The organism is Pseudomonas fluorescens (assembly GCF_002837185.1).
GTDB lineage: Bacteria > Pseudomonadota > Gammaproteobacteria > Pseudomonadales > Pseudomonadaceae > Aquipseudomonas > Aquipseudomonas fluorescens_AM.
The window spans coordinates 1-52511 of sequence record NZ_KZ478022.1; the positions used below are offsets into that span (position 1 = coordinate 1).

Genomic DNA, 52511 nt, shown 5'->3' on the forward strand with positions numbered 1-52511 from the left:
TGGCGCGTGGCGGCGGCCCACGGATTCAAGCCTGCGTTCGGGCACACCGAGCCTAGGCGAGGTGCCGAGTGGTGGGGCAAGAGCGTTTTGCTTACTTTTGCGCTGTTCAAAAGTGAGCCGCCGTAAGGGCGGAACCCATAGCAGCCATTACCGCAGAAACGGATATGTACTCGGTCTGATCCAACATCCTGGCCAGCCCGGAGGCCGCCATCGGGGGCAAGCCCCCTCCCACATAGGATTGTGGAGCATCAGAAAGATAGTCATAGGCTGACGAGTAGCAATGGGGGGGCAAGTCGAATCGTCGCACCGCCCCCCCCACATGTTTAAATCTGCACTACCGCCTGGGCAATTCGATCAGCGCCTTGAGCCCGCCCAGCTCACTTTCCTGCAACTGCAGTACCCCGCCCCACACTTCGACAATATCGCGCACGATGCCCAGCCCCAGGCCGTGACCGTCGATCTGTTCATCCAGGCGTGCGCCACGGCTGAACACCTGTTCACGCTGGATCTCTGGAATTCCCGGGCCATCGTCTTCGACCGCCAGCCGGTAGCCGTGCGGCGTCTCACTCACGCTCAGTCGAACTTCGGCGTCCGCCCATTTGCAGGCGTTGTCCAGCAGGTTGCCGAGCAACTCCAGCAAATCTTCCCGGTCCCAGGGCAGTTGCAGGCCGGGGGCGACATGGCAGCTGAGGTCCAGGTGTTCGCCGTGGATCATGCGCAGGGTGGCCAACAGCCCCGGCAGTTCCTTTTCACAGTCGAACAACGCACCCGGCAAGGTTTCACCGGCCAGGCGCGCGCGATTGAGCTCGCGGTTGAGGCGCTGCTGCACCTGTTCAAGCTGATCGCGCAATAACTTGCTCAACTGCGGCTGATCCCTGAGCGCCTCGCTCGACGCGGCACTCAGCATCACCGCCAATGGGGTTTTCAGCGCATGCCCCAGGTTGCCCAGGGCGTTGCGCGAGCGTTTGAGGCTGTCTTCGGTGTGCGCCAGCAAATGGTTGATCTGCGCCACCAGCGGCTCCAGCTCCAGCGGCACCTGGGTGTCCAATTGCGAACGCTGGCCCTGCTGCAATTGCGCAATCTGATTGCGCGCGGTTTCCAGCGGACGCAAGGCGCGGCGCACGGTGATGCGCTGCAACACCAACACCACCAGCAAGGCCGCCAGCCCCAGTACCAGGCCGATATGGCGCATCAGGCGAAAGCTTTCCCGTACCGGCGTGTAGTCCTGCGCCACGCTGATGGAGATCGGTTGGCCGAAGCGTTTGTAGTCCGAGCGCAATACCAACAGTTTCTGGCCTTCAGGCCCCAGTTGCAGGTTGCCCTTGAGCCCGGCCTCGGGAAGCGTCGGCAGTTCCTGGTCCCACAATGAGCGGGAGCGCCAGTGTGTGTCGGCAAAATCAATGCGGAAGTAGTGCCCCGAGAATGGCCGTTGATAGGCCGGTGACAGGCGCTGCTCATCCAACTGTACGCCGTTGGGCCCACGCACCAGCGCCACCAGCAGGTTTTCGCTGTCGTTGCGCAGCCCCGCCTCCAGGTAGCGCTGCAAACCGGCCTCGAACAGCCACAGGCTGGTTTGCGCCAGCACTACGCCGACGATCACCATCACGCTGATCAACCCCAGGCTCAAGCGCCGTTGGATCGACTTCATGCAGGGCTGGCGCCAAACCGGTAACCCTGGCCGCGCCGGGTTTCGATCACACAGCGCCCCAGTTTGCGGCGCAGATGGTTGACGTGCACTTCCAGCACGTTGGAATCGCGCTCGGTCTCGCCGTCATAGAGATGCTCGGCCAGATGGCTTTTGGACAGGATCTGTTCGGGGTGCAGCATGAAATAGCGCAACAGGCGGAACTCGGCGGCCGTGAGCTGGATCTCGTCACCGTCGCGCAGCACGCACTGGCGGCCTTCGTCCAGGTGCAGGCCGGCGGCTTGCAGGGTCGGTTGGTTGGCATGCCCGTGGGCCCGGCGTAACAGCGCCTGGATGCGCAGGTGCAGCTCTTCGGGGTGAAAAGGCTTGCTCAGGTAATCATCGGCGCCGGCCTTGAGCCCCTCGATGCGTTCTGCCCAGGAATCGCGCGCCGTCAGCACCAGCACCGGCGTGGCCAGGCCAGCCGCGCGCCATTGCGCCAGCACGTCAAGCCCCGGCAAGCCCGGCAGGCCAAGGTCGAGGATGATCAGGTCATAGGGTTCGCTGCGGCCCTGGTACGCCGCGTCGCGTCCATCGGCCAGCCAATCGACGGCATAGCCTTGGCGCTGCAGGCCGGCCAGCAGCTCATCGGCCAGCGGGACGTTGTCTTCCACCAGAAGCAGGCGCATCAGTCTTCCTTATCTTTGATCAATGTACCGTCGGTGGCGTCGAGCTTGATTTCGCGCACGACGCCTTCGGTGGTCACCAGTTCCACTTCATAGGCGTATTGGCCATGCTTGAGCTCCAGCTCCGCCTCCAGCAGCCGGCCCCCAGGGTAGCGTGACATCGCCTTATGCAACAGGAGCTCCAGCGGCAGGATCACGCCCTGCTGTCGCAGCGCCAAGGCTTCATCCTGATTGAGGTCGCGAGCGGCCAGGCTTGAGCAAAAGGCCAGGAGCGCCAGCAGCACCAGACTACCGGCGCGTCGATATAGCGTCATTACGTGTCCTGATGATTCTTGAGAACGTGCCCGGTGAGCGCGTCCAATTCAACATCCCATTCAAGGCCGTGGGCATCTTCCAGTTCGACCTGGTAGATGTACTTGCCGTACTCCTCGTCCAGGTCGGTGCCCAGCAAGGTCGAACCCGGATGCAAAGCCAGGGCGGCGGCTTCAAGCTGATCGAAGGCAACAATTGTAACAGTGCCAGGCAATTTCAGTGGTTTGTCGGGGTCCATTGCCCAGGCCGGCGTGACCGAGGACGCAATGATACCGGCGGCGACCAGCGCTGTGAGGCGCTTCATGATAAGTCTCCGTTTCAGGATGTTTTTCCTACAACGGATTACGGTACGCGCGGCAACTTAACTGAAACTGAATTGCCACCATGGCAATTTGCTGGAGGCGCGCGCTTGCTCTCGCTGGCGCAGCGTTTATAAAGGTTCACGCGGCATCGTTGACATGTTTGGCGAGCTCGCGCCTACGATCGCTTTGACAGAGACCGGTATGACTGCAATCCACATCAAGTTCCCCGCCCTGACGCTCAAGGCCGGCAAACGCGCCTTTGCACGCATTCGTGAACAAGGCCTTGCCCCTGCTGACGTTGGCATCCTTCCGGGCGCGGCCGGCGGCCCCAAGGCCCTGGGCATACAAGGCCTGGACCTGGCGCTATTCGGCGACTGGCTGGCGCGCGCGCCTCGGGAGCGGGCGCTGATCGGTGCTTCCATCGGTTCCTGGCGGTTTGCCAGCGCTTGCCTGCCCGACCCGGTGCAAGGCTTGCTCGACCTGGGCCGCCTATATAACGAACAGCGTTTCGCCAAAGGCGTGACCATGGCCGAAGTCAGCCAGAGCTGTCAGCGCATGCTCGATGACCTGCTGGCCGGCCGCGATGCACACGTACTGAACAACCCCGACTATCGCCTGAACATCATGGTGGTTAAAAGCCATGGCCTGCTCGCCGATGACCATCGCGGCCGGCTGGGGCTGGGCCTGTCATCGGTGATTGCCGATAACCTGCGCGGCCGCGCACGGCTGTCGCGGCATTTCGAACGGCTGATCGTCCACGACCCCCGCCAAGTGCCGCCGGTGCATGCGCTGAAGGATTTCCCGTCGCGCTTCCTAGAACTGCAAATGGGCAACCTGCGCCAGGCGCTGCTGGCGTCCGGCTCGATTCCCATGGTGATGCAAGGTGTGCGCGACCTGCCCGGCGCAGGCGTTGGAACCTACCGCGACGGCGGCCTGTTGGACTACCACCTCGACCTGCCCTACCGCGGCGACGATATCGTGCTGTACCCGCACTTTACCGATCGCGTCATTCCGGGCTGGTTTGACAAGGGACTGCCGTGGCGACGCAGCAACCCACAAGGATTGCAGGATGTCCTGCTGCTGGCGCCGTCAAAGGACTACCTGGCCCGCCTGCCCCACGGCAAATTGCCGGACCGCAGCGACTTCAAGCGCTTCATGGGCGATGACCCGAGTCGCAACAGGTACTGGCAGACGGCAATGAGCGAGAGTCGACGGTTGGGGGATGAGTTCCTGCAGTTGGCGGACAACGGTGGCCTGGGCGAGCGTTTGCAAGCACTTTGACCCAGCGGTATGCGCGGCGACAGGTCAAGCTGTTAAACTCGCCGCCTGCCAGATACCTGACCGAGCTGAAAATACCGTGGAAATCTTCAAAGAGTTTACGTTCGAATCCGCCCACCGCCTGCCCCACGTCCCGGACGGCCATAAATGCGGGCGCCTGCACGGGCATTCGTTCAAGGTGGCGATCCACTTGAGCGGCGACCTGGATCCCCATACCGGCTGGATTCGCGACTTCTCGGAAATCAAGGCGATTTTCAAGCCGCTCTACGAGCGTCTCGACCACAATTACCTCAATGACATCCCCGGCCTGGAAAACCCCACCAGCGAAGTGCTGGCCAAGTGGATCTGGATTGAATTGAAACCCTTGCTGCCGGAACTCAGCGCGATTCGCATCCATGAGACGTGCACCAGCGGGTGCATTTATCGCGGCGAGTAAGCGATCCAGCGTTGAAGAACCACCTGCGGGTGGTTTTTTTACGCCTGGCGCCACTGATCCAATTTGTTCCACGGCTGCACTGCTTTCGCGCTTGATAGGCCACCTGGAACCATCGCGCCGACCATCTCCCTGCGCTTGGCTGTCGATACACCGTTGCCGAAGGCTTGGCACGCTCGGTGCAACAGGCCAGCGTCATCATTCAGGGAGCAAGGCACATGACTCAGCAAGAATCCGGCAACGATTACCCGCTCAGTGAAGTGCCTCTGCATGCGCGCAAGGGCCTGGCATCCACGGCCATGGTGCTGCTGGGGTTCACGTTTTTTACGGCAACGATGTTTGCCGGCGGCAAGCTGGGGGTGGCCTTCAGTTTTACCGGCATGCTCGGCGTCGTGGCCCTGGGTAACCTGCTGCTGGGTATATACGCCGCAGGGCTGGGGTACATCGCCTTCAAGAGCGGCCTGAACTCGGTATTGATGGGGCGGTTCTGCTTTGGTGAAATCGGCAGCAAGCTCAGTGACCTGATCCTCGGTTTCACCCAGATTGGCTGGTACGCCTGGGGTACCGCCACGGCCGCCGTGGTGCTGGGCAAGTATTTCGCATTAAGTCAGGGCAGCGTACTGGCCTTGATGGTGGTGTTTGGCCTGGTGTTCTGTGCGACCGCGTACGTGGGGTATCGCGGGCTGGAAATCCTGTCTTATATCGCGGTGCCCGCCATGGGCCTTTTGCTGTTGCTGTCGATGTGGGTCGCCACCGTGAAGGTCGGCGGGCTGGACGGCCTGCTGGCGGTGGTGCCGACCGCCGAGCTGGACCTGTCCACGGCGATCACCCTGGTGTTCGGCACCTTTGTCAGCGGCGCAACCCAGGCCACCAACTGGACGCGGTTCTCCCGCTCGGCCAGGGTCGCGGTGTTGGCCAGCCTGATCGGTTTTTTTATCGGCAACGGCCTGATGGTTCTGATCGGCGCCTACGGCGCGATCGTCTATCAGCAACCGGATGTGGTGGAAGTGTTGCTGTTGCAGGGTTTCGCCATGGCGGCGATGGCCATGTTGCTGCTCAACATCTGGAGCACCCAGGACAACACCATCTACAACTTCGCCGTCGCCGGTTGCAATCTGCTGCGCACCCGGCGGCGCAAAACCGTGACCCTGGCCGGTGCGGTGATCGGCACCCTGCTCGCCTTGCTGGGCATGTACGACATGCTCGTGCCGTACCTGATTCTGTTGGGCACGGTGATCCCGCCGATTGGCGGGGTGATCATGGCGGACTTCTTCTATCGCTATCGCGGCCAGTACCCACGCCTGGCGGATGCCCGCCTGCCCGCGTTTAACTGGCCCGGGCTGACGGCGTACGCGGTGGGTACGCTGCTGGCGTTCAACTCGCCTTGGGTTGCACCGCTCGTGGGGATCGCGGCCGCGTCGCTCACCTACATACTGCTCAGCGCCGTACTGCGCGTGCGCGCACCGCTGGCTGACGCCCAGGCATAGCCTGAGCACCGCCAATGGTAATCTGACGGTCGCCTGATTGAATTTAGCCAAGAGGAACTTGACCATGCACATCATCAATGCCCGCCTGCGCGACCGTGAAGGCCTGCATGATCTGCACCTGGAACATGGCCGGATCGCCAGCATCACTGCGCAAACAGGCGTACCGATGTCAATGGCCGACGACCTGGATGCCGCTGGCAACCTGGTGATCCCGCCCTTCGTCGAACCGCACATTCACCTGGATGCCACCCTCACCGCCGGCGAACCCCGCTGGAACATGAGCGGCACCTTGTTCGAAGGCATCGAATGCTGGGGCGAACGCAAAGCCACCATCACGGAGGAAGACACCAGGACTCGCGCGAAGAAAACCATCCAGGCCCTCGCCGCCCATGGTATCCAGCATGTGCGCACCCACGTCGACGTGACCGACCCGGACCTCACCGCGCTCAAAGCCATGCTGCAAGTGCGTGAAGAAAGCGCGCACCTGATCGATCTGCAAATCGTGGCCTTTCCCCAGGAAGGCATCGAGTCGTTCCGCAATGGCCGTGAACTGATGGAAGAAGCCATTCGCCTGGGCGCCGATGTCATTGGCGGCATCCCCCACTTCGAGTACACCCGCGATCAAGGGGTGAGTTCGGTGAAGTTCCTCATGGACCTGGCCGAACGCACCGGCTGCCTGGTGGACGTACATTGCGACGAAACCGATGACCCGCACTCACGCTTTCTCGAAGTGCTGGCCGAAGAAGCGCGCAGCCGCGACATGGGCGCCCGCGTCACTGCCAGCCACACCACCGCCATGGGCTCCTACGACAACGCCTACTGCGCCAAACTGTTTCGCCTGCTGGGTCACTCCGGCATCAGCTTCGTTTCCTGCCCCACCGAAAGTATCCACCTGCAAGGCCGCTTTGACAGTTTCCCGAAACGCCGAGGGGTCACCCGCGTCAACGAACTGCTCGAAGCCGGCATGAACGTGTGTTTCGGCCAGGACTCCATCGTCGACCCCTGGTACCCCTTGGGCAACGGCAACATCCTGCGGGTATTGGAAGCCGGTTTGCACATCTGCCATATGCTCGGCTACCGCAACCTGCAGAGCGCCCTGGACCTGGTCACCGACAACAGCGCCAAGGCCATGGCGCTCGGCGACCGCTACGGCCTGGCACCCGGCCGACCGGCCAACCTGTTGGTGCTGTCGGCAGACAGCGACTATGAGGTGATTCGCAGCCAGGGCCTGCCGTTGTATTCGATCCGCAACGGCAAGGTGCTGATGAAGCGTCAGCCGGCCCAGGTGGAATTTATGTAACACGGCGCTAGACGATCGAGTCGATGTCCAGCACTTGCACTTTGCCCAGGTCGCTGTGGACAGGTGAAGGGATACTGGCAACCTGGGCCAAGACTCGGTTTTCGCGGTGAGTGAACCAGCGCTTGAGGCCCTGTTGCAGGTGCGCGCCCTGGGCGTGGCTGCCGTACACATCGCGCCCATCGAGACGGCGCCAGCGCAGGCTGGCCAAGCGCTCGCGACTGGTATGCAAGCGGTCGATCTCTGCGTTCAAGGCGTCGTTATGCTCATGGCCACGGTCGTTGGCCGGGCGCATACGGGCAAGTTCGCGGCGCTTGGCCCTCAGTTGCTCGCGCATGTCTTCGAGCGCCCGATCAAGCAACTCGAACTCCCTCGCAGTGACCAGGGGACCCTGGCTATCCAGGGTTTGCTGCCAGCGTCGCAATGTCGCCCAGGCCGCAGGAATATAACTGGCGGTCATAAAGTGCTGGTTGGTTTGGAAGAGCTGCCTCAACAGGTTGTCGCGGTCGGGCATGTCGCCGTGCAACCGCAACGCCCGATTGCAGCCCAGTTCCTGGATCGATTCACAGCCAGGTTTCCACAGCACTGAAGAATGCGTGCCATCCGGGAGCGTGATGGGCATGAAGTGCTGTTGTTCGCCCTGGTGCTGGTAGGCATTCCCACCTACGCGCACCAGGCCTGCGGCGAACAGCAAACCGCCGGCGGTGGGCGCACTGAACAAGGTGACAGCCCCCGGCACCCACAGTTTGGCAGTGGTGTTCATCCACGGCGCCGGGACACTGGGGACAGGGTCGTTATGGTTGACGATTCGGTGGTGAACCAGGGCGCGGGCGCCTGCGGTGAATTCGGAATCGGCGGCGCGGGGCGCGCCGTAGGTGTAGAGGAGTGGGTTGTAATGGGCGTCCGGGATTCGGCGCAGCCCTTCAGCCAGCAGCAAGGCAATCGCGCCGCCCAGGCTGTGGCCGCAGATGACAACACGTTGACCGATGTGATATCGCGAAAGGTAATCCAGAACAAAGTGAAACGTAGCTTGAAATGCTTGGTAAAAACCTCGGTGAGCTTTACCTACGCCTTCGACGAAAGGGACTTGATGAGCATCTGCGTCGCGTAAAGCGTCCGCGCCACTGGCAGTACCACGGACAGCTATGAGTACAACCTCATCGTGGTGGCAGATAAAAGCTTGAGTGTCGGTGCCGAACTCAACGTCGTTAAAAAAGTGTATGCGCTCCGGATGCTCACCAGATTGGTAGTTAGGCTCATATAATTCAGGATCGAAAGGCAAGATTTCGAAGCGACGGGAATAGGCTACGTCTTCATACAGTGGATAAAACCGCTTTACTTGTTTTGAGTCGAACTTCCAAGCTTCCCGGTAACATGACAACTGCTCTACGAACACGTTTCCTATGCTCGGATTCAGTGGAAACGTGACCATATCCGTGGCTCCGGTTGGAAGCTCTTGACCAAATTCGCAATAGCTCAACGTCGCCATGAGCGCCAGTTGGTAAAGGTTCAGTGCACAAAACTGATCATCAGTGGAAATGATTGGCCGTAGCGCTCGTAGAGGACGCACCTCCAAAATCGTAAATTGGTTTGGGAACAGCACCACCCCTTTGGATAAGGACTCAGGAGGACCGAACCCCAGGTCCGCAATCATCTTAAGCGCATTGCGTGTGGGCCGTTGAGCCCCAGAGGACGTTGGAGGTAAGTGGGCTTTGTACCGAACCAAATCACTTACCTCTACCTGATAAAAACGATCTGCTTTTTGCCGTGCCGGGTTACCGTCGACACATTGACCATCGCTGCTTAGAAAAGAAGTTTGCTCCGCGCGTACTTGAAGCTCCGTAATGGGTAAAGCGTAGTCAAGCCGCTTCAGTAGCGTGATATAGGGTATTTCTGTTCCCGAATAAGGCTCATCCATCAAGAGAACTACCGGGCCACAATAAATACCTTCCAGCCTGGTAAAACCGTCCCCATCCAGCCGTCCCCTGTATTGCTGTCCAACACTGTCTTGGAGAGTATAAAGCAGGCCACCGTAGGCCTTACCACTCCCGGTTTCATCAACGAGACCCAAGGACAACCAATCTCCGCGTGATGGGCAAGCAGGCATCCTGTCGTTAAAAAACTGCTGCTTCCATGCATCCTGTTTCATCAAGCTTCTCCCTATCAATCACACGTTGGATATACGCTGCATAAGCGCCCATCTGGCATTTTGAAAGTCTTGAAATCGGAGACATTGCCGCGACAAAACGCGAATAAATCCTCCTCACTTTCGCCCCTGCAGCGTTTCCAGCCACGGGCAACTTTTACCCAGTTATCACCAAAAGCGGGTTGTTCCTCTTCTGTGAACGCCAACACCATCCTTAACGTTTTCCCGGACAATCCGTCACGGTGCACATGCCCCCCTGGCCTCGCCCTAGTTAGCGTTCCGGCAGCATCCAGTGACTTGCACCGAAGGTTTTTAATAAGGGCATGCCTGGGGCCAGCGGTACGAAATAACCACTGGCATTGCCCAAGAAGCTCTTGGACCCCCGCTTCGGGCATCAAAGGCACTCCAGGCTCCCAGCTATCGTGAAAATAGATAAGGGCATAGTCCCTTCCGATATCCGACCAGCGTTGCCCCCAATTGGCATTAATTACGAAAACGAGGCTGCGCAATACCAGAGGGCAGCCATTTACCTGCTCCGTTAATGGCACCTCAAAACTGACCCTATTGGCGACGGGTTTGCTGACAGCCTTGAATATTTTGAGCTCAGGTCGCCTACCCTTTCTTGCAGGCAGTTTGCAGCGTTCGCCTGATGCAGGTGCGTATGAAGCGTCACCTAACGCGTCAAACCCCGCCGGCAAATCCACCTCCAACGTAAAGCTATCCGCCGCCCTCCCCGCACACCCCGTTAGCCACACCATCCCAACGCCTAGCAACACTTTTCCCATCCACCTACGCATTCCCGAGCCCTTCTGTGCACCACTGTTCCCGCACCCGCTCAAAATGCTGCCCGGGTGCCTCCCCCTTCAGCGGCTGCCAGCGAATGACACTGCTCCGGGTCGCCTCCTCCAGCCGGCGCACCACCAGGAATTCAAGTTGCTCAGACGAACGCCATTGCCAGAGACGGGCCTGCTCCAGCACACCGGCCAACCAGATCCTGGGGTCGTGAAACTCCACCAGGGCCGCCAGGTCTTCACTGTGTTCGGCCAGCAGGTAGCGCAGGATATTGGCCTGGAGAATGGCCGACGCCTGGGGATTGGGCACCTGTAACCAGGGCGCGGGATCGGGCACCGGGTACTCACCCGGTGCGGGGTTGTCGTGGCTGCACCAACGTCCCTCATGCCAGCAGCACACGCTGGTCAGCGGGCCCAGGTAGACCGGCCAGTGTTCTGCCGGCAGATACGCCAGGGCACGGGCCAGGGTGCGGTTGTCGTGAAAACGGTACAGGGCCTTTTCACCTTCTGACCCGACCAGCAGGCGCTCACGCCAATGTCGGGTCACACTGGCCAAGTCATCGTTGGGCAAACTGCCCAGCCACCCTCGATTTGCCTCTGGGTTTTGCAGAAGATTGGCCAACACAGGCTCGCCTGTCTGTTCCAATAGCAGGATCACCGGGCCCTTGCTTGCCAGCTCCGCTGCCGCGGTTTCAGCATAGAGCGGGCAATATTGCGAGAGGTCGCGAGCCGCCATGAGCGACTGGCAACGCTCGTTGCTGGCTTCGAGTATCAGGCACAGACGACGCCCCGCTTGTTGCTGCTGCGCCATCCATTGATAAGGCACGTCCTGCATCACGCGGCCCTCCCGGTGCTATCGCATTGACCTTCGCGACAACGCTCGCATAGGGGGCAAAAATCCGCATCCAACTGGCCGGCCAAGTCTGTGATGAGGCCCTGTACGACCGAAACCTCAGGAATGCCCGCAACAGACGAAGGGCTGGCCGACCTTGCAGCGCATGGCGAACCGCCGACAGTGATCGGCCGGCTGCTGAAAATCCCGCCGGCCTGAATCTGCAAATACTCGCCGCCCGCCTTGAAACTCAACTGAGCGCCCGCATCGATGACAAGGCTGGCTCCCGCCTTCAGGTGAATCTGTTGGCCGGCTTCGATCACCATGACCTGGGCCACCTGGGTGTGGCTGTCGCCTTGCACGGCGAGGTGGTCGCTTGCCTTGAGCACAACCCTGCGCTCGCCCGTGATGTGGCGCTGCTCACCGCTCTCAAGACGAACCGTGCTCAAGCCTCGGATGACTTCGCTGCGCTCACCGAGCACGTGCAAACGGCTGTCATGGCCCACGTGCTGCTCCAGATCACGCTGGGCGCGCAGGTAGATCAGTTCCTCGCCACAGCGGTCTTCCAGGTGCAGCTCGTTGCTGCCCGCGCCACCTGGAACGCTGCAACTGCGCAACACGCTGCGGGTCTTGTACTGCGGCAGGGAAAAGGCCGGCATGTGCGATGCGTTGGGCAGGCAACCATTGATCACCGGCTGGTCCGGGTCACCCTCCAGGAAGGTCACCAGCACCTCCATGCCCACCCGTGGAATCATCATGGCGCCAAACCCGGAACCGGCCCAACCGGTTGCGACCCTCACCCAGCAGCTGCTTTTATCATCCGACCTGTCCAGCCGATCCCAATGAAACCGCACCTTCACGCGACCGTACGCGTCGCAGTGCACCTCCTCGCCCGCGGGCCCCGTAACAGTTGCCGTCTGGCTGCCATTGATGGAGGCCTTGGGATGTTTGAGGGGGGGCCGATGCACGGCACGCCAAGGGGTCGCGGTGAAACGGTTGCGATACCTCACGAAGGCGTCCGTATCGCCTGCCGCTTCCTCCAGGACCTGTGGCTGATAGCCTTCATGGCGCACCGAGGTGAGCAACCACAAGTCATTGCAGGTCGGATCCGGATGATCTTGCAACGCAAGAAAGTGACCACTGCGCAACAGGGGCTGGTCACTGCTGCCCAACGCGCGATGGCGGTCGGACTGATGCCGCTCCAGACTGCGACGCGTCAATTGCGCCCCGCGTGCACGCCGGGTGAAACCTGCCGGGTAACGGTAGTCCTCAAGGTCTGTGCCCGGTGCACCGCCAGAGACGTCGTGAAGCCGCAGCGACGGGTGTTCGAAGTCGTGATCCCGGCGCACTGTTCGCCGACTGCGGGTTTCCAGGCGTATATCGAAGCGCTTGACGCCGTTGGCTGCGGCCAACGGATCAAGCGTCGAGCAGTATCGCTGCATCGGCAGACGCTGAAACACCGTCTGATCATCACCAAACACCAGTAAATGACCGTTGGCACTATGACGGAAGTGGTAATGGATACCCTCTTCCTCGCACAGTCGCTGAATGAAGTGCAGATCAGTTTCCCCATACTGCACGCAAAACAGCCGCGGCGGATAAATCACCGGGCCGAGCTCGAAGGCGTAGGCATCTGCGAGGATGCCGTGTTGCGCAAGCACGCTGGCGATAATCTGCGGCACGCTACGCTGCTGGAAAACCCGCTGGTCAAGGCGATGGGCGAGGCAGGCCAAGCGGGGCGCGAGCGTGAGGTGGTAATGGGTGAGCCGGGCCCCCGCGGCATCACGGCCGATGGCGTAGACCACCCCGTGCAGGCCTTGATCCGTTGCGCCCAGATCCAGATAGGCCGGCTGATGCAGCAACGCCTCCAGCTCCAGGTCAGGGTTTTCACTGACGACTTGCACCTGTATGAAATACGGCTGATCAAGACACTCACTGCCTTCGAAAGCGAGTACCTGCAAATTGGCAGTACAGCCTGAAATCATTAATTTGAAACGTGACGAAACAAACGCGTCAACCATCCGTTGTTACCCGCCATCAATAACCCGCTGATTAAAAGCTCTCCCCGTTGATTGCTGGAACGCTGACCGAGAAAAAGCGCCTGAACGCTCTGAAGCTTAGCGATTTCAGGAAAAAAACGGCCCTTTGAAAATAAAACAGAAGATTCGTAAGGCGAGAATGGAAGCGTCTTTTACCAAGCCTCGCCCGCTGATCCCGACGGAACCCGGCTCGCCCGACGAGGCCTGATATGCAAGGATGTCGCGCCGGACATCGTTCGTTGAACGCAACGCCAAGGATTATTCATGACTGCCATCCCCACTTCCGCCCCCGTGGTTCCCGGGCGGCTGGAGCAAATGTCCACCCGCATCGCTTTTTTCATCGCCGGCTTCGGTATCGCGGCCTGGGCGCCGCTGGTGCCGTACGCCAAGGCACGCGCGCAACTCAACGAAGGCACGCTTGGTCTGTTGTTGTTGTGCCTGGGGGTCGGATCGATTCTCGCCATGCCCGTGGCAGGGGTGTTGGCGTCGCGCTTTGGCTGCCGGCGCGTGTTGACCGCCGGCACTATCATGATCTGCCTGGCGCTGCCGATGCTGGCCACCGTGAGTTCGATTCCGCTGTTGATGGCGGGGTTGTTCCTGTTTGGCGCAGGGCTGGGTACCGTGGATTCGACCGTCAACCTGCAAGCGGTGATTGTTGAACGAGCCAGCGGGAAAACCATGATGTCGGGCTTCCACGGCTTGTTCAGCCTGGGCGGCATCGTGGGTGCGGCGGGGGTCTCCGGCCTGCTGGGGCTGGGCTTGTCGCCGCTGCAGGCAACCCTGGTAGTGATCGTCATCATGGTAGTGGCGCTGCTCAAGGCCGCGCCCCATTTACTGCCCTACGGCAGTGAAAGCTCGGGGCCGGCGTTCGCCATTCCCCATGGCGTGGTGCTGTTTATCGGCTGCCTGTGTTTCATCGTCTTCCTGGCTGAAGGCGCGGTACTGGACTGGAGCGCGGTGTTCCTGAGTGCCGAGCGCGGGCTGGACGCAGCGTATGCAGGCCTGGGCTACGCGGCATTCGCCCTGACCATGACCGCCGGGCGCCTGACCGGTGACATTATTGTGCGGCGCCTGGGCGCTACCCGAGTGATCGTGGGCGGTGGCACGCTGGCAGCGGCCGGTGTGTTCCTGGCGACGCTCTCCCCTGCCTGGGAAATGGCGCTGCTCGGGTACGCGTTGGTGGGCGCCGGGTGCTCCAATATCGTCCCGGTGCTCTATACCGCTGTCGGCAAGCAGAGCGTGATGCCGGAACACATTGCCGTACCCGCCATTACCACGCTGGGCTACGCAGGCATCCTGGCAGGGCCGGCAGTGATCGGGTTCATTGCCCATGGCAGCAGCATGGCAACCGCCTTCCTGCTGATCGGTGGTTTGCTGGCGGCGGTGGCGATCAGCGGAAGGATACTGCGCGTATAAATTCGCCTGTATGAGCGGCTTGATTCATGCAACCCGCTCATGCCTCTGCGGCGCCTTCAGTTGCCCTTTTCTATCTTATCGTTTTCCAACCATCGATCGATGCTGTAGTTCTTCAGCCACCCATCACTGTTACGACTTCCCGTCAGGGCGAAGCCGTTAGCCTTGTAATTGTCCAGCGAGTCCAGCAAGCCGGGTCTTTCAACGATGTTTTTGGCGAGGTACACCAGCTGTTCGCTGTATTGCTTTTTCGGGAAACCGTTGGCGGGGTCTCGCACAACATTACCTTTACTATCCAGCTCGTCAGGATCCTTGCTCATCTCGACAAGCGTGTCTGTTTTTACAAACCTGTGTTTATCCCATGGCCAGGAGAAATCTTCCGACTTATCCCGTAGCTGGTCAAACATGCCCCTGAATGTCGTAACGACCTGGGCGTTGGACATGCTATGGAACGGATCCGCGCTCTGGGTATTGGGGTTGGTATTACCGGTGAGTAATTCGGCTGCTTTGGCCAGACTTTCCGGTGTGATTTTACCGCCATCCACAAGAATCGCTTCGTTGACCCTGGGGCGATTGAGTATCTCCCTGGCCAACATGATGGTGCGTTCCGAGACGCTGCTTTTATGCACATCCTCACCGGCAATTTTTTGCAGTCCGCCCTGGGTAAGATGGCCATCTGTCTTGAACTTATCCAGCATGGAAAAGTTGCTGACCAGGTCTGTCGCCAGCAGATGGTCATCCGAACTGATATAGGGATTTCCTACATTCGACATTCCGCCGTACATGCCTTGACCGTCGAAATGCCGGCTGGCGCCGTTGACCATCAGGTTGTTCGAGACAAAACTCGAGTTCGTTGCCAGCGGCTGCTGAGTGCCGATCGCCTTGTCGACGACGCTGAGTCGCGTGTAACCACCACTGGCCGGCGCAGGCTCCTGATTTGGTATGAGAGGTATTCCAGCGCCTGGAGTAATCCCGTAAGTCATGTTCATTCCCACCCTAGTTAGATTCCATCAACTGAACCTGGAGTGCCCAGTCTTCAACCCGCGTCGACTGTCAGCACGAGACACGCAACGGATGTGTGGCAACTCAAAAAATATTGGTTCCGAGAAGTCCTGCGCATGGGCGAGGTAAAACTTGAGCGTTTGTAACCAGCCAGACTGGCCGGACTTTTCCCCAACGTGGTCCGTCTAGGGATCACGGTCGACGTGATAATTTGCTCCAGAGTGTTTCGAGCAATGACAACGCAGACCGAGGCGCCGGCCCGTCCTCCGAGGTTCGCGAGCCCCTGTCAAAGTCTTCGGTCGTAGGCGCCTTGAAACTGAACTTGGGCGATGACGTGAGGTTGAGCCCCTTTGCCTGAGATTTGCCTGGGCTTTGCACCGGAGTTGCCGGAGCAGGCAAGCTTGCAACAGCGTACTGGGAGTGAGACTGGCGAGGTTCAAATGATGTGGAATTCATAGGCCATTACCTGTTCCAGTAGACGAAGGCATCCAAGGGTAAGACCGATGGATGCTCTGTTCGTGGTAAATACTTGCAAATGGTTCCCGCATCGCCGACGGGCGATTTCGCGGCTGGGGAATCCACCAGCCGATACAACGCAGTGAAGCCAGGTCTTAGCGCAGGAGCCGATACAGGTCGTCTCGAGTGATCTTGCCATCGCGCAGGAACCCGAAAACGTTGTCCATCGAGCCCTTGAGCTCCGAACGATTCATGATTTCCCTCGACAGTTGGGTGATGCTGTCGGTTGGCGCATGACCATAAAGCGGGCGCGCAGCGAGCTGTGCGAACTTGTTGATATCGATGGCGTTTCTGTCAGCGCTCCACCACGGCCCTTTCAACGCACTGAAGTTATTCAGGACATTCTGGGCAAGTTGTCTGTCGTCCTGAAGCTTCAGAGGGTTGGACGAAAGAATGAATTTATTGATGTCGTCTTTGGACAAGGACTGGTCCAAAGACCCCGTTCCGTTATTTCGATCCAGAGCCTGCATCAGGCCTGGGCGCTTGAGCAACTCCCTGGCCAGCCTGATATTCGCATCCCGCTCCGGGTTACCGGTCAGGGGCCGACCGGCCAGCTTATCGACATGTCCAGGCGTGACGTTCGGTGCATACCAGGGTTTGAACGCGTTGTAGCTATTCAACAGCCCCTGAGCCAACAGCTCGTTGCTTTGCTTGCCGTAATAAGGATCCGGCAGCGTGGGGTTGGGACGTGGAGGTGGGCCTGGATTGAAGCCGGATTTCGAAGACTGCGTTGCGCTGTCGAAAACCGGGCCGGGCTGACTCGCCGACTGCTCGAAACTTGGGCCTGCCGCGCCCGCACCCTTGGCCGCAGGGCTGGGTTGGGCGGCTGCAGGCGGCTGCGAGAGGTTGTCAATGGCTGAGGGCAACGCTTGATTGGATGCGGATACCGACATGTGGTGCTCCAGTTCTGATTTAGGGCGGTGCCTTGCTGCTGCAGTTGTGCCAGCGATGAATGAACCGTGGCGCAGGTATGCACCAGCAGGCATTTGCTGTGTGGCAGAGCGATGGCATTGGGTTCCTCGACGTGTTGAAAACTTCTGAATGCGGGTAGGAAGGAGGTCGTGACAGATGAAAGGCACACCGCGAAATTTTCCCCATTCACAGCACAACGCCAATCGCCGCTCACCCTGGGCAGGATGAGCGGCAGGTCGCGGCCCTTGAACGGCACATCGCCTTCAGAGGGGGCCTTGGTGTACGTGAGAAATCACAGTTCCATCGGTTATTCCCCGTCGTCCCGCGCAACAGCATGCTGAACTTCCATTGCCCCGCATCAGTCAGCACAAAAGACTCTCATTAAACAGCGGGTGGGTGATGCAGATTTCCTTGCAGCAACAAGTGGCCTTGGTCACCGGTGCCAGCTCCGGCATCGGCGCGGGTGCAGCCAAAGCGCTGGCCGAGGCCGGAGCAGCCGTGGTGCTTAACTACAATTCCCAGGCGGCACCGGCCGAAACGCTCGCGGCGCAGATCAATGCCAACGGTGGCCGAGCCATTGCCGTCGCTGGGGACGTGTCCAAAGAAGCCGACGTCGAACGTCTGTTCGCCCAGACCCTCGATGCCTTCGGCCATCTGGATATTCTCGTCGCCAACTCCGGCCTGCAGAAAGACGCCAACCTGGTCGACATGAGCCTCGAGGACTGGAACACGGTGATTGGCGTCAACCTCACCGGTCAATTTCTCTGCGCACGCGCTGCAGTGCGAATTTTCAACCGCCAGGGTGTGCGTGAGGGCGTGTCCCGCGCCGCCGGCAAGATCATCCATATGAGCTCGGTGCACCAGTTGATTCCCTGGGCCGGGCACGTGAATTACGCAGCGTCCAAAGGCGGTGTGGAGATGCTGATGCGCACCCTCGCCCAGGAGGTCAGCGAGCAGCGCATTCGGATCAACGGGATTGCGCCGGGGGCGATTCGCACGGCGATCAACCGTGCGGCCACTGAAGGCGCCGCAGAACAGGAGCTGCTCAAGTTGATTCCCTACGGCCGCGTCGGCGATGTGCAAGACGTGGCGAATGCGGTGGTGTGGCTAGCCAGCGACGCGTCCGATTACGTGGTCGGCAGCACCCTGTTCATCGATGGCGGCATGAGCCTTTATCCGGAGTTTCGTGGCAATGGTTGATTTGAAGAACGAACCACAAAGTGCCATCGATGCCCACGGCATCATCGGCGACATGCGCAGCGCAGCGTTGGTGAATGACCGGGGTAGTATCGATTTTTTCTGCTGGCCGGAATTCGACAGTCCATCGATCTTTTGCGCGTTGCTCGACAGCCCCGAGGCCGGCACCTTCCAGCTCACCCCGGACTTGCCCAATGCACGCCGCGAGCAGATCTACCTGCCCGACACCAATGTGCTGCAAACCCGTTGGCTCAGCGATGCGGCGGTGGTGGAAATCACTGATTTGCTGGCCGTCAGCGAAGAAGTCGATGATCTACCTTTATTGATCCGCCGCGTGCGAGTGGTCAGCGGCACGGCGACGCTCCATCTACGCTGCGCCGTGCGCCATGACTACGCCCGCGCCAAGACCCACGCCGAGGCCGTCGATCGAGGCGTGTTGTTCCGCGCGGACGGTCAGCCCGGACTACGGCTGGCGGGCAGCCACCCGTTGACCCTCGACAAACATGTCGCGACGGCCAGCTTCACCCTGGCCCAGAACGAGAGCGCTGAATTCGTCCTCGGCGGCCAGGACGATCCCCGCGTGACGAACGCCTGCCCCGACCTCTACCTGGAACGCACCTTGAAGTTCTGGCGCAGTTGGATCGGTCAATCGAACTACCGCGGACGCTGGCGTGAAATGGTCAACCGCTCGGCCCTCGCGCTGAAGTTGCTGACCTCACGCAAACACGGCGCAATCATCGCCGCCGCCACCTTCGGCCTGCCCGAGACACCCGGCGGCGAGCGCAATTGGGACTACCGCTACACCTGGATCCGCGACGCTTCGTTTACCGTCTACGCGTTCATGCGCCTGGGTTTCGTCGAGGAAGCCAACGCCTACATGCGCTGGCTCAAGGGTCGGGTCAGCGACTGTTGCGGCCAACCGACCAAAATCAACATCCTGTACGGCATCGATGGCCGCCAGGAGTTGTCGGAAACCACCCTGGATCACCTCAGCGGCCATGGCGGCGCCCAGCCGGTGCGCGTGGGCAATGAAGCGTTTGACCAGGTCCAGTTGGATATCTACGGCGAGCTGATGGATGCGGTTTACCTGGTCAATAAATACGGCGAAGCCATCTCCCACGAAGGCTGGAAGCACACCGTGGAAGTGGTCGATCAAGTCTGCGAAATCTGGAATCAGCAAGACGTCGGCATCTGGGAAATGCGTGGCGAGCAGCATCACTTCCTGCACTCGCGCCTGATGTGCTGGGTGGCCGTGGACCGGGCGATCCGCCTGGCGTCCAAGCGCTCGTTACCGGCGCCGTTCGCGCGTTGGGACCAGACCCGCCAAGCGATCTATGCCGATATCTGGAGCAACTTCTGGAACGAAGAACGTGGGCATTTCGTGCAGCACATCGGCAGTACCGCCCTCGACGGCTCGATGCTGTTGATGCCGCTGGTGCGCTTCGTTGCCGCCACCGATCCACGCTGGTTGTCGACACTGGAGGCGATCCAGAAAAGCCTGGTCCGCGATGGCATGGTCTACCGTTATCGCAACGACGACAGCCAGATCGATGGGTTACAAGGCACTGAAGGCGCGTTTGCCGCGTGTTCGTTCTGGTACGTCGAATGCCTGGCCCGCGCCGGCCAGGTGGAAAAGGCTCACCTTGAGTTCGAGCAACTGCTGCGCTACGCCAACCCGCTGGGGCTGTACGCCGAAGAGTTCGACAGCCAGGCACGGCACCTGGGGAACACGCCCCAGGCATTGAGCCATTTGGCGCTGATCAGTGCGGCGACGTTTCTGGACCGTAAACTCAGTGGTGCGAAAACGGTATGGCAACCATGATATCCACACTGCCCAGGAGCCGGTCATGACCACCCTCGCCCCACTGCTCTACGTGCGCACGTCCATGCTCGATATCGCCTATGAAACCCACGGCCCGCTCGACGGTGAGCCGGTGATCCTGCTGCACGGTTTTCCCTACGACCCTCGCGGCTACGACGACATCGCGCCGGGCCTGGCCGAGCAAGGTTATCGCGTGCTGGTGCCCTACCTGCGCGGGTACGGCCCCACGCGTTTTATCAATGAGCAGGTCATGCGTTCCGGTCAGCAGGCAGCGCTGGGCAAGGACTTGCTGGACTTCATGGACGCGCTGTCCATCCCCTGCGCCACCCTGGCCGGTTATGACTGGGGCGGGCGCGCCGCCTGTATCGTCGCGGCGCTGTGGCCGGAACGGGTGCGCGGGTTGGTGACCGGCGATGGCTACAACATCCAGAACATCGCCCGGTCACTCAAGCCGCGAGCACCTGAGACAGAACACCGCCTGTGGTACCAGTATTACTTTCACACCCAGCGCGGCGTGGATGGCCTGACCGCCAACCGGCGGGAACTGTGCGAGCTGTTGTGGTCGTTGTGGTCACCGTCCTGGACGCGCGGGCCGAGCCTGTACGCACAAACCGCGCCATCGTTCGATAACCCCGATTTTGTCGAGGTGGTGATCCATTCCTACCGCCATCGCTTCCTGTACGCACCGGGCGACCCGGCGCTGGCGTCCATCGAGCAGGCATTGGCGCTGCAACCCCCGATTTCGGTGCCGAGCATTTCGCTGTGCGGTGCTGATGACGGCGTGGGGCCGCCGCCTGCAGAAGACGACGACATCGAGCATTTCAGCGGTTTTTATCGACGGCAAGTGCTGCCCGGCGTGGGCCACAATATTCCCCAGGAAGCGCCGCAGGTCACCCTGGCGGCGCTGTTGGAATTGCTACAGCGGTGAAAATCGCTCGCGGTACGCCTGGGGCGTCACCGACAGGGCCCGCAGGAAACTGCGCCGCAGGGTCTCTTCACAGCCAAACCCGCAGTGCACGGCGATGCGTTTGATCGAGGTGGTGCTGTCGGCCAATTGCCGGCGCGCACTCTCGACACGTATCAGCTCCACGGCCCGCGCCGGGGTCTGGCCGGTTTCGGCGCGGTAGTGGCGCACGAAGCTGCGCTCGCTCATGCCGGCCTGGGCGGCCAGCGTGGAAATACTCAGGTCCAGGCTCAGGTTCTCGGCGATCCAGGCGTGCAGCTCGGCAAAGCGGCTGTCGCTCTTTTGCAGGGATAAAGTAACGCTGAATTGCGACTGCCCGCCGGGGCGCTTGAGAAACACCACCAGATGCCGCGCCACTTCCAGGGCTACGGCACGCCCCAGATCCTCCTCCACCAGGGCCAGGCACAGATCGATACCGGCGGTCACGCCGGCTGAGGTCCACAGCGCGCCTTGCCGGATAAAAATCGGATTGGACTCCACCGTCAGCGCAGGAAACTTGCGCGCCAGTTCTTCACAACGCGTCCAGTGAGTGGCCACGCGGCAACCGTCGAGCAGGCCACTGGCGGCCAGCAGGAAAGCGCCGGTACAGACCGAGGCCATGCGCCGGGTGTGCCGCGACTTTTCCCGCACCCAGTGCACCAGCGCCGGGTCTTCGGCGGCGCCGTATACGCCCCAGCCGCCGGCGATCACCAGCGTGTCGCACGGCTGATCGACGGCGGGCAGCGGATCGGCCAGCAGCCCAAGGCCCGCAGAAGTCACCACCGGTTTCGCCTGGTCAGCGATCACATTCACCGCATAGGGCAAAGGCGAACCGCGCTGGCGGGCCAGGTCATTGGCCGAAGCGAATACCTGCAGAGGCCCGGTGACATCGAGTACCTGGGCATTATCGAAAGCGAGAACATGAATGACTCTGGGCATATTTGGCGAGATCTGTGGGCTCAATGGCGTATTCGCCAAAGCCTAGGCCTCTAGAGTGGAGCCGTCCACCCCTGACGGAGCTTCATCATGACCTTGCACATCGGCTTTCTGCTATTTCCCGGTATCCAGCAACTGGACCTGACCGGCCCCTATGACGTGCTCGGTTCGCTGCCGGACGTGAAGCTGCACCTGGTGTGGCAGGACCTGGCACCGGTCACCTCCAGCACCGGCCTGGTGTTTACGCCGACCATGACCTACGCCGACTGCCCGAAACTCGACGTACTGTGCGTACCCGGCGGCTCGGGCGTTGGGGCATTGATGGAAGACACCGGCACCCTGGACTTCCTCAAGGCCCAGGCGCAAACCGTGCGCTACATGACCTCGGTGTGCACCGGCTCGCTGGTACTGGGCGCGGCGGGTCTGCTGCGCGGTCGCAAAGCCACCACCCATTGGGCCTACCACGACCTGCTCGCGCCACTGGGCGCCATCCCGGTGCAAGCGCGCGTGGTGCGTGACGGCAACCTGTTCACCGGCGGTGGGATCACGGCGGGTATCGACTTTGCACTGACTCTGGCGGCGGAGTTGTACAGCGAAGCGGCGGCGCAACTGGTGCAATTGCAAATCGAATATGCGCCGGCCCCACCGTTCGACTCGGGCCGCCCGGATACGGCGCCCAGTCATGTGCTGGAGGAAGCCCACAAGCGCACGGCAGAATCGCGCAGGGTGCGTGGGGAGATTGTTGCGCGGGCGGCGGCGCGCCTGGGTTGAGCCTGAATTCCCACTGATGCATGCAGATCTAAATGTGGGAGAGGGCTCGCCCCTGATAAGCATAAGTATCTACACAACTCTGTAGCGCCCAACGCTAACCACGATGCGCAGCGAGTCGCTCTTGATCTTGATCTTAGGCGCCCCGTTAAACCACGCTGGCCGAACACAGGCTTGAATCCGTGGGCAACCCGGCAGGACGCCGGGTTAGCCGCCCCGCGCCATGGATGGCGCGTGGCGGCGGCCCACGGATTCAAGCCTGCGTTCGGGCACACCGAGCCTAAGCGAGGTGCCGAGTGGTGGGGCAAGAGCCTTTTTGGTTACTTTTGGCTGGGCCGGCATTCCGGGCTCTTTTCCAAAAGTGACCCGCTGTAAAAGCGGAACCAATAGCAGCCGTAACCGCAGAAACGGATATGTACTCGGTCCAATCCAGCATCCTGGTTGGCCCAGAGGCCGCTATCGGGGGCAAGCCCCCTCCCACCCTTTGGACTGCGCTCGACGTCCGATCGGTGATGGGTGCAAGCCACGCTCACTGCACTCATTGCCCATTCCCACACTCAACGACTAGAATGCGAAACATTATCAATTAAGACGGCTGCGCCGGGATGCCCATGTCGAGCGATCACCCTCTGGACCATGCCGCCATCGGCCAACTGTACCAAACCCACCATGCCTGGTTGCGCGGCTGGTTGAGCCGGCGTACCGGCTGCCGCGAGCACGCCGCCGACCTGGCCCAGGAAACCTTCGTGCGCCTGCTCAACGCGCGCCGGCAACAGACCTTGCAGCAACCACGCGCTTACTTGAGCAGCATTGCGCGCAGTCTGATGATCGACCAATACCGGCGTCGCGAACTGGAGCGCGCCTACCTGGAAAGCCTTGCGCATTTCCCACAGGTCGAAGTGCCTTGCGAGGAAACCCGCTTGCTGATCCTCGACAGCCTGGAGCGCATCGACCGTTTGCTCGATCAACTCAAACCGCGGGTGCGTGAGGCGTTCCTGCTGGCGCAACTGGACGGCCTGACCTGCCCGCAGATCGCCGTGCGCCTGGGCGTGTCCAGGGCCACGGTGGAGCGCGACCTGTCCAAGGCGCTGCATGCCTGTTATCGCTTGCGTTATGCCGACTGTTGATGCGCGCCTGGTGGACCAGGCGATCCAGTGGATGATCAAACTGCGCTTCAACAGCGCTGACGACGCCGCCACCGCCGCCTTTGAACAGTGGCTGCACACCAGCGCCGCGCATCAACTGGCGTGGCAGCGAGTGGCGACGATGAATGACGATTTCAGCCAATTGCCCGCGCATATCGGTCGCCATGCACTGGATGGCGCGCGCCAGCGCATCAGCCGTCGTGATGGCTTGAAGCTGCTCGGGCTGTTGGCCGGTGCCGCCGGTTTGACCTGGCTGGGCCGCGACTACACGCCCCTGCCCGCGCTGATGGCCGACTACCGCACCGCCACCGGTGAGCGGCGCTGGGTGGCGTTGAACGAGGGCAGCAAGCTGCAGCTCAACAGCGCCAGTGCTATCGACGTCGCGCTGAATGCCGAGCGGCGCCTGGTGAGCCTGCGCCAGGGTGAGGTGTTGATCAATACCGGCGCCGATAATCGCCCGTTCTGGGTACACACCCGCGACGGTGACCTGCGCGCACTCGGCACGCGCTTTCTGGTGCGTGAAGAATCCCACGGCACGCTGCTGGTGGTGCAACAGGGTGCGGTGGCGGTGTTTGCCGACCGCCACGCCGCTCACGCACGCCACGTGATCAAGCCCGGCGAACAGGTGCTGTTCGACCGCAGCGGCGTGCGCCCTGCCCCGGTCAACGGTCTCGATCCCTGGGCCTGGAGCGAAGGTGTCATCAGCGCCCACAACATGCGCCTGGATGACTTCCTGGCCGAACTGGGCCGCTACCGCCACGGCCTGGTGCGTTGCAGCGAAGCCGTGGCCGCGCTGCGGGTGTCGGGCACGTATCAACTGGACGACACCGATCAGGTGCTCCAATTGCTGGCCCAATCGTTGCCGGTCAACCTGACCTACCACAGTCGCTATTGGGTGACCCTGTCCTCGCGGGCTTAACCGGAAAAATAAATGAGGTGAATTCTCATTGCCGCTCGACCTGTAAGGAAAGGCCGATCAACAGGCCGGATTTATCCACTTCTTTCAGGAGCACCCGCGGTCATGCAAGCGTTCCCCTCCAAACGTTCATCCCTCAAGCACGCGGTACGGGCCGCCCTGCTCGGCGCCTGCCTGGGCGGTGCCAGCCTGCCCCTGACGGCGCTGGCCGAGAGTGCCGCCGACACCCAGGTTCGCGATTGGCGGATCGCCCCCGGCCCGCTTGCCTCGGCACTCGACCAGTTCGCCCGACAGGCCGGGATCAGCCTGTCCTACGACGCCAGCAGCGTCGCCGGCAAGAACAGCAGCGGGCTCAACGGCAGCTTTGACCCCCAACACGCCTTGGGCCAATTGCTGCGGGGTCAGGGCCTGCAAGCCCAACGCCAGGGCAACAGCACCTGGCTGCTGCTACCGCAAACAGCCGATACCGGCGCGCTGAACCTGGGCGCCACGATGATCAGTGGTGAACGCCTGGGGGCGATGACCGACGGCACCGGCGCCTACACCACTGGCGCGGTCACCATTGGCAAAGGCGAACACAGCCTGCGCGAAACGCCGCAGTCGGTAAGCGTGATGACCCGCCAATTGATGGACGACCAGAACGTCACCACCATCGACGACGTGATGGAGCGCACGCCGGGAATCACCACTTATGAATCGCCCATGGGCGGCAAGTATTTCTATTCCCGTGGTTTCAAGATGCTTGGCCAGTACCAGTACGACGGCGTGCCGCTGGACATGGGTAAGGACTACGTACAAGCCGACAGTTTCAGCGCCAATATGGCGATTTATGACCGTGTGGAAGTGCTCAAAGGCGCGGCCGGCATGCTCAAGGGCGCCGGCACCGCCAGCGGCGCGGTGAATTTCGTGCGCAAGCGACCGCAGGCCAGGCCCACGTCCAGCCTGTCGCTGTCCGCCGGCACCTGGGACAACTACCGCGCCGATGTCGACACCGGTGGCCCGCTCAATGACAGCGGCACCGTGCGTGGCCGCGCGGCGTTCAGCCAGCAGGATCGCGGCTCCTATATGGATATTTCCAAGCGCAAGGATCGCGCGTTCTACGGCGCGCTGGACATCGATCTCAACCCCGACACCACTCTGGGCCTGGGCGCCAGTTATGAAGACGTCGATGCCAGCCCGTGCTGGGGTGGCTTGCCGCGCTACAGCGACGGCAAGAGTGCCAAGCTCAGCCGCTCCACGTGCCTGGGCCAATCCTGGAACGACTGGCAAAGCCGGCGTGCCACGTTCTTCGCCGACCTTACCCATCACTTCAACGACGACTGGACACTCAAAGTCGCCGCCGTGCACAGCCGCAACCTGCAAGACACCAAGTATGCCGCCAGCGAAGGCACCATCGCTTACGGCAACCCGCTGCCTACCGCCAATTCCTATGCAGCCTTGATGGATTACGACCACAAGGACTTCGGCCTCGATGCCTACGTGGACGGCAAGTTCGAAGCGTTCGGCCTGGAGCACGAATTGATCCTCGGCGCCAACGGCAGCCGTGGCACCCAGGACGACATCTACGCGATCCAGAACTTGCCCAGGCGCCAAAGCATTTATCAACCCGACCACCATTTCCCGGAACCGGCCAATGAGACCTTCTGGCCGAACATGTACCGCGGCGGCACGGTCAAGGAAACTGCCACGCAATACGGCACCTACGCCACGCTGCGCCTGCGTCTGGCCGAGCCGTTGATGTTTATCGTCGGCAGCCGAGTAAGCTGGTACGACAACCGCCGCCAGTCAAACAACCTGGGCTGGGGCGAATGGAGCGTGCAAGACGCACACACCAAAGAAAGCGGCGAAGTCACTCCATTTGCCGCGCTGATCTATGACCTCAATGAGCACCTGTCGGTATACGCCAGCTACGCCGATATCTTCCAGCCGCAGAGTGCCTATGCAACGGCCGATGGCGCAGCGCTCAAACCGAAAATCGGCAACAACTACGAGCTGGGCATCAAGGGCGAATGGTTCGACGGGCGCCTCAACAGCTCGCTGGCGCTGTTCCGCGCGATCGAGAAAAACGGCGCCGAGACCGACTTCCTGAGTTTTTGCCCGACCTCCGCCGATGGCTATTGCTATACCGACACCGGCAAAGTACGCGCCCAGGGCATCGAAGCCGAAGTCAGCGGCCAATTGCTCGAGCGTCTGCAGGTGTCCGGCGGCTACACCTACACCCAGACCAAATCGTTGAAGAATATCGACAGCAGCCTTGAAGGTGGCGCGTCCAATACCTACGTGCCCCGGCACATGCTGCGCATGTGGGGCGACTACCAGCTTGATGGCGCGTTGTCCAAATGGAGCGTGGGAGCTGGCGTCAATGCACAGAGCAGCAATTACCGGCTGCAGGGCATCAAGCTGGAGCAAGCCGGTTATGCCCTGTGGGATGCGCGCCTGGCGTACCGTGTGGATGACACGTGGACCGTCGCGCTGAACGGCAAAAACCTCTTCGACAAAAATTATTATCAAACCGTAGGCACGGCGTCCTGGGGTAATTTTTATGGCGAACCGCGCAATTTCACCGTCAGTTTGAAAGGCACGTTCTAACCCCCCTTCCCAGGGGCGATTGCTTCACTTAATCGCCCCTGCGCGTCCCCTTTTCCTGCCACGCGAAAAAACCTTTTCACAGCTGGCAGGAAAATTCTCACATTTGTTCCTACACTCAAAATCACCCCCCCCAGTGCCAAGTGCCAGTACAAGGAACGTCAAGCATATGACATGCAAAAGCCTGTTCTACCTCCCAGCAATGCCAAATCCAGCACGACGTCAATTTATTGGCCAATTCGCATAAGGAATCTTTTTTTACCTTTTTCCCGCAAAACTACCTTCATTTGGATGGTTCCACTTGGATGATGGTTGCGTTTTAACCAGTTGTAGCGCTCCGCCTGCTCAGTTGAACAGTCGCAAAGCGAACCTGGTATGCAATGAGGGATGTTCGTATGCGAGAGAAGTCATCAGTTGTCAGTTTGTTTTTGACTCGTGCAGGTTTCGTTGAATTTTTTGTCATTTTTGTCAAGTTGATCCATGGCCTGACTGCCATTTTGCCGCCGCTGGTGCTGGCGTTTTTCATCGACCCGATGGAACTTGAAATGCGCTCGCGCTTTCTGGGTCTGTTGCTGTTCTTCGCGTTCCTGACGATTATTTTGTTCCAGGCCCTGGGCATCTATTCCGAAGAGCTGTTCAGCAACCGCCTGCGCTTGCGCGCCAAAATCGTGGCCTGGTCGTCGGCGTTCTGCATCCTGCTGTTCATGTACCAGATCCTGCAGGTGTTCCCGCAGTTGAACCCGCGCAATCTTGTGGCCTGGTACTTCGCAAGCCTTGGGCTGTTCTGCCTGGAACGCATGATGATGCTGCGCCTGTACCGCAGCCTGATGCGCCGGGGCAAATACCTGCAACGCACGGTGCTTCTGGGCTTCACCGACACCGCCGTGCATATCGCCGACCACCTGCAACGCAATGGCGATATCCGCTCCGGCCTGATTGGTTTTATCGACGACCGCACCGAACGCATCCCCAAGGAGCTGAGCAACCTGCCGCTGCTGGGCAACACCCGCGACCTGGAAAAACTGATCCGCGCCGAGCAGGTCAACCAAGTGATGATCTGCCTGCCGTGGTCTGCCGAGCAGCGTATCCTTGGGCTGGTCAATCGCCTGCGACAGATGTCGGTGAACGTGATGCTAGTGCCGGACATGGCCGCCCTGCGCTACGGCCACAGCCGCATTACCGACGTGGGCGGTATCTTGATGTTCAACACCTCGCAGCTACCGCTGCGCGGCTGGGCGCCCTTTATCAAGCGCTGCGAAGACCTGTTGCTGGCCAGCATTGCCCTGGTGGTGCTGTCTCCGGTGATGCTGTTGACGGCCATCGCGATCAAGCTCGATTCCAAGGGCCCGGTGCTGTTTCGCCAGAACCGCTACGGCTACAACGACAATGAAATCCGCGTGTTCAAGTTCCGTTCGATGTTCACTGACCAAAGCGACTTCACCGCCGAACGCCAGACCACCCGCCAAGACCCGCGTATCACACGCGTCGGCCGCATCATCCGCAAAACCAGCATCGACGAGCTGCCCCAGTTGTTCAACGTACTGCTGGGCAACATGTCCATGGTCGGCCCACGCCCCCACGCCACCGCAACCAAGGCTGCAGGCATTCCTTTTGAACTGGCGGTGAGCGAATACAGCTCGCGGCATCGGGTCAAGCCAGGCATCACCGGTTGGGCGCAAATCAACGGCTACCGGGGCGAAACCGATACCCTGTTCAAAATCCAGAAACGCGTCGAGTACGACCTGGAATACATCTCCAAATGGTCGGTGTGGTTTGACTTGTACATCGTTTTCATGACGGTCCCGGCCGTCCTTTCCACCAAGGAAGTCTATTGATGAATACGCTCAACGGATTGATTCCCTGCATTATTTCCGGTGGTTCGGGCACACGCTTGTGGCCGGTGTCCCGGCAGAACATGCCCAAGCCGTTCATGCGCATGCGCGACGGCCAGAGCCTGCTGCAGAAAACCTTCCAGCGCGCCGCACGCCTGCCCGGTGTGGAAAGCGTGCTGACGGTGACCAACCGCGACCTGCTGTTTCGCACCCTGGACGACTACCGCGGCGTCAACAAGGCCCACCTGCCCCTGGACCTGCTGCTCGAACCGTTCGGACGCAACACCGCAGCGGCCATCGCCGTGGCGGCGCTGCATGTGCAGGAACATTTCGGCGGTGACGCGCAACTGCTGGTGATGCCCGCCGACCACTTGGTGCTCGATGAAAGCGCCTTCGCCGAGGCAGTGACCCAGGCCCGCGAACTGGCCGAAGCCGGCTACCTGGTGACCTTCGGCATCCAGCCTGACCACCCGGAAACCGGCTTCGGCTATATCGAAAAAGGCGAAGCGCTGAGCCTGGGCAACCGGGTCAAGCGCTTTGTCGAAAAGCCCGACCTGGCCACCGCCCAAGCCTACCTCGACGGCGGCAAACACCTGTGGAACGCCGGCATGTTCTGCTTCAAGGCCAGCACTCTGGTGGATGAACTGAACACCCATGCCCCCGACGTTCTGATTGCTGCGCGTGCCGCCCTCGAACACAGCCAGCACCTGCAAAACAAAACCTCGCGCCAGCGCGAACTGGACAGCGACGCCTTCGCCAGCGCGCCGGACATCTCCATTGACGTGGCGCTGATGGAAAAGTCCCAGCAAGTGGCCGTGGTGCCGTGCGACATCGGCTGGAGCGATATCGGTTCCTGGGAAGCCCTGCGCCAGCTCACCCCCAGCGATGCCCAGGGCAACCAGGTCAATGGCGAAGCGATCCTGCACGACGTGCACAACTGCTACATCGATTCGCCCAAGCGCGTACTCGGTGCGGTCGGCGTGCGTGACCTGATCATCGTCGACACCCCCGACGCCCTGCTGATCGCCGACGCCAACCGCAGCCAGGACGTGCGCTACATCGTGGCCGAACTCAAGCGCCAGAATCATCCGGCCTTCAGCCTGCACCGCACCGTGACCCGGCCGTGGGGCACCTACACCGTGCTGGAGGAAAGCAGCCGCTTCAAGATCAAGCGCATCGTGGTCAAACCCCAGGCGTCGCTGTCGCTGCAAATGCACCACCACCGCAGCGAGCACTGGGTGGTGGTCAGCGGCGCGGCGCAGATCACCAATGGCGAACGTGAATTCCTGATCAACGCCAACGAATCCACTTATATACCGGCCGGACACAAACACCGCCTGACCAACCCGGGCATCATCGATCTGGTGATGATCGAAGTGCAGAGCGGCGAATACCTGGGCGAAGACGATATCGTGCGCTTCGATGACATCTACGGGCGTGCGCCTGCCGAAGTGAAGAAGTGACATGCGCACCTCGTTGATCATCCCGACGCGTAACGCCTCCAGCCACCTGGCGCGGCTGCTGCCCGCGCTGAAGATGCAGACCCTGCAGCCGGACGAGATGCTGGTGGTCGACAGCGCCTCCAGCGATGACACCGTAGCGCGCTTTCGCGACTACGGCGCGCGGGTCGAGGTGATCGACGCCCGCGACTTCAACCACGGCGGCACGCGGCGCTGGGCCAGTGAACAGGTGAACGGTGACGCCCTGATCGTGATGACCCAGGACGCCATTCCGGCCACCCCGGAAACCTTTGCCAACCTGCTCGTTGAATTGCAGCAGGACCCGCTCAACGGCGTGGCCTACGGGCGCCAGTTGCCGCACCCGGATGCCGGGGTGCTGGGGGCGCAGTCGCGACACTTCAATTACCCGGCCCAAAGCCGCAGCAAGCGCCTGGCCGATGCGCCGGAACTGGGGATCAAGACCTGTTTCAGCTCCGATTCGTTTTCCGTCTATCGGCGCAGCGCCCTGCACGCCGTAGGCGGCTTCCCCGCCGATGTCATCGGCAGCGAAGACGCCTACGTTGCGGCACGCATGCTGATCGAAGGCTACACCGTGCGCTACGCCGCCTCCGCGCAGGTGTACCACTCCCACGATTACCGGCTCATGGACGAGTTTCACCGCTACTTCGACATCGGCGTGTTCTACGGTCGCGAACCGTGGATACGCCAGGCCTTTGGCGATGCCGGCGGTGAAGGTAAACGCTATGTACTGGCTGAATTCGCGGCATTGCGCGCAGCCGGTGCCTGGCACCGCGTACCTGAAGTACTGGTGCGCAGCGCGTTCAAGTTACTCGGCTATCGGCTGGGTCATCAGGAACGCCGGCTACCTCTGGCCCTCAAGCGGCGCATCAGCATGTTCCCCGGTTATTGGAGGTGAGCATCATGACCTACAGGAAATCCTATTTGATGAAACGAACCGTGCTCGTCCTGGCCATGATGGCCTTGGCCGCCTGCAATACACCCGCGCGCATCGTCGCGCCTGATGACAAGACCGTCGAGGAAGGCAAGCGCGCCCTCGACCAGCTTGCCCAACTGCCGCCGGCGGTGGAACGCATCCGCGTCGGCGATCAGTTGCGCATCGTGCGCGACGCCGGGGAAATGCCGACGCTGTCGGCGTTCAACGTCAGTACGATCTACGAGCTGACGCTGTACACGGTGCAAAGCGACGGCAAGATCAACTACCCGTTCCTGGGCCCGATCCAGGTCGCCCGGCGCACGCCGACGGAAGTGGCGGACGAGCTCAGCAACAAGCTCGCGCCGGTGTATCGCGAGCCGCGGGTGACGGTGAACATCAACCAGGCGCCGGCCAATTCGATCATTGTTGGCGGCGCGGTGAACAACCCGACCACGGTGGCAATCGCCTCGGCCAACACCCTGGAGCAAGCCATTGTCGGCGCCGGCGGGGTGAACCCGGCGGGCAATGCGAGCATGGTCGCGCTGCTGCGCGAAGATACCCAGGGCGTCTATCGCGCTTACTTCCTGGACTTCAGCCAATACCTCAAGACCGGTCCCAACGGGCGCAAACAAGTGCCCCTGCAACGCGGTGACGTGGTGTTCGTGCCCAAATCCAACGTGGGCGAGCGCATCCAGGGCGTGGATACCTACCTGAACCAACTGATCCCATTCACCAAGTCGATCGGGGTTGGCTACAACTACACCCGAACCAGCGGCGGCAGTAACTAAAGGAGCGACATCCCATGATCGAGATCCGTTCTTTTCGCGATCTTCTGCGCCTGTTCTTCATCTTTCGCAAGGAGTTCAGGCTGGCGGCCATCGCGGCGCTGGTGATCATTTTGCTGGGGGCTTTCCTGCTGCCGGCCAAGTACGAATCCACCGCGCGCCTGTTGGTCAAGCCGGGGCGTGACTCGACGCTGCCGATCGAAATCAGCAACCGTCAGGCGCTGGTGATGCCGAGCACTCAGCGCGACCCGATTGTCGATGAAGAACGCCTGCTCACCGGGCGCCCGATCGTGCGGGCGGTAGCCGAGCATTATCTGGAAGTCATCGACAAAATGCCGCCGCCGGAAGGCGTCTGGAAGCGCACCAAGTTCTATGTCAAAAACGGTATCGGCGCAGTGTTCGACGGCGTACGGGTGGTGCTGGAAACCGTGGGCATCGTTGAAAAGACCACACCGGTGGAGCGCCTCGCCGCGAGCCTGGAGAAGAACTTTGAAGTCAGCCACGCGGCGGGCTCCACGGTGATGGACATCAGCTTCAAATGGGGCGACCCGCAAATCGCCCAGGCGGTGGTCAAGAGTTGGGTCGAGACCTACATCAACGAACGCACCGAGGCCCTGGGACGCAAGAGCCTGTATGCCTTCTATGAAGGTCAGGCGGCCAACAGCGCGACCGAAATCAAGAGCTACAAGCAGCAGATCCTCACTCACCTGAACCGGATCGGCGCAGCGAGCATTACCGATCGCCTGGAAGATTTATCCGAACGCATCAACGTACTGCGGGGCGAGACGTTCAACACCAGTCGCTTGATCGCCTCGTCCGACAGCGCCATTGCAAGCACGCGCACCCAGCTCAAGACCCAGCCAAAGGAAGTCACCACGGTTCGCCAGATTGCGCTGAACCCGCAGCAGCAGGACTTGCGCCGTCTGCTCAACCAGAAGCTGCTGGAAAAAGCCGACATGATGCGCACCTACACCGATAACGCGCCGCCAGTCAAAGCCCTGGACGCGTCGATTCGAGCGATGCAGGTCCAGGTCTCGAATGAAAGCAACACCGTGCAAAGCTCGGAAAACCGCGCGCCGAACACGCTCGAAATCCACTTGCAGCGCGTGCTGCTCGATGAGTCCAGCAACAACCTGGCGTTGCGTACCCAACTGGTGCAACAGCAGAAACAACTGGTCAACCTCGAAGCGCAACGCAAGGAAGCCCTGGATATCGAGCCGGAGCTGGCGCGCCTGTCCCGTGAGCTGAATACCACCGAGCGTAACTACGCGCTGTACGTGGACAACCTGGAAAAATCGCGCATCGACCGTGAGCTGGATAACAGCCAGATCAGCAACATTGCAGTGATCGAGGAAGCCACCCTGAACCCAGGCCGCATTTTCCCGAAAACCCTGCTGATGCTGTTTTTGGCGATCCCGTTCGCCATCGTCGTCGGCCTGCTGGTGGTCTACCTGTGCTACCTGCTTGATCAACGCATTCACGATGGTGGCCTGGTGGAACGCAAGTTCGGCCTGCCGTTGTGGACCACGCTGCCGGAGCTGGACACCAGCACCGCGCAAGGCACCAACGCGTTCAATGCGAGCATCTACCGGTTGTACGGCCTGTTGCAGTTGGACCGGGTGGCCGAACGCGGCCTGACCCTCGGGCTGACCTCGGCGCGCCACGGTGAAGGGGTGACCTTCGTGGTGGAGCAACTGCGCCTATTGCTTCAGGAAAACGGTATCACCGTGCGAGTCGGCGGGGTTGATCCGGCGGCGCCAGGTGAAGTGGTGCTGCTGGACGCCTCAGCGCTGCTGGACAACCGCGATGCCTTCGTCAACCTGCGCCGCGCCGACCTGATCGCGCTGGTGGTCGAAGCCCGCAAGAGCACGGTGCCGGTGGTGGAGCACGCGCTGTCGATCCTCAATACAGCATTCGGCAAAGTCGACGGCATCATCATCAACCGGCGCAAGTTCGAAGTGCCGGCCAAGGTACTGCGCACCATCGCCAAATACCGGGGGGCGTTCTGATGCGCATCGCCCTGCTTGCACCTTTGCCGCCGGAAAAAAACGGGATCGCCGACTATGCGAACCATTTCAAGACGGCATTGGAGCAACTGGGCGTGACGGTGCTGACACCGTTGAGCGGCGTGGAAGGCTCGAGCGCGGCGATCAGGCAGGCCGTTGCCGCGTTCGACTGGCGCAGCGTGGACCTGGTCCACGCCGAACTGGGCGGCGGGCGCCTGGGAGAGTTCCTGGCCTTGCGCGAGTTGCGCAAGGGCTACCCTGACCTGTCGCTGACGGCCACCGTGCATGACCCCGAGCGCATCGTGTGGCGGCGCGAGCACCTGCCCTTCCCGCTCAACCTGCTGGAGCGCCTGCCCAGCCCGTTGCCGCAGGCGGCAGTGGTGCTGGCAGACCCGCTGACCCTGCGTGAAGAACGCCAGGTCGCGCGGGGCCTGACGCGGTTGATTACCCTGACCCGCCTGGGCGCCGATTGCCTCAGCCAGCGTATGCAACTGCCGGCCGGCAAGGTGGCGGTCATCCATCACGCCAACCTGGCGATTGCAGCCGTGGCCCTGCCGCCGCTGGATACGCTGCACCTGTTGTATTTCGGTTTCATCTACCGTGGCAAAGGCATTGAAGACCTGTTGCAGGCCCTGGCCGCCGTCTTCGAGCAAGCCCCCCAATTGCGTGACCGTGTGCGCCTGACCCTGGCCGGTGGCACTGCCGCCGAAATGGCGTTTGGCGCGGGCGGCAATTACCTGGAGCAGTTGAACCGCCAGATCGCCGACCTCGGCCTGGCAGGCGTCATCGATTGGCGGCTGAACCTGCCGGCTGACGAGATTGCCCAGACGATCCAGGCCCACCATGTGATGGTGCTGCCGTATCGCGAATCGAAAAAACTCGGCCTGCTCGGCCGCCAACGCGGCACCAGTGGCGCGCTGTCCTGGGCCGCCGCGTGCGGACGTGGAGCGATTACCTCCGATGCGCGGGCGTTTGCCGAGGAAGTCGCCAGCGGTAACGGCGCGATCTATCCCGAAGGCGATGTGGCCGCGCTGGGCGAGCAGTTGTTGCGCCTGGCCCGTACGCCGACCCTGGCCCGGGACTGGGCCGAACGCGCCGGGGCCATCGGCCGCGAACGCTTATGGCCGCTGACGGCGCAGCACTTCAAGCAGCTCTTCGAACAGGCAATTGCGGGGGCCCCGTATGGCACGTAAACGGACTTATTTCGCCACCCTTGCGCTGGTCGCCGCCCTGGGGCTGACCGTCTTTATCTGGGGGCGCCAGGCCGACGCCGAGAGCCATGTGCTCAAAGGCAACAAGGTGGTGGTGTGGAAGGACTTCCTCGGCGTCAACGCGCAGTTCCTGTGGTTCAGCCCCGAGCGTTACCAGTTGCAAATCGACCGCCTCAAGGAGCTGGGCCTGGAATGGGTGCGCCTGGACCTGCATTGGGACCAATTGGAGCCGGTCGCCGACCAGTACCAGGTGGCGACCCTGGACCAGTTGGTGACCAGGCTTGAAGACAACCAGCTCAAGTCAGTGTTTTACCTGGTCGGCTCGGCGCCCTTTATCACCACCGCGCCGGTGGGCGCGCCCTACCAGGATCAATACCCGCCGCGAGACCCGAATGTGTTTGCGCTGCGCATGGCGCTGTTGGCCCAGCGCTACCCCAGCGTCGACGCCTGGCAGGTGTGGAACGAGCCGAACCTGCTGGGCTTCTGGCGCCCGGCGGCGGACCCGGCCGGTTATGCCACGCTGCTGCGCACCACCGCCGCCGCACTGCGCGCTGTCGCCCCGAACAAACCGGTAGTGGCCGCCGGCATGGCGTTCTTCAGCGAAATGCCCAACGGCCAGACCATGCTCGATGCCCTCGATGCCCTAGGCGTGCCGAGCCTGAACACCGTCATGTCCTACCACCCTTACACGCAACTGCCCGAGGGCAACGACCCGGCCAACCTCGACTTCGTGGCCAAGACCACCGCCCTCAACCAGAAGCTGCGCAACAGCGGCGTGAAAACCCTGTGGAGCACCGAGTGGGGCTGGTCGAACTACCTCGGGCCCAAGGAAGCCCAGGACATCATCACCCAACAGGGCCAGGCCGATTATGTGATACGCCGCCTGGCGCTGATGAGCGCGCTGGATTTCGACAAGATTTTCCTGTTTACCCTGAGCGACCTGGACCAGCGCGCCAGCGTGCGCGACCGCGCCTACGGCTTGCTTGATATCGACGCCAAGCCCAAGCCGGTCTACACCGCGTTGAAAAATTTCCTCGACGTCAGTGGCCCGCAAATGACCCCCGGCGATCCGCCCACCGCCGACCAATTGCCCGACGGCCTGTTCAGCATCGGCTGGATCCGCGCCGACGGGCGCAAGCTGTGGTTTTTCTGGTCGGCCCGTGGCGGTAACGCGCACTTGCCGAACCTCGCCAGCGCGACGTTGTATGACCCGTTGCGCGGCACGCAGACACCGGTGAGCGGCACCAATGGGTTGACTGTCCCGGTCAAGTCGAACCTGCAAATTCTGTTATGGGATTGAAGCCCGCCATGCGCATTTTATGGATCCTGCCCTACTCGCCCTGGCCCGCCACCAGCGGCGGCAAGACGCGCCAGTTCCATCTGCTGCGCAGCCTGGCGGCGCGTGGGCACCGGATCACCCTGCTGCTGCACGACAAGCACCCGGTGTCGCTGGCCGATCGCCAGGTGCTGGAGGCGTTTCTCGAGCAATTGATCATCCTGCCGCGCCGCCCGCTGCGCAGCGTGAAGACCCTGGTGGCCGGGCTGTTTGCGCCTTACCCGTTGCTGGCCAGCGTCAACGGCCTGTCGGGCGCGCTGCAGGACCGGTTCAACCAACTGCTCAATGAACATTGGGACGTGGTGCAGGTCGAGCACACCTACACCTTCCAACCCTATGAAGAGGCCCTGGTGCGTCAATCCCAACCTTTCGTGCTGACCGAACACAATGTTGAGTCGGCGCTCGGTGCGGCCACCTACGACCGCTTGCCGCGTTGGGCGCTGCCGTTCATTCGCTATGACCAATGGCGCTACACGCGCTGGGAACGTCGCGTGATGCGCCAGGCCACCCAGGTGGTGGCGGTCACCGACAGCGATGCGCAGGCGCTGGAAAAAATCGCCGGCAAACCGGTGCCGGTGGTGGTCAATGGCGTGGACTGCGATCACTTCGCCGCTGCCCGTCCTGACCCGTCGACCCGCCGCGTGCTGTTCCTGGGCAACTATGAGTACGCGCCCAATGTGGATGCCATCGAATGGGCCCTGGATGAAATCCTGCCCAAAGTCTGGGAGCGCTGCCCCGACGCGCGCATGAGCGTGTGCGGCTTCGGCATGCCCGCCAGTTGGCGCGAACGCTGGCAGGACCCGCGCATCGAATGGCAAGGCTTTGTGCCAGATCTGTTGAGCCTGCAATCGACCTGTTCGGTGTTTCTCGCGCCGTTGCGCCATGGCGGTGGTTCCAAGCTCAAGGTGCTCGAAGCGCTGGCCGCCGGCATGCCCCTGGCCAGCACCGAACAGGGGGTGTCGGGCCTGGACCTGGTGGACGGCCTGGATTATCTCGGCGGGCAAACCGCCGTCAGCCTGGCGGACGCCGTGGTACGCCTGCTGCAATCGCCCGAAGCCGCCGCGCCCATGGGTGAAGCCGGGCGCGCCTATGTGCGGCGGGCCCATGACTGGAGCGTTGCCGCCAGCCAACTGGAGCAGGTGTACGCTACCCTGTCGCCGCTCAATCAAAAGGAGCCCGCATGCGTGTAGGCCTGGATTACCGCACCGTCGGCACCTCACCGCAATCGGGCATCAGCCGACAGGTGTATGCGCTGGAAAGCGCCCTGCGCAGTTTGCCGGACCTGGAACTGGAGCGCTTTACCGTGGCGCCCCTGGGCGATCAAACGCGGTTGCAGGCGCACTGCCCGGCCTGGGGCTGCGCGAAAACGGCGATGCACCAGCCGCAGAATCGCCTGCGCTTCGAAGCCGGTTTTTTACCCCGCGCCCTGCGCGAACAGTACATCGATCTGTACATCAGCACCTTCAATATGGGCCTGCCGTTGCCGCCCCGGCCCACAGGGTTGCGTACCGTGGTGCTGCTGCACGACCTGTTCCAGATCACCCTGGACAACTACCACGCCAGCCGCCTGAAGGCACTGGTGTACAAGACCACCGATCGGCTGTCGATTGCCTATGCCGTGCGTAGCGCCGACCGGGTGTGGACGCCCTCCCAGTACAGCGCCGACGAAACCGCACGGTTGTTTCCTCAGGCAGCGGGCAAGATTCGCGTGCTGCCCAATCAGGTGGACGGGTTCAACGAACCGGCGGCAGACCTGTCGGCGCGCCCATTGCCCAAGGGCTTCTGGCTGCTGGTCGGCACCCGTGAATTGCGCAAGAACGTGCCGTTCCTGGTGGATGCCTGGCAGCAGGCGCGGCGCCTGTCCGTCAACGTGCCGGAATTGGTGCTGGTGGGCAGCCTGGAGCATTTGCCCGACGCCCAGCGCACCCTGGCGGGCATTCATGCGCTGAGTGGCGTCTCTGATGCCGAGTTGCACGGGCTGTACCGCCAGGCGTCACGTGTATGGCAACCCTCCTACGCTGAAGGTTTCGGTTTGCCGGTGATTGAAGCGTTGAGCGTCGGCACCCCCGTGGCCGTGGCCAGCGGCACCTCGCTGGACGAAATCACCCCGCCGTCGGCGCCGCGCTTTTCGCCCACCGATGGCCCTGCGTTGGTACAGCTGATGCTGAGCCTGGGTGAGCGCGGCGATGAAGGCACCCCCGAAGACCATCGCCAATGGGCCGCACGTTTCAATCAACACGCCTATCGCCGGCGCCTGGCCGAACTGATCGAGGAGCTGAAATGAGACTCTCCCTGGCAAGCCTCGTCGCTATCCTCCTCGGCGCGCTGTTTGGCGTGGTCGCCCTGGCGCTGTCACCGGCCAAGGCGTTTCTCGCCGTGATTGGCCTGGCGGCGGCGGTGACCATCCTGCGCTTTCCCTTCTGGGGCTTTTTGCTGTTCGCCCTGGTCGCGACCTTCATGCCCTACTCCACGCTCAACCTGGGCATCCGCAGTACCGTGAGCGAAGCGATTCTTGCGCTGACCTGGGGCGCGGTGCTGTGGCACGGTTTTCTGTCACGCCTGCCGGATGCGCCGCGCCTGGCCCGCCGTCCCACCGACCAGATGCTGCTGTGGCTGATGCTGTTCAGTGTGTTCCCGTTCATTGTCGGCCAGGTCAGCATCCACGCCGAAACCAGCGGCGTGGCCAACTGGCTGCGCTGGTTGCTGAACCTGTCAGGGGTATTTCTCGCGGCCAGGTTGTTGGTCGACTACAAGCGCCGCGAAAGCCTGGTGATCGCCTTGCTGCTGGGCACCCTGGCAATGCTGGTGATGTCGATCGCGGTGTTCGTGCGCACGCGCTCCGGGGCGGGAATTGCGCCGATCCTGGCGCTGCTCAATTACGGTAACTTCGACATGTTGAAATTCGGCCTGGAAGCCATGTCGTCGCGTATGGGTTCGCCGTGGATGCACCCGAATGCCATCGGCGGAATCATGGCGCTGCTGCTGCCGCTGGCCTTCTGTTACGGCATGACCGAACAGGGTTGGAAACGCGCGCTGGGACTGGGCGTGGCGTGCCTGGGGGCGGCGGCGTTGCTGCTGGCCAGCAGCCGGGGGGCGATGGTCAGCCTGGCGCTGGTGCTGATATGGCTGGCCACCCGGCGCGTGCCTTACACCGGTCGCTTGCTGATGATCGGCGCGGCGCTGACCGTGGCGCTGGTCATCGCGTATCCGCCGTTGCAGGAACGCCTGGCGACGATTTTCTCGTCGAGCAACGCCAGTACCGAAGTGCGTTTCGACGAGTACCGCATGTTCCCGCAGGCCGTGGCGGCGTACCCGTTCGGCATCGGTTTCAAGGTCGACCCGCCGGTACCGGGTACACAGTTGCTGGGGATCTCCAACCTGTGGCTGAACTTCATCTACAAGACCGGCGTGGTCGGCATGCTGTTGTTTATCGCCGTCACCGTGCGCTGGTGGCGTGAAGCCCGGCCGGAAAAAGGCCCGATCCGCCTGACCAAGGACAATGCGCTGTGGCTGGGCAGCACGGCCGGGATTCTGTCGGCGCTGGTCAGCGGTTTGTTTGACCACTACTTCAGCTTTGCCGTGGTGATGGTGGCGCTGTTCTGGCTGATGGTGGGGATTAACGTGCTGGAGGCGCGCCGCTTGTTCCCGGCGCGCCTGCCCCAGGTCAAAACGGTGGCGTTTCGCAAGCCAGTACTTGATGGCGCGCGGTCCTGATGCTCGGTTCTGCCGCATGGCTGACCGTGGCGACTCTGTTGGGTCTGTGCCTGGGGTTTGCGCGCGAGTGGTTGCTGGTGGCGGCCTGGGGCGCGGGCGAGCGCAGTGATGCGTTTTTGATCGCGTTGTTCCTGCCCGAGGCGCTGCGCATGTCGCTGGCCGGCGGTGTATTGAGCGCCGCCGCGTTGCCGCTGTATCTGCAACGCGAGGACGACGAACGCCTGGACTGGCTGGCGGTGCTGTTTCCGGCATTGATGCTGATCGCCCTGTTCACCAGCCTGTTGCTGATGCTGTTGGCGCCCTGGCTGGTACAGGCGCTCGGCCCTGGGCTGGCGGCCGGCGCCACGGCCCTGGCCGCCAGCAACCTGCAGATCGTGGCGTGGTGTGTACCGGGCTTGATGCTGCATGCGCTGTTCAGTGTTCCATTGCAGGCCAGCGAGCGCTTCGTGCTGGCGGGACTGGGCTCGCTGCTGTTCAACCTGCCGCCGGTGACGTACCTCGCAGTGGCAGGCACCGCCAGCCAGCCGCACAGCCTGGCGCTGGCCTGCCTGATCGGCAGCGCATTGATGCCACTGGCGTTGCTGCCGTCGCTCTGGCGCCAGGGCTGGCGACCCTGGCGCGTGCAGCTGTCGTGCGCGCCCTTGCGCGAACTGGGCCAGCGCGTCGGCCCGCTGTTGCTGAGCAATGGCGCCAGTCAGGGCCTGGCGTTGATCGAGCGCCTGGTGGCGTCGCTGTTGGGGGAAGGCGCGGTGACCTGGGTCAACCTCGCACGCAAGCTGATGAACCTGCCGCTGATTGCGCTGATGAGCCTCAATCAAGTGCTGCTGGGGATGATGAGCCGACGCCAGGGCGATGAACGCCTGGCCCTGCTCAAGCGCGGCCTGGAAACCGCCAGCGTGCTGACCCTGCCGGCCGGCGTCGGCCTGGTGGCGGCGGCACCGAGCCTGGTGGCGCTGCTGCTGCCCAACCAGGCGGCGGGCTCGCCGCTGCCGCCGTTGCTGGCATGGTTTGCCGTGCCCCTGGTGTTCGGTGCATGGAACGCCCTGCTCGCGCGTTACGCCTACGCCGCCGGCGATACGCGTCAGCCGCTGCGCTGCGAACTGCTCGGCAGCCTGGTCAACGTGCTGCTGCTGGGCGTGCTGCCGTTTGTGTTTGGTTTGGCTGGCATTCCGCTGGCGGCGCTGTCGGGTGTGGTCTGTACCGCGCTGCTGCTGATGCAACGCCAGGCGTTGCTCGGCGCCCTGCCGTGGGCCCGGCATTGGCTGATCAGCACCGTGCTGATGGGGCTGGCGGCGCTGCTGTTGTTTCGAATCGAAGGCGTGTGGCTGCAACTGGGCTTGAGCACCCTGGCAGGCGCGATAGTGTTGCTGGGTATGGGGCTGTGGCTGAAGCCGTGGCGCAAGGCGTGAATGATTGTTCGGGAAGACTCAAATGAAACATCGCTGGATTCAAATGGATATCGCCAAAGGCATCGGTATCCTGGTTATCGTGTACGCCCACAGTTGGTTTGTCGCCAACTCGGTGGATTTGCTCTACCCGATCATTGCCTCGTTCGTGCTGCCGTTGTTCTTCTTTTTGTCCGGGGTGTTCTTCAAGCCCGAGCAGCCGTTCGTGGAGATGGCGGTGCGCAAGGCCGATGGCTTGCTCAAGCCGTTCTTCTTCACCATGTTGGTGTATGTGATCGTGCGCGCTGTGCTGCGCGGGCAGCCGTTGCTGCCGGACATCGGCGGCGTGTTTTACGCCTCGGTGGATACCATCCCGTGGCAGGCGTTGTGGTTTTTGCCGCACTTCTGGGTGGCGATCCTGTTCAGTTGGCTGATGCTGCGGCTGATCCAGCGCCTGAAGCTGCCGTTGCCGGGCGCTTGCGTGCTGGCCGGCGCGCAACTGTTGCTCGGCATCTGGGTGCTGCCGTGGTTCTGGCAAGTGCCGGTCAGCGTCGGCGAGCAGACCTGGACCCTGCCCGGCCTGCCCTTCAGCCTCGACGTGACGCTGATCAGCAGCACCTACTTCATCTACGGCTACCTGCTGCGCGATTGGCTGCGTCGGCATGAGAGTTCGCTGTTGACCCTGCTGATTGCGGTGGCGCTGTTCGCCGCGGTGTTCCTCTATAGCCACGACACCATGGACCTGGCGCAGCGCCGTTACGACCACTGGTTGTGGACCAGCCTGCTGGCGGTGATCGGCGTGTACCTGTGCTGGGCGCTGGCGCGGGTGTTGATGGTGTCGACCCTGCTGACCCGGGTGATGACCTATATCGGCCAATCCACCTTGATCCTATTGATCTTCCACGGCGAGATCCAGCACAAGACTTTCGACCTCATGGAGCGCCTGGGTCTGCATCCGCTCATGGCGGCGTGTGTGGGCTTTGTGGTGGCGGTGGTGGTGCCATTGCTGATCGGCGAAGTGATCAAGCGGGTGGCATTCCTGCGGTTTTTCTACTTCCCGTTTCCGCTGCGCAAGGCGCCTAAACCTTAAGCAGGACTGATGTGGGAGGGGGCTTGCCCGCGATAGCGGTGGGTCAACCAACATCGATGTTGGCTGGGCCGACGTCTTCGCGGGCAAGCCCCCCTCCCACATTTGGATCTGTACGCTCAGTCGTCCAGTTGTTGCGGCGCAGGCTTGCTGCCGGGTTTGGCCGGTTTCGCGCCCTTGGCTGGCACGGGTTCGACCGGTGCGGGTTCCGGCGCGGCAGCCGCCTCTTTCTCGGCCATCGGCATCTGGTCGATGGTACTGAAGAACTCTTTCAGATCGAGCGTATCCGGCGGCACGTTCTTCTCGAGTTTCTTGTCACCGTCCTTGCCCACCAGGATCACCTTGGTGCCGCTGCCGACACCGAGTTTGAGGGCGCGGATCAGCGCATTGGTCTCAGGCGGTGTGAGCTTTTTGCTGTCCTTGGGGTCCTTGGCGAACTTCTCGCCTTCGGCACCGATGCTGCCGAATTTCACGGTGTAGAGCACCATGCTGCGCTCTTCGAAGGACTGCTTGGTGGCAGGCTCTTCCAGTTGTTTCTTGAGCGTGGCCAACGTCGGGTTACCCGCATCGAGTTCCACCACGACCAGAGGGCGGGTTTTGCCCAGCTCCAGCTTGAGCGGATTATCATCGGCAGCCAACAACGGCCCCGTAAAAGCCATCAAGGTAGCCAGGGTCAGCGACCGGATGAGCATGCGCACCTCCTTTGAATTCCATGCAGGGTTCTTGAGTTTCATGTCTGCGACAGTCAAATTCAAGGATGATTCCTACGCCACGTTGAGAAGCGTAGGTCAGGGCGCACGCTACGCAAGGGTTTGCAGGGCAGTGAGGCCATTGTTTCCTCTGATTACGAGACCTGCCAATCCGGCCAATGCCGGGCGAATACGGGTTGCACAACCGGGTCGGCGTCCACCCGCTCCAGGGTATGGGCAAAACCCGGGGCCAAATTGTGCAGCGCTTCCCGCGCGTCATCCCAGCGCGACACCGCCGCCGCCATGATGCCCAGCGCGTTGGGGATGTTGTCGTGCGTGAACAACTGGTCGGCAAACTGGTCGGCGAACACTACCCAGGCCTGATGCAGATAGCGCCGCGTGCCGGTGGTCAGTTGCGCTTGCAGGGTCTCATCCGCGTCGCCCAGCCAGCGTTGCGGGTAGTCGATGATGCCGATGGCCGAATAGCAATTGGCGGCGATATACAGCAGGCCGCGCAGAATCTGCGCGCGGTTGCCGGCCAGCAGGTCGGCCTGGGGATACTCAAGGCCCAGGTGGATCAGGATGGCGGCGCTTTCGGTCAGCACCTGGCCATCGGGGGTGACCAGGGTGGGAATCTGTTTCAAGGGATTGATGCGCGCAAGGGCTTCGCTGCCCTCGCCGTCCTGCCAGGAACTGGCCTCCACGCGATGCCACTGCACGGCGCAGCGTTGCAGGGCGATTTCGATCATGCAGGAACCGGACTCGTCGGTGCCGTAGAGTGTGTACATGGACGTTTGCTCCTGAGAGACGGGGGTTATGCGGGCGTTCGCCTAGAACAGGCCCATCTGACCGCCCACCAAAGTGCCAAAATCATCGTTCACGAACGGCAGGATCGCATCCGCCACGGGCTGCAATTGCCGGGTCACATAATGATCGTAGTCGATCGGCGCTTGCCGCACCTCCAGCGGCTCCGGACCATTGACGCTGATCACATAGCTGATCCAGCCGCCGCGCTGGTACTGGCGCGGGCGCCCGAGGCGGTCGTTGTATTCATCGGCCAGGCGTGCGGCGCGCACATGGGGCGGGACGTTGCGTTCGTAGTCATGCAGCGCTCGGCGCAGGCGCTTGCGGTAGATCAGCAGGTCGTCGAGTTCACCGCTCAAGGTGCGACGCACATAATCGCGGACATAATCCTGATGGGGCTGGCGATGGAAGATGCGCCGATAGAGCTCCTGCTGGAATTGCCGCGCCAGGGGCGACCAGTCACTGCGCACGGTTTCCAGCCCTTTGTAGACCATCTCTTCGCTGCCATCGCCGCGCACCACCAGGCCGGCGTAGCGCTTTTTGCTGCCCTCCTCCGCGCCGCGAATGGTCGGCATCAGGAAGCGGCTGAAATGGGTCTCGTATTGCAGCTCGAGGGCACTTTGCAGGCCGTATTCGCTGTGCAGATGGCTGCGCCACCAGTCGTTGACGTGCTGCACCAGCGCCTGGCCGATACGACCGGCGTCCTCGTTGGAATGGGCGCTGCCGAGCCAGACGAACGTGGAGTCGGTGTCGCCGTAGATCACTTCATAGCCCTGGGCCTCAACCAGCTCACGGGTCTGGCGCATGATCTGGTGCCCGCGCATCGTGATCGACGACGCCAGCCGCGTATCGAAGAACCGGCAGCCGCTGGAACCAAGCACGCCGTAAAAGGCATTCATGATGATCTTCAGGGCTTGGGACAATGGCGCATTGTGTTCGCGCTTGGCCACTTCGCGGCCTTCGGAAACCCGCGTGACGATGGACGGCAGGCAATGACGGGTGCGGGAGAAGCGCGCGCCGCGAAAGCCTTCCACCGAGGCGCTGTCGTCTGGATGCCTGAGGCCTTCGATCAAGCCCACCGGGTCGATCAGAAAACTGCGGATGATCGACGGGTAGAGGCTTTTGTAGTCCAGCACCAGCACCGACTCATAGAGGCCCGGGCGTGAATCCATGACAAAGCCGCCGGGGCTGGCCTGGGGCGGTTTGTCGCCGAGGTTGGGCGCGACGAAGCCCTGGCGATGCATCAACGGCATGTAGAGATGGGTAAACGCCGCGACGGAACCGCCATTGCGGTCGGCAGGCAGGCCTGTGACGCTGGCGCGTTCCAGCAGGAACTTGAGCAGGTCGGTCTTTTCGAAAATCCGCGTGACCAACTCGCAGTCCTTGAGGTTATAGCGCGCCAGGGCAGGCTTGTCCTCGGCGAACATGCGGTTGATTTCGTCCATGCGCTGGTAAGGCGTGGAGATGTCCTTGCCTTCGCCCAGCAGGGTTTGCGCGACGTTCTCCAGGCTGAACGACTCGAAGCTCCAGGTGGCCGAACGCAGGGCTTCGATGCCGTCGATGATCAGTCTGCCTGCCGCCGCGGCGAAGTAGTGATTGCGGCTGCCGTGTTCGCGCCAGGTCATGGCTTCACCGCCGCGCCCGAGCAGGAGCGGCACGTTCAGGCGCTGGGCATGTTCGTGCAGTACGCGCAGGTCGAATTGCACCACGTTCCAGCCAATGATCGCATCCGGATCGTGGAGGGCCAGCCATTGGTTGAGACGTTCAAGCAGTTGGGCGCGGGTGTCGCAATAGTCGAGCTTGAAATCCACCGCATCGCGCTTATTGGGTGGCCCGAGCATGTACACCTGGCGCTCGCCGCAGCCTTCAAGGGCGATGGAATAGAGGTCGCCCTGCGCCGTGGTTTCGATGTCCAGGGACACCAGCTTCAATGGCGGGCGGTAGTCGGGGGCGGGCTTCATCTGCGCGTCGAGCAGGGTGCCGTCCGCATCCGCAGTGCCGCCAAACCACACTGGGGCGGTGATAAAGCGTTCCATCATGTAGCGCTCGGGCGGCCGCACGTCGCCTTCATAGACATCGACCCCGGCGCTGCGCAGGCGTTTTTCGATGTCCATCAGTTGGCGGTGCTGCCGGACGTAGAGCCCCAGGACCGGGCGGTGGTGGAAATCGCACAACTGCAACGCGCGCAACTCGATATCGCGCTCGTCCTTGAGCAGCCAGCCCAGCGGCTTGCGATGGATCTCGGGGATAAACATCACCGAGGTCTGCACGGGTAGGCGAATGCACCGAGGCCCTTGGTCGGTCGCCAGCCAGAAGCTGACCTGCGTACCCGCCGGAGTGTCGCGCCAATGCCGGGTCAGGACAAAACCCTGCTGTAAATCCACCGTACCGCACCTCGGCAATTGCTTTCAGGGCGTGATTCTACTCGGCATCCGGTAGAGGCGGCAGGTTAACTGTCATCACACAAATCTGTTGCGGAACATGAATAACAATTACTATCATTCGCGCCGGAGTCGTATTCGCGCAGTGAGGAAGCGCACCGTGTTGCCCCCTTCCTCATCATTGACGGTTCACCGTCCGGATTGACCATGCCTCTGTGTAGCCGCCTCGCCGTGCCCTTTCGCCCCACCGTGCTTGCCCTTTTCTGCTCCTTGAGCGTTGCTGCGCAGGCCGATACCAGCAACACCTTGCAACTGGATGCCACGCGCATCGATGCCCAGGCCCCCGCGCCCGATGCGTTGCCTGCGGTGTACGCCGGTGGGCAGGTTGCCCGCGGCGGTCAACTGGGTGTACTGGGCAATCAGGACATCATGGACGTGCCGTTCAGCATGTCCTCGTATACCGAGCAGTTGATTCGCGACCAACAGGCGGAAACGATCGGCGATGTGCTGCTCAATGACGCGTCCGTGCGCCAGGCGTCAGGGTTTGCGAACCAGGCCCAGACCTTCATGATTCGCGGTTTGCCGTTGAATGGCGACGATATCTCATATAACGGCTTGTACGGCATCCTGCCACGCCAGATTATGTCCACTGACGCGCTGGAACGTGTGGAAGTGTTCAAGGGCCCCAATGCGTTCATTAATGGTGTCACGCCGGGCGGCTCGGGTATCGGCGGCGGTGTGAACCTGCAACCCAAGCGTGCCGGTGACGTGTCGCTGCGCCGTTTCAGCACAGACATCAGCAGCGATGGCCGGGTGGGCGAGCATCTGGATATCGGGCAGCGCTTTGGTGAGGATCATCGTTTTGGCGCGCGGATCAACCTGTCCCAGCGCGAAGGCGACACCGGTATTGACGACGAAAACCAGCGCTCGAAGCTGTTCGCGGTCGGCCTCGATTACCGTGGCGATGCACTGCGCCTGTCGGGTGATTTCGTGTACCAGAAGCAGCGTATCAATGGCGGACGCAACTCGGTGTTCCTGGGTAACGCGACCCACGTCCCGGATGCGCCTTCAGCGGATACCAACTATGCGCCCCGCTGGAGCAGCACCAATCTGGAGGACACCTTGGGCATGCTGCGCGCCGAATACGACCTGAATGAAAACTGGACGGCTTACGCCGCAGGCGGTGCCAAGCACAGCCGGGAAATGGGCCGATATTCTTCGATTACCCTGACCGACAACCTCGGCAATGCCACCTCCAGCCGCTCGACCATTGCACACGAAGAAGACAACGCCAGCTTAATGACCGGCTTGAACGGCAAGTTCCAGACCGGCCCTGTCAGCCACCGACTCAACTTCGGCCTGGCCGGCATCTGGACCCAGGCGCGCAACGCCTATGTGTTCAACGGTTCACCGGGGGCAACCAACCTCTACAACCCTGTGACCGGCGCCGCCCCCACGCTCAACACGCCGCGCAATACCCCCGGCACCGATTTCAGCGACCCGACCATTACCGGCAAGACATTCGTGCGCAGCGCTGCGGTGTCCGACACGCTTGGCTTCTTCGATGACCGTCTGTTGGTGACATTGGGTGCACGTCGCCAGCAAATGGTGGTGCAGGGTTACAACTACATGAGCGGAACGCGCACAGCCAACTACGACGAATCTATCACCACGCCGGTCTACGGCATTGTGTTCAAGCCATGGGAGCACGTATCCCTGTACGCCAACCGCATCGAAGGCCTGGCACAGGGCCCCACCTCGCCGCTCAAATCCGGCGACCGGACGATCATCGGTGGCGGGCAAGCCTTCGCACCGGCGCGCTCCAAGCAGATCGAAGCGGGCGTCAAGGTCGACATGGGCACCTATGGCGCCACCCTCGGTGTGTACCGTATCGAGCAGCCAGGCGCAGGTTATGCGCAAGTGATCGATGCAACCACCGCGCGCTATGTACGCGAAGGTCAGCAGATCAACAAAGGCGTCGAACTGAACGTCTTCGGCGAACCGGTAAGTGGCCTGCGTTTGCTCGGCGGAGTGACGCTGATGAAGACCGAACTCAAGGGTACCCTCAACGGTGCCAACGACGGCAACCGCGCCATCGGCGTTCCTTCCTTCCAGTTCAACGCCGGCGTGGATTGGGACGTCCCCGGCCTGCAAGGTGTGACCCTCAATGGGCGCATGCTGCGCACGGGCGGCCAGTATGCCGACGCGGCGAACAACCTGAGCCTGCCCGCCTGGAACCGCTTCGACCTGGGCGCGCGCTACACCTTCACGCTGGCTCAACGTGAGATGACACTGGGCGCTACGGTGGAGAACGTCGCCAACGAGAAATACTGGGAATCGGCTCAAGGCGGCTTCCTGAGCCAGGGTGACCCGCGGGTGGCGAAGTTGTCGGCGACGATTGATTTCTAAATCCACGGTTGTTGACGTCGGGCATCAGTGTTGATGCCCGTTCGCGTCAGGCTCGCTGGGCTTTGTTCAGATAGTTTTCGATGTTGCCCATTTGCTCATCCCAGCCTCGGGAATTCATCTTGAACGCTTTCTGGCGTCGAGCCTGGGGAACGTTGTCGAAACCGGATTCCACCACCCGCAGCAGAATGCCCGGTGCGCGATCCTCAACCGTGAATTCCACCAGCGTCGGTGCTTCCTTGTCGTAGTCGATATGTTTATCTACCGCGAAGGGATGCCACCAGAAAGAAAACAGGGTTTGCGGCAGGATGCGTTCGATCCTGGCCTTCCACACTACATGTTCGTAGCCTGGGTAGGTGATCGGCGCTTCGAGGGTTTCTCCGGCCACAAAGGTCTTTCCCTTGAGGGCAATACCGAACCAATCGCCAAATCGCTCAGCATTCGTGAGCGCTTCCCACACTTGTTTACGTGATGCGTTAAGCAGGACTTTTCGTTCGATGCGATCTAATACGTGCATAAGACACCTCCTCCATTGAACACTAGGCGACATCGACCAATGCGCAACTTTTGGTTATGCGCGATGATGATGAGCCCATCCTTGACTTGGTCATAAGGTATGACTGAATGCTCGAAGGGAAGTTGCCTTGCACAAATGTGTGGGCTATCGCATGGATAGCCCATGGGAGTGGCAGTGATCTAGACGCGGGGATCGCCAGGCGCTTTGGCCGGCGTCGCATATTGCGGCTTCAAATGACCCTCCTGGTCGAGCAGCCAGGCATCCATGATCTGGCGCACCACCGGGCCCGCTACACGGCCGCCGGCCTCGCCGTTTTCGATCATCACTGAAATCACGATCTTCGGATGTTCGGCTGGCGCAAAGCCGACAAACAAGGCGTTATCGCGATGACGCTCCAGCGTCTTGTTGCGGTTGTAACGCTCACCCTGCTTGATCGCCACCACCTGCGCGGTACCGCTCTTGCCGGCAATGCGATATTGGGCACCTTGCGCGGCCGCGCGGGCGATACCGCGCGGGTCGTGCATCACCAGTTGCATGCCGTGGTTGACCTGTTCCCAGTCACGCGGGTCCTTGAGGACGACGTTGGGCATCGGGTTCTCATCCACCGGTGGCACGCCGTTGATGGTCTTGGCCAGGTGCGGCCGGTTCCATACCCCCTTGTTGGCGATCAGCGCAGTGGCCTGGGCCAGTTGCAGCGGCGTGACCTGCATATAACCCTGGCCGATGCCCAGGATCACGGTTTCGCCGGGGAACCAGGGCTGGCGGCGTGTGGCGCGCTTCCAGGCCTGGGAAGGCATCAGGCCGGCGGATTCTTCGAACATGTCCAGGGACACCTTCTGACCCAAGCCGAATTCGGCCAGGTAATCATGCAGGCGATCGATCCCGAGTTTGTGGGCCAGGTCATAGAAGTAGGTGTCATTGGAGCGCATGATGGCGGCGTCCATATCTACCCAGCCGTCGCCGCTGTGGTTCCAGTTGCGGTATTTGTGATCGAAGTCCGGCAGCTGGTAGTACCCTGGATCGAACACGCGGGTTTGTGGAGTGACCACGCCGCTGTCGAGACCTGCGATGGCCACCTCGGGCTTGATGGTCGAGCCTGGCGCATACAGCCCGCGCAGCACGCGGTTGAACAGCGGGCGATCGATGGAGTCATGCAGCGCGGCGTACTCCTTGAAGCTGATGCCGGTGACGAACAGGTTCGGATCGAAACTCGGCTTGCTCACCATGGCCAGCACTTCACCGGTTTGCGGGTCCAGGGCAACCACCGAACCACGACGATCGCCCAGGGCTTCTTCAGCAGCTTCCTGGAGCTTGACGTCGAGACTCAAGACAATGTTTTTGCCAGGGACAGGGTCAGTGTGCTTGAGCACACGCAGCACCCGCCCCTGAGCGTTGGTTTCGACTTCTTCATAACCGACGTGGCCATGCAGTTCCGATTCGTAGAAGCGTTCGATGCCGGTTTTGCCGATCGATTGGGTGCCGCGGTATTCCACTGAATCGAGGGCTTTGGACTCTTTCTCGTTGATTCGTCCGACATAGCCGATGGAGTGAGCAAAGTGCGCGCCCAACGGGTAGTGGCGAACGAACTGGGGTTCAACGTCCACACCCGGTAGACGGAATTCGTTGACGGCCAAGACGGCGATCTGCTCTTCGGTCAACTCGTAAAACAGCGTCACAGGAACAAACGGGTGACGGGCCTGTTTGAGCGCTTTGTCGAAAACAGCGCGATCTTCGGCGGGCAGATGTAACAGATTGACTATCGCGTCCAACTCACCCTTGAGGTCGGTGGTGCGCTCGCGGGTGATAGTCAGGTTATAGCTGGGTCGGTTGTCAGCCAGGACCACACCGTTGCGGTCATAGATCAAGCCGCGCGTGGGGGTGATGGGCAGCACGTGGACGCGGTTGTTTTCGGAAATAGTGGAGTGATAGTCGTATTGCACTACCTGCAGGAAGTACATCCGTCCCACCAGGGCGCAGGTGATCCCGATCACCAGGAGTGCGCAGGCGAGCAAACGTTTGTTGACCAGACGGTGTTCTTTTTCGTGGTCCTTGATGGGTATCGGCTCAGGCATTTCTACAGCATCTCGTTGAAAAAGGTCGACGCCGCGTCCTGCGGATAAAGATCAATCCTTGTGAAAATGTGCTGCACCATACCAAAAATGCAGAAACACTTTGTATCGATTTCCCTCAACGGCGGGTTATTTCATCCAGGCAAGCGAGGGTGCGGTGGTGAGCGAGTCAGGGGGCTGTACGCATCTGGCAAGGCCGTGCTTTTTTAACGCCCAAAACAAAACCCCAACTGCTTTCGCAATTGGGGTTTCGGAATTTAATCTTGACGATGACCTACTCTCACATGGGGAAACCCCACACTACCATCGGCGATGCATCGTTTCACTGCTGAGTTCGGGATGGGATCAGGTGGTTCCAATGCTCTATGGTCGTCAAGAAATTCGGGTACTGAGTCGTGGCCTGCTGGCCTCGCTTCAGCAAATTGGGTATGTGACAGCTGTCGGTGTTTTGTGAGCGTCGAACTTTCGGTTCATCTCGTCTTCACACACCGCAATCTGATGCTCGTTAGAGT

41 protein-coding genes and 1 rRNA gene are annotated in these 52511 nt (G+C 61.5%); 25 read left to right on the top strand and 17 right to left on the bottom strand.

What is annotated here, in order from left to right:
- Positions 1 to 334: 334 nt before the first annotated feature.
- Genes CIB54_RS23870 through CIB54_RS23885 form a run of 4 tightly spaced genes read right to left on the bottom strand, consistent with a single transcriptional unit; the run spans position 335 to position 2926 of the window.
- Positions 335 to 1648, bottom strand: coding sequence for a sensor histidine kinase (locus tag CIB54_RS23870; protein ID WP_101221140.1), 1314 nt, complete (start codon positions 1646 to 1648; stop codon positions 335 to 337).
- The gene (locus CIB54_RS23875) at positions 1645 to 2313 is read right to left on the bottom strand and encodes a response regulator transcription factor (protein WP_101221141.1); all 669 of its coding nucleotides are present in this window, start codon (positions 2311 to 2313) and stop codon (positions 1645 to 1647) included. Before CIB54_RS23875 ends, CIB54_RS23870 begins: the two co-directional genes overlap by 4 nt.
- The gene (locus CIB54_RS23880) at positions 2313 to 2624 is read right to left on the bottom strand and encodes a PepSY domain-containing protein (protein ID WP_065932885.1); all 312 of its coding nucleotides are present in this window, start codon (positions 2622 to 2624) and stop codon (positions 2313 to 2315) included. The genes CIB54_RS23875 and CIB54_RS23880 overlap by 1 nt, the downstream gene beginning before the upstream one ends.
- Positions 2624 to 2926, bottom strand: coding sequence for a PepSY domain-containing protein (locus CIB54_RS23885; RefSeq protein WP_057726273.1), 303 nt, complete (start codon positions 2924 to 2926; stop codon positions 2624 to 2626). The genes CIB54_RS23880 and CIB54_RS23885 overlap by 1 nt, the downstream gene beginning before the upstream one ends.
- A gap of 199 nt (positions 2927 to 3125) precedes the next feature.
- Here CIB54_RS23885 and CIB54_RS23890 point away from each other — a divergent pair, with 199 nt between their 5' ends.
- From CIB54_RS23890 to codA, 4 genes are all read left to right on the top strand, one after another.
- Positions 3126 to 4205, top strand: coding sequence for a patatin-like phospholipase domain-containing protein (locus CIB54_RS23890; RefSeq protein WP_101221142.1), 1080 nt, complete (start codon positions 3126 to 3128; stop codon positions 4203 to 4205).
- 76 nt (positions 4206 to 4281) lie between these two features.
- Positions 4282 to 4638: a 6-carboxytetrahydropterin synthase QueD gene (gene queD, locus CIB54_RS23895; RefSeq protein WP_065952290.1), complete on the top strand. Its 357-nt coding sequence runs from the start codon at positions 4282 to 4284 to the stop codon at positions 4636 to 4638.
- A gap of 215 nt (positions 4639 to 4853) precedes the next feature.
- Entirely contained in the window at positions 4854 to 6122 is a 1269-nt protein-coding gene (gene codB / locus CIB54_RS23900; protein ID WP_065952291.1) for a cytosine permease, read from the top strand.
- 64 nt (positions 6123 to 6186) lie between these two features.
- On the top strand, positions 6187 to 7422 hold the full coding sequence (gene codA / locus CIB54_RS23905; RefSeq protein ID WP_101221143.1) for a cytosine deaminase: 1236 nt from the start codon (positions 6187 to 6189) through the stop codon (positions 7420 to 7422).
- A gap of 7 nt (positions 7423 to 7429) precedes the next feature.
- On the opposite strand, the gene CIB54_RS23910 is transcribed toward codA, so the two are convergent.
- The 4 genes from CIB54_RS23910 to tssI are packed head-to-tail and all read right to left on the bottom strand — an operon-like array spanning position 7430 to position 13209.
- A complete protein-coding gene (locus CIB54_RS23910; RefSeq protein ID WP_101221144.1) occupies positions 7430 to 9568 on the bottom strand; it encodes a lipase family protein in 2139 nt (712 codons plus the stop codon).
- Positions 9569 to 9582: 14 nt separating this feature from the next.
- A complete protein-coding gene (locus CIB54_RS27765; RefSeq protein WP_101221145.1) occupies positions 9583 to 10362 on the bottom strand; it encodes a hypothetical protein in 780 nt (259 codons plus the stop codon).
- Complete coding sequence (locus CIB54_RS23920) at positions 10355 to 11191, bottom strand: DUF4123 domain-containing protein (RefSeq protein ID WP_101221146.1); 837 nt, start codon at positions 11189 to 11191, stop codon at positions 10355 to 10357. The genes CIB54_RS27765 and CIB54_RS23920 overlap by 8 nt, the downstream gene beginning before the upstream one ends.
- Positions 11191 to 13209: a type VI secretion system tip protein TssI/VgrG gene (gene tssI / locus CIB54_RS23925; protein ID WP_101221147.1), complete on the bottom strand. Its 2019-nt coding sequence runs from the start codon at positions 13207 to 13209 to the stop codon at positions 11191 to 11193. The genes CIB54_RS23920 and tssI overlap by 1 nt, the downstream gene beginning before the upstream one ends.
- Positions 13210 to 13491: 282 nt before the next feature.
- Here tssI and CIB54_RS23930 point away from each other — a divergent pair, with 282 nt between their 5' ends.
- The gene (locus CIB54_RS23930; protein ID WP_101221148.1) at positions 13492 to 14643 is read left to right on the top strand and encodes an MFS transporter; all 1152 of its coding nucleotides are present in this window, start codon (positions 13492 to 13494) and stop codon (positions 14641 to 14643) included.
- 56 nt (positions 14644 to 14699) lie between these two features.
- Here CIB54_RS23930 and CIB54_RS23935 read toward each other — a convergent pair whose 3' ends face one another.
- The gene (locus tag CIB54_RS23935) at positions 14700 to 15623 is read right to left on the bottom strand and encodes a hypothetical protein (RefSeq protein WP_232790605.1); all 924 of its coding nucleotides are present in this window, start codon (positions 15621 to 15623) and stop codon (positions 14700 to 14702) included.
- Positions 15624 to 16253: 630 nt separating this feature from the next.
- Complete coding sequence (locus tag CIB54_RS27770; RefSeq protein ID WP_232790606.1) at positions 16254 to 17051, bottom strand: hypothetical protein; 798 nt, start codon at positions 17049 to 17051, stop codon at positions 16254 to 16256.
- A gap of 418 nt (positions 17052 to 17469) precedes the next feature.
- On the opposite strand from CIB54_RS27770, the gene CIB54_RS23950 reads away from it, so the two are divergent.
- From CIB54_RS23950 to CIB54_RS23960, 3 genes are read left to right on the top strand one after another with little or no spacing between them, the layout of a single operon-like run.
- Positions 17470 to 18270, top strand: a complete 801-nt coding sequence (locus tag CIB54_RS23950; RefSeq protein ID WP_065952298.1) for a glucose 1-dehydrogenase — start codon at positions 17470 to 17472, stop codon at positions 18268 to 18270.
- A complete protein-coding gene (locus CIB54_RS23955; protein WP_101221149.1) occupies positions 18263 to 20089 on the top strand; it encodes a glycoside hydrolase family 15 protein in 1827 nt (608 codons plus the stop codon). Before CIB54_RS23950 ends, CIB54_RS23955 begins: the two co-directional genes overlap by 8 nt.
- A gap of 25 nt (positions 20090 to 20114) precedes the next feature.
- Positions 20115 to 21017 carry an alpha/beta fold hydrolase gene (locus tag CIB54_RS23960; protein ID WP_101221150.1) on the top strand — a complete coding sequence of 301 codons (903 nt, stop codon included), beginning with the start codon at positions 20115 to 20117 and terminating at the stop codon, positions 21015 to 21017.
- Here the strand turns inward: CIB54_RS23960 and CIB54_RS23965 are convergent.
- A complete protein-coding gene (locus CIB54_RS23965; protein ID WP_101221151.1) occupies positions 21006 to 21971 on the bottom strand; it encodes a GlxA family transcriptional regulator in 966 nt (321 codons plus the stop codon). The genes CIB54_RS23960 and CIB54_RS23965 overlap by 12 nt on opposite strands.
- 87 nt (positions 21972 to 22058) lie before the next feature.
- On the opposite strand from CIB54_RS23965, the gene inhA reads away from it, so the two are divergent.
- The 16 genes from inhA to CIB54_RS24050 all read left to right on the top strand — a co-directional run bounded on the left by inhA (position 22059) and on the right by CIB54_RS24050 (position 43136).
- Positions 22059 to 22739, top strand: coding sequence for an isonitrile hydratase (inhA, locus tag CIB54_RS23970; protein WP_101221152.1), 681 nt, complete (start codon positions 22059 to 22061; stop codon positions 22737 to 22739).
- A gap of 608 nt (positions 22740 to 23347) precedes the next feature.
- On the top strand, positions 23348 to 23863 hold the full coding sequence (locus tag CIB54_RS23980; protein WP_065952304.1) for a sigma-70 family RNA polymerase sigma factor: 516 nt from the start codon (positions 23348 to 23350) through the stop codon (positions 23861 to 23863).
- Complete coding sequence (locus CIB54_RS23985) at positions 23850 to 24800, top strand: FecR domain-containing protein (protein ID WP_065952305.1); 951 nt, start codon at positions 23850 to 23852, stop codon at positions 24798 to 24800. Before CIB54_RS23980 ends, CIB54_RS23985 begins: the two co-directional genes overlap by 14 nt.
- 102 nt (positions 24801 to 24902) lie before the next feature.
- On the top strand, positions 24903 to 27386 hold the full coding sequence (locus CIB54_RS23990) for a TonB-dependent siderophore receptor (protein WP_101221153.1): 2484 nt from the start codon (positions 24903 to 24905) through the stop codon (positions 27384 to 27386).
- A 392-nt stretch (positions 27387 to 27778) separates the two neighbouring features.
- The gene (locus CIB54_RS23995; RefSeq protein ID WP_101221154.1) at positions 27779 to 29218 is read left to right on the top strand and encodes an undecaprenyl-phosphate glucose phosphotransferase; all 1440 of its coding nucleotides are present in this window, start codon (positions 27779 to 27781) and stop codon (positions 29216 to 29218) included.
- Positions 29218 to 30678, top strand: a complete 1461-nt coding sequence (locus CIB54_RS24000) for a mannose-1-phosphate guanylyltransferase/mannose-6-phosphate isomerase (RefSeq protein WP_065952308.1) — start codon at positions 29218 to 29220, stop codon at positions 30676 to 30678. The genes CIB54_RS23995 and CIB54_RS24000 overlap by 1 nt, the downstream gene beginning before the upstream one ends.
- Before the next feature lies 1 nt (position 30679).
- On the top strand, positions 30680 to 31591 hold the full coding sequence (locus CIB54_RS24005; protein WP_101221155.1) for a glycosyltransferase family 2 protein: 912 nt from the start codon (positions 30680 to 30682) through the stop codon (positions 31589 to 31591).
- A gap of 29 nt (positions 31592 to 31620) precedes the next feature.
- On the top strand, positions 31621 to 32397 hold the full coding sequence (locus tag CIB54_RS24010; protein WP_065952310.1) for a polysaccharide biosynthesis/export family protein: 777 nt from the start codon (positions 31621 to 31623) through the stop codon (positions 32395 to 32397).
- 14 nt (positions 32398 to 32411) lie between these two features.
- Positions 32412 to 34403: a GumC family protein gene (locus tag CIB54_RS24015; protein WP_065952311.1), complete on the top strand. Its 1992-nt coding sequence runs from the start codon at positions 32412 to 32414 to the stop codon at positions 34401 to 34403.
- Positions 34403 to 35593 (top strand): glycosyltransferase, encoded by a 1191-nt coding sequence (locus CIB54_RS24020; RefSeq protein WP_101221156.1) that lies wholly within the window; start codon positions 34403 to 34405, stop codon positions 35591 to 35593. Before CIB54_RS24015 ends, CIB54_RS24020 begins: the two co-directional genes overlap by 1 nt.
- Positions 35583 to 36911: a cellulase family glycosylhydrolase gene (locus CIB54_RS24025; protein ID WP_101221157.1), complete on the top strand. Its 1329-nt coding sequence runs from the start codon at positions 35583 to 35585 to the stop codon at positions 36909 to 36911. The genes CIB54_RS24020 and CIB54_RS24025 overlap by 11 nt, the downstream gene beginning before the upstream one ends.
- An 8-nt stretch (positions 36912 to 36919) precedes the next feature.
- Entirely contained in the window at positions 36920 to 38137 is a 1218-nt protein-coding gene (locus CIB54_RS24030; RefSeq protein ID WP_101221158.1) for a glycosyltransferase family 4 protein, read from the top strand.
- Complete coding sequence (locus CIB54_RS24035; protein ID WP_101221159.1) at positions 38128 to 39231, top strand: glycosyltransferase family 4 protein; 1104 nt, start codon at positions 38128 to 38130, stop codon at positions 39229 to 39231. Before CIB54_RS24030 ends, CIB54_RS24035 begins: the two co-directional genes overlap by 10 nt.
- Complete coding sequence (locus tag CIB54_RS24040; RefSeq protein WP_101221160.1) at positions 39228 to 40661, top strand: O-antigen ligase family protein; 1434 nt, start codon at positions 39228 to 39230, stop codon at positions 40659 to 40661. Before CIB54_RS24035 ends, CIB54_RS24040 begins: the two co-directional genes overlap by 4 nt.
- Positions 40661 to 42070 carry a murein biosynthesis integral membrane protein MurJ gene (murJ, locus tag CIB54_RS24045; RefSeq protein ID WP_101221161.1) on the top strand — a complete coding sequence of 470 codons (1410 nt, stop codon included), beginning with the start codon at positions 40661 to 40663 and terminating at the stop codon, positions 42068 to 42070. The genes CIB54_RS24040 and murJ overlap by 1 nt, the downstream gene beginning before the upstream one ends.
- 22 nt (positions 42071 to 42092) lie before the next feature.
- The gene (locus CIB54_RS24050) at positions 42093 to 43136 is read left to right on the top strand and encodes an acyltransferase family protein (RefSeq protein WP_101221162.1); all 1044 of its coding nucleotides are present in this window, start codon (positions 42093 to 42095) and stop codon (positions 43134 to 43136) included.
- A gap of 116 nt (positions 43137 to 43252) precedes the next feature.
- Here the strand turns inward: CIB54_RS24050 and CIB54_RS24055 are convergent, their stop codons facing one another.
- From CIB54_RS24055 to CIB54_RS24065, 3 genes are all read right to left on the bottom strand, one after another.
- Positions 43253 to 43825 carry a DUF4174 domain-containing protein gene (locus tag CIB54_RS24055; protein ID WP_065952319.1) on the bottom strand — a complete coding sequence of 191 codons (573 nt, stop codon included), beginning with the start codon at positions 43823 to 43825 and terminating at the stop codon, positions 43253 to 43255.
- Between the two features lie 152 nt (positions 43826 to 43977).
- Positions 43978 to 44610 (bottom strand): glutathione S-transferase family protein, encoded by a 633-nt coding sequence (locus CIB54_RS24060; RefSeq protein ID WP_101221163.1) that lies wholly within the window; start codon positions 44608 to 44610, stop codon positions 43978 to 43980.
- A gap of 42 nt (positions 44611 to 44652) precedes the next feature.
- Positions 44653 to 47010, bottom strand: a complete 2358-nt coding sequence (locus tag CIB54_RS24065) for a DNA polymerase II (protein ID WP_101221164.1) — start codon at positions 47008 to 47010, stop codon at positions 44653 to 44655.
- 204 nt (positions 47011 to 47214) lie between these two features.
- Here CIB54_RS24065 and CIB54_RS24070 point away from each other — a divergent pair, with 204 nt between their 5' ends.
- Positions 47215 to 49416 (top strand): TonB-dependent receptor, encoded by a 2202-nt coding sequence (locus CIB54_RS24070; RefSeq protein WP_065952322.1) that lies wholly within the window; start codon positions 47215 to 47217, stop codon positions 49414 to 49416.
- A gap of 46 nt (positions 49417 to 49462) precedes the next feature.
- Here the strand turns inward: CIB54_RS24070 and CIB54_RS24075 are convergent, their stop codons facing one another.
- The 3 genes from CIB54_RS24075 to rrf all read right to left on the bottom strand — a co-directional run bounded on the left by CIB54_RS24075 (position 49463) and on the right by rrf (position 52376).
- Positions 49463 to 49930 carry an SRPBCC family protein gene (locus CIB54_RS24075; protein WP_065952323.1) on the bottom strand — a complete coding sequence of 156 codons (468 nt, stop codon included), beginning with the start codon at positions 49928 to 49930 and terminating at the stop codon, positions 49463 to 49465.
- Positions 49931 to 50109: 179 nt separating this feature from the next.
- On the bottom strand, positions 50110 to 52002 hold the full coding sequence (gene mrdA, locus CIB54_RS24080; RefSeq protein ID WP_101221165.1) for a penicillin-binding protein 2: 1893 nt from the start codon (positions 52000 to 52002) through the stop codon (positions 50110 to 50112).
- Between the two features lie 258 nt (positions 52003 to 52260).
- Positions 52261 to 52376 (bottom strand): 5S ribosomal RNA (rrf, locus tag CIB54_RS24085).
- Between the last annotated feature and the right edge of the window lie 135 nt (positions 52377 to 52511).

Excerpts from the sequence above, each read along its gene's own strand:
- CIB54_RS23870 (WP_101221140.1), bottom strand. The coding sequence starts at position 1,648 with ATGAAGTCGATCCAACGGCGCTTGAGCCTGGGGTTGATCAGCGTGATG.
- CIB54_RS23875 (WP_101221141.1), bottom strand. The coding sequence starts at position 2,313 with ATGCGCCTGCTTCTGGTGGAAGACAACGTCCCGCTGGCCGATGAGCTG.
- CIB54_RS23880 (WP_065932885.1), bottom strand. The coding sequence starts at position 2,624 with ATGACGCTATATCGACGCGCCGGTAGTCTGGTGCTGCTGGCGCTCCTG.
- CIB54_RS23885 (WP_057726273.1), bottom strand. The coding sequence starts at position 2,926 with ATGAAGCGCCTCACAGCGCTGGTCGCCGCCGGTATCATTGCGTCCTCG.
- CIB54_RS23890 (WP_101221142.1), top strand. The coding sequence starts at position 3,126 with ATGACTGCAATCCACATCAAGTTCCCCGCCCTGACGCTCAAGGCCGGC.
- codB (WP_065952291.1), top strand. The coding sequence starts at position 4,854 with ATGACTCAGCAAGAATCCGGCAACGATTACCCGCTCAGTGAAGTGCCT.
- codA (WP_101221143.1), top strand. The coding sequence starts at position 6,187 with ATGCACATCATCAATGCCCGCCTGCGCGACCGTGAAGGCCTGCATGAT.
- CIB54_RS23910 (WP_101221144.1), bottom strand. The coding sequence starts at position 9,568 with ATGAAACAGGATGCATGGAAGCAGCAGTTTTTTAACGACAGGATGCCT.
- CIB54_RS27765 (WP_101221145.1), bottom strand. The coding sequence starts at position 10,362 with ATGCGTAGGTGGATGGGAAAAGTGTTGCTAGGCGTTGGGATGGTGTGG.
- CIB54_RS23920 (WP_101221146.1), bottom strand. The coding sequence starts at position 11,191 with ATGCAGGACGTGCCTTATCAATGGATGGCGCAGCAGCAACAAGCGGGG.
- tssI (WP_101221147.1), bottom strand. The coding sequence starts at position 13,209 with ATGGTTGACGCGTTTGTTTCGTCACGTTTCAAATTAATGATTTCAGGC.
- CIB54_RS23930 (WP_101221148.1), top strand. The coding sequence starts at position 13,492 with ATGACTGCCATCCCCACTTCCGCCCCCGTGGTTCCCGGGCGGCTGGAG.
- CIB54_RS23935 (WP_232790605.1), bottom strand. The coding sequence starts at position 15,623 with ATGACTTACGGGATTACTCCAGGCGCTGGAATACCTCTCATACCAAAT.
- CIB54_RS27770 (WP_232790606.1), bottom strand. The coding sequence starts at position 17,051 with ATGTCGGTATCCGCATCCAATCAAGCGTTGCCCTCAGCCATTGACAAC.
- CIB54_RS23950 (WP_065952298.1), top strand. The coding sequence starts at position 17,470 with ATGCAGATTTCCTTGCAGCAACAAGTGGCCTTGGTCACCGGTGCCAGC.
- CIB54_RS23955 (WP_101221149.1), top strand. The coding sequence starts at position 18,263 with ATGGTTGATTTGAAGAACGAACCACAAAGTGCCATCGATGCCCACGGC.
- CIB54_RS23960 (WP_101221150.1), top strand. The coding sequence starts at position 20,115 with ATGACCACCCTCGCCCCACTGCTCTACGTGCGCACGTCCATGCTCGAT.
- CIB54_RS23965 (WP_101221151.1), bottom strand. The coding sequence starts at position 21,971 with ATGCCCAGAGTCATTCATGTTCTCGCTTTCGATAATGCCCAGGTACTC.
- inhA (WP_101221152.1), top strand. The coding sequence starts at position 22,059 with ATGACCTTGCACATCGGCTTTCTGCTATTTCCCGGTATCCAGCAACTG.
- CIB54_RS23980 (WP_065952304.1), top strand. The coding sequence starts at position 23,348 with ATGTCGAGCGATCACCCTCTGGACCATGCCGCCATCGGCCAACTGTAC.
- CIB54_RS23985 (WP_065952305.1), top strand. The coding sequence starts at position 23,850 with ATGCCGACTGTTGATGCGCGCCTGGTGGACCAGGCGATCCAGTGGATG.
- CIB54_RS23990 (WP_101221153.1), top strand. The coding sequence starts at position 24,903 with ATGCAAGCGTTCCCCTCCAAACGTTCATCCCTCAAGCACGCGGTACGG.
- CIB54_RS23995 (WP_101221154.1), top strand. The coding sequence starts at position 27,779 with ATGCGAGAGAAGTCATCAGTTGTCAGTTTGTTTTTGACTCGTGCAGGT.
- CIB54_RS24000 (WP_065952308.1), top strand. The coding sequence starts at position 29,218 with ATGAATACGCTCAACGGATTGATTCCCTGCATTATTTCCGGTGGTTCG.
- CIB54_RS24005 (WP_101221155.1), top strand. The coding sequence starts at position 30,680 with ATGCGCACCTCGTTGATCATCCCGACGCGTAACGCCTCCAGCCACCTG.
- CIB54_RS24010 (WP_065952310.1), top strand. The coding sequence starts at position 31,621 with ATGAAACGAACCGTGCTCGTCCTGGCCATGATGGCCTTGGCCGCCTGC.
- CIB54_RS24015 (WP_065952311.1), top strand. The coding sequence starts at position 32,412 with ATGATCGAGATCCGTTCTTTTCGCGATCTTCTGCGCCTGTTCTTCATC.
- CIB54_RS24020 (WP_101221156.1), top strand. The coding sequence starts at position 34,403 with ATGCGCATCGCCCTGCTTGCACCTTTGCCGCCGGAAAAAAACGGGATC.
- CIB54_RS24025 (WP_101221157.1), top strand. The coding sequence starts at position 35,583 with ATGGCACGTAAACGGACTTATTTCGCCACCCTTGCGCTGGTCGCCGCC.
- CIB54_RS24030 (WP_101221158.1), top strand. The coding sequence starts at position 36,920 with ATGCGCATTTTATGGATCCTGCCCTACTCGCCCTGGCCCGCCACCAGC.
- CIB54_RS24035 (WP_101221159.1), top strand. The coding sequence starts at position 38,128 with ATGCGTGTAGGCCTGGATTACCGCACCGTCGGCACCTCACCGCAATCG.
- CIB54_RS24040 (WP_101221160.1), top strand. The coding sequence starts at position 39,228 with ATGAGACTCTCCCTGGCAAGCCTCGTCGCTATCCTCCTCGGCGCGCTG.
- murJ (WP_101221161.1), top strand. The coding sequence starts at position 40,661 with ATGCTCGGTTCTGCCGCATGGCTGACCGTGGCGACTCTGTTGGGTCTG.
- CIB54_RS24050 (WP_101221162.1), top strand. The coding sequence starts at position 42,093 with ATGAAACATCGCTGGATTCAAATGGATATCGCCAAAGGCATCGGTATC.
- CIB54_RS24055 (WP_065952319.1), bottom strand. The coding sequence starts at position 43,825 with ATGCTCATCCGGTCGCTGACCCTGGCTACCTTGATGGCTTTTACGGGG.
- CIB54_RS24060 (WP_101221163.1), bottom strand. The coding sequence starts at position 44,610 with ATGTACACACTCTACGGCACCGACGAGTCCGGTTCCTGCATGATCGAA.
- CIB54_RS24070 (WP_065952322.1), top strand. The coding sequence starts at position 47,215 with ATGCCTCTGTGTAGCCGCCTCGCCGTGCCCTTTCGCCCCACCGTGCTT.
- CIB54_RS24075 (WP_065952323.1), bottom strand. The coding sequence starts at position 49,930 with ATGCACGTATTAGATCGCATCGAACGAAAAGTCCTGCTTAACGCATCA.
- mrdA (WP_101221165.1), bottom strand. The coding sequence starts at position 52,002 with ATGCCTGAGCCGATACCCATCAAGGACCACGAAAAAGAACACCGTCTG.